The following is a 54,244-nucleotide window of genomic DNA, read 5'->3' as shown; positions in this document are numbered from 1 at the left end:
TAAGAAGAACCCCGTACCGTAAGGTGCGGGGTTTTTTGCTTTGTACGTTCTGAAAAGTCGGGTGGTGGCCCAGCTTTACCCGCCCTACATGCTCTCCCTCCTTGAAACTTTCTCACCTTTCGCTTGCAGACTCGACATTAACCCCGTTTCTGGGTATCGTTAGCTGTCTGGATGTCTAAACGTTTATACGTATGCTGTGAGGATTTAAGGTTATGCCGATTCGGGTGCAGGACGAGCTACCAGCCGTCAATTTCTTGCGTGAAGAGAATGTCTTCGTAATGACAACTTCGCGTGCTTCTGGTCAGGAAATTCGCCCGCTGAAGGTGCTGATCCTTAATCTGATGCCAAAGAAGATCGAAACGGAGAACCAGTTCCTGCGCTTGCTCTCCAACTCTCCGCTTCAGGTTGATATCCAGCTGCTGCGCATTGACGCGCGTGAGTCACGCAACACGCCTGCTGAGCATCTGAATAACTTCTACTGTAATTTTGAAGATATTCGCGATGAGAATTTCGATGGACTGATCGTCACCGGCGCACCGCTGGGTCTGGTGGAATTTAATGACGTTGCCTACTGGCCACAGATCAGGCAGGTGCTGGAGTGGGCAAAAGATCACGTCACGTCCACCTTGTTTGTCTGTTGGGCGGTACAGGCCGCACTGAATATCCTCTATGGCATTCCCAAGCAAACCCGCAGCGACAAACTTTCTGGCGTATACGAACACCACATTCTTCATCCGCATGCGCTGCTGACGCGTGGTTTCGATGACACTTTCCTGGCCCCGCATTCTCGCTACGCCGATTTTCCGGCACAGCTGATCCGCGATTTCACCGACCTGGAAATCCTGGCCGAAACGGAAGACGGCGATGCCTACCTGTTCGCCAGTAAAGACAAACGCATCGCGTTCGTTACCGGCCATCCTGAGTACGATCCGCATACCCTCGCGTCAGAGTATTTTCGTGACGTTGAAGCGGGTCTGAATCCGGATGTCCCGTACAACTATTTCCCGAAAAATGATCCGCAAAACACGCCTCGGGCAACCTGGCGTAGCCACGGAAATTTGCTGTTTACCAACTGGCTCAACTATTACGTCTACCAGATTACGCCGTACGATCTGCGCCACATGAATCCGACGCTGGAGTAATCGTCTGCATTAAACGATCCTAAAGCGTTTCAGCTATTCAGATCAGGCACCTTCGGGTGCCTTTTTTATTTCCGAAATCCAACTCAACATCGTGAATAACTTTAATTTCATATTAATCAAATCATTGCACGCATAACTCAATTAAAATGGAAATTGTTTTTGATTTTGGAAAAATTATAGATAGTCTTAATTCTGCTGAGCGAAAACTACACAACGATCTTTCGCTCGCGTCGGGGGCGTGATTTTGGATCTTTGATGAGGAGCAGAACGATGACTCAACAGGCAACAACGGTCGATGAACTGACCTTTACCCAGCCGAATGGTGAACAAGAACAGCAAGTTTTGACGGCAGAAGCGGTAGAGTTTCTGACTGAACTGGTGACTCGCTTTACGCCACAGCGTAATAAACTGCTGGCGGCGCGCATTCATCAACAGCAGGAGATCGATAACGGCAAGTTGCCAGGGTTTATTTCGGAAACCGCTTCCATTCGTCATGGTGAATGGAAAATTCGCGGAATCCCTGAAGATTTACAGGATCGTCGCGTAGAGATCACCGGTCCGGTAGAGCGCAAAATGGTGATCAACGCCATGAATGCCAACGTCAAAGTATTTATGGCGGACTTCGAAGATTCCCTCGCGCCGGACTGGCAGAAAGTTATCGACGGGCAGATCAACCTGCGCGACGCCGTCAACGGCACCATCAGCTATACCAACGAAGCCGGTAAAATTTACCAGCTTAAACCGAATCCGGCGGTGTTGATCTGCCGCGTACGCGGTCTGCATTTGCCAGAAAAACACGTCACCTGGCGCGGAGAAGCGATTCCGGGCAGCCTGTTCGACTTTGCGCTGTACTTCTTCCACAACTATAAAAACCTGCTGGCGAAAGGCAGCGGCCCCTATTTCTATCTGCCTAAAACACAGTCCTGGCAGGAAGCGGCGTGGTGGAGTGAAGTCTTCAGCTACGCAGAAGACCGCTTTGGCCTGCCGCGCGGCACCATTAAGGCCACGCTGCTGATTGAAACCCTGCCTGCCGTATTCCAGATGCATGAGATCCTCCATGCGCTGCGTGACCATATTGTGGGCCTGAACTGCGGCCGTTGGGATTACATCTTCAGCTACATCAAAACCCTGAAAAACCATGCCGACCGGGTATTGCCGGATCGTCAGGTTGTCACCATGGATAAACCGTTCCTCAGCGCCTACTCGCGCCTGCTGATTAAGACCTGCCACAAACGCGGCGCCTTTGCGATGGGCGGTATGGCGGCGTTTATCCCGAGCAAAGACGCAGAGCGTAACAATCAGGTGCTCAACAAGGTGAAAGCCGATAAAGAGCTGGAAGCCCGTAATGGCCACGACGGGACGTGGATTGCCCATCCTGGTCTGGCCGATACGGCGATGGAAGTCTTTAACCGCGTACTCGGCGACAACAAAAACCAGCTGTTTGTCACCCGTGAAGACGATGCGCCAATCGCAGAAGAACAGTTGCTGGCGCCGTGTGCGGGCGAACGCACGGAAGAGGGGATGCGCGCCAACATTCGCGTCGCCGTGCAGTACATCGAGGCATGGATCTCAGGCAACGGCTGCGTGCCTATCTACGGCCTGATGGAAGATGCCGCCACGGCGGAAATTTCACGTACCTCCATCTGGCAGTGGATCCATCATCAAAAAACGCTCAGCAACGGCAAACCGGTAACCAAAGCCCTGTTCCGTCAGATGCTGGCCGAAGAGATGCGGGTCATCCAGGACGAACTGGGCGAGCACCGCTTCAGCAGTGGGCGTTTTGACGATGCCGCACGTCTGATGGAGCAAATCACCACCTCTGATGACTTAATCGACTTCCTGACCCTGCCGGGCTACCGCTTCCTGGCGTAATTCACCACATAACAATATGGAGCATCTGCACATGAAAACTCGTACCCAACAGATCGAAGAGTTACAAAAAGAGTGGACCCAACCGCGCTGGGAAGGCATCCGCCGTCCGTACAGCGCAGAGGAAGTGGTGAAGTTACGCGGCTCGGTTAACCCGGAATGTACGCTGGCGCAGAACGGCGCGGCGAAAATGTGGGATCTGCTGCATGGGGGGTCTAAAAAAGGCTATATCAACAGCCTCGGCGCGCTGACCGGCGGTCAGGCATTGCAGCAGGCGAAGGCCGGCATTGAGGCTATCTATCTTTCCGGCTGGCAGGTCGCGGCGGATGCTAACCTTGCCTCCAGCATGTATCCGGATCAATCTCTTTATCCGGCGAACTCGGTGCCGTCAGTGGTGGATCGGATCAACAATACCTTCCGCCGTGCGGATCAGATCCAGTGGGCCGCGGGTATCGAACCCCACGATCCGCGTTTTATCGACTATTTCCTGCCGATCGTCGCCGATGCGGAAGCCGGTTTCGGCGGCGTGCTGAACGCCTTTGAGCTGATGAAATCCATGATTGAGGCCGGTGCAGCGGCCGTTCACTTTGAAGATCAACTGGCGTCGGTGAAGAAGTGCGGGCATATGGGCGGGAAAGTGCTGGTGCCAACCCAGGAAGCGATCCAGAAGCTGGTTGCCGCGCGTCTGGCTGCTGACGTGCTCGGCGTGCCGACGCTGGTGATTGCCCGTACCGATGCTGACGCGGCGGACCTGATCACCTCTGACTGCGACCCGTATGACAGCGAATTCATTACCGGCGAACGTACCAGCGAAGGGTTCTATCGCACACATGCCGGTATTGAACAGGCGATCAGCCGCGGCCTGGCGTATGCCCCTTACGCCGACCTGGTCTGGTGTGAAACCTCCACGCCGGATCTGGCGCTGGCGAAGCGCTTTGCCGATGCGATTCATGCGAAGTATCCGGGCAAGCTGCTGGCCTATAACTGTTCGCCGTCCTTCAACTGGCAAAAGAATCTGGACGATACGACCATCGCCAGCTTCCAGCAGCAATTGTCAGATATGGGCTACAAGTACCAGTTCATCACCCTGGCGGGTATCCACAGCATGTGGTTCAACATGTTCGACCTGGCGCACGCCTACGCGCAGGGCGAAGGCATGAAACACTATGTTGAGAAGGTGCAGCAGCCAGAATTTGCGGCGGGCAAAGAAGGATATACCTTCGTTTCGCACCAGCAGGAAGTGGGAACCGGCTACTTCGATAATGTGACCACGATTATTCAGGGCGGGACCTCCTCCGTCACGGCATTAACGGGCTCAACGGAAGAAGCACAGTTCTAATCTTTTCCCCCTCTCCCCCCTCGGGGAGAGGGGGAGAGGGGGAATTTATGTCGCGTGGTCTGGAATTACTGATTGCCCAAACTATTTTGCAGGGCTTTGATGCCCAGTATGGCCGCTTTCTGGAAGTCACCTCCGGCGCGCAACAGCGTTTTGAGCACGCCGACTGGCATGCGGTTCAGCAGGCCATGAAGCAGCGTATCCATCTTTATGATCACCACGTAGGTCTGGTGGTGGAGCAACTGCGCTGTATCACCGACGGTAAAAGCCCGGATGCGGAATTTTTACTGCGCGTGAAAGAGCATTACACCCATCTGTTACCCGACTACCCGCGCTTCGAGATTGCGGAGAGCTTTTTTAACTCCGTCTATTGCCGGTTATTTGACCACCGCTCATTATCTCCTGAGCGGTTATTTATCTTCAGCTCCCAGCCGGAGCGCCGCTTCCGTACCATCCCGCGTCCGCTGGCGAAAGATTTCTTTCCCGATCGCGGCTGGGAAAAGCTCCTGCACCGCGTCTTAACGGATTTGCCGCTGCGCCTGCCGTGGGAGAATAAACCCCGGGATATCGGCTATATCCACGCATATCTCAGTGAAACCTTCGGCGAGGCGGTGCTCAGCCGCAGCCATTTGCAGGTTGCCAACGAGCTTTTCTACCGGAATAAGGCCGCCTGGCTGGTGGGCAAACTGGTTACGCCGACAGCTATCGTGCCGTTTCTGCTACCCATTCACCGTACCGACGACGGCGAACTGTTTGTCGATACCTGCCTGACTACCAGCGCTGAGGCCAGTATCGTATTTGGCTTCGCCCGTTCCTATTTCATGGTCTATGCCCCACTGCCTGCCGCCCTGGTGGAGTGGCTGCGCGAGATCCTGCCGGGCAAAACCACCGCCGAGCTGTATATGGCGATTGGCTGTCAGAAGCATGCCAAAACGGAAAGTTATCGGGAATACCTGCGTTATGTCACCACGGCTGATGAGCAGTTTATCGAAGCGCCGGGGATCCGCGGCATGGTGATGCTGGTTTTCACACTGCCGGGCTTCGACCGCGTGTTTAAGGTGATTAAGGATAAATTTGCCCCGCAGAAAGAGATGACCGCCGCTCACGTCCGCGCCTGCTATCAGCTGGTTAAAGAGCACGATCGCGTCGGGCGAATGGCGGATACCCAGGAGTTTGAAAACTTTGTGCTGGATAAGCAGCAGATCGATCCGTCGCTGATGTCGCTGCTAATGCAGGAAGCGCCGACGAAAATTACCGATCTTGGCGATAAGATTGCGATTAGCCATCTCTATATCGAACGCCGGATGGTGCCGCTAAATATCTGGCTGGAGCAGTCCGAAGGTCAGGCTTTACGAGACGCCATTGAAGAGTACGGCAATGCGATTCGCCAGCTCGCCGCCGCCAATATTTTCCCCGGCGACATGCTGTTTAAAAACTTCGGCGTCACCCGTCACGGGCGGGTGGTGTTCTACGATTACGATGAAATTTGCTACATGACCGAGGTGAACTTCCGCGATATCCCGCCGCCGCGCTACCCGGAAGATGAACTGTCCAGCGAGCCGTGGTACAGCGTATCGCCGGGCGATGTGTTTCCGGAGGAGTTTCGCCACTGGCTTTGTGCCGACCCGCGCATCGGGCCGCTATTCGAAGAGATGCATGCCGATCTGTTCCGCGCCAGCTACTGGCGCGGGCTGCAAACGCGGATCAAAAATGGGCACGTGGAAGATGTCTATGCTTACCGCCGCAAGCAGCGGTTTTGCATCCGCTTTTCTCCCTCTCCCTGTGGGAGAGGGCCGGGGTGAGGGCATCAGGCGGCAATGCACGTTTAACGAATCCCACCATACGCCAGCGTCACCTCTTTCGCGGCCTTAATCACCATCGCGCCCAGCTCGGTGACGCGGTCGTCGGTCATGCGTGAAATCGGCCCGGAGATGGAGATGGCGGCAAACGGCTCGCGGTGCTCGTCAAAAATGCAGGACGCGAGGCAGCGCAGCCCGAGGGCATGTTCTTCGTCATCAAACGAATAGCCGCGCTTGCGGGTCAGAGCCAGATCTTCTTTCAGATGCACGGGCGACACCAGCGTGGCGTGGGTATAGGCGTGCAGCCCTTTACGGTGCAGCAGCCCCGTTACCTGCTCTTCGCTCAGCTGCGAGAGAAACGCTTTCCCTGCGCCAGAGGCGTGCATCGGCAGCTTGCCGCCAATCGGTGCGGACATGCGCATCAGCTGCGTACACTGCACCTGGTCGATGATAATCGCCTGGTGATCGCTCTGATCCAGTACGGCCAGGTTTACCGTCTCGCCGGAATCCTCCATTAGCTTGCGCAGAATCGGGTGGACAATCGCCAGCAGGTTGCGGCTTTGCAGGAAGCTGCTGCCGACAATAAACGCATGCGCCCCCACCGCCCAGTGCCCCAGCTCGCCCACCTGACGCACGAAGCCCAGCTGCTGCATGGTGGTCAGCAGACGGTGCGTGGTGGAGTTCGGCAGGCCAGCCTGCTGCGCCAGCTCCGTCAGGGCCACGCTACCATGCGATTCGGCTATCCATTCCAGCAGCTTCAGGCCGCGCGTCAGGGATTGAACCTGTCCGCCAGGTTGTGCAGCGGTGGTTGCAGCAGGTTTTCTGCCGCGTTTAGCGGGAACGGTCGTAACCATGACGAACTCCTTTTTCTGTATCGTGGAAATCATTTTCGTTTTATTTGGTGGTTTTGCAACCGCTTTCCTGACTGATCGGAGGAGTGATAGTGAACATGTCTCATGTTACCGCTGTGTGACTTTTCGACCCTGCGAGATTATGCCAGTATGGAACGCAGCCTTTTGGCCTTGTTGAGCGTTGTCGGGAGCAAGTGTGAGCAGCAAAGTAGAGCAACTGCGTGCGCAGTTAAATGAACGAATTCTGGTGCTGGACGGCGGCATGGGCACCATGATCCAGGGCTATCGTCTGAGTGAAGACGATTTCCGCGGCGAGCGCTTTGCCGACTGGCCTTGTGACCTGAAAGGGAACAATGACCTGCTGGTGTTAAGCAAACCATCTGTCATCAGAGATATCCACAACGCTTACTTCGAAGCGGGTGCGGATATTGTAGAAACCAACACCTTCAACTCGACAACCATCGCCATGGCGGATTACCAGATGGAATCCCTGTCGGCGGAGATCAACTTTGAAGCGGCGAAGCTGGCGCGCGTCTGCGCCGACGAATGGACGGCCCGTACGCCGGACAAGCCGCGCTACGTAGCCGGGGTGCTGGGCCCAACCAACCGCACCGCGTCGATTTCACCGGACGTGAACGATCCAGCCTTCCGCAATATTACCTTTGACCAGCTGGTGGCCGCGTATCGTGAGTCCACTAAAGCGCTGGTGGAAGGCGGTTCCGACCTGATCCTGATTGAAACCGTATTCGACACCCTCAACGCCAAAGCGGCAATTTACGCGGTGAAAGAGGAGTTCGAGGCGCTGGGCGTTGACCTGCCGATCATGATTTCCGGCACCATCACTGACGCTTCTGGCCGTACACTGTCCGGCCAGACAACCGAAGCGTTTTATAACTCCCTGCGCCACGCCGAAGCGCTCTCCTTCGGCCTGAACTGCGCGCTGGGGCCGGACGAGCTGCGCCAGTACGTGCAGGAGCTTTCGCGCATCGCAGAGTGCTACGTCACCGCCCACCCGAACGCCGGTCTGCCGAACGCGTTTGGTGAGTACGATCTCGATGCCGACACCATGGCGGCGCAAATCCGCGAATGGGCCGAATCTGGCTTCCTCAACGTCGTCGGCGGCTGCTGCGGCACCACGCCGGAGCATATCGCCGCCATGAGCCGCGCCGTCGCCGGGCTTGCACCGCGCAAGCTACCCGAGCTTCCGGTAGCCTGTCGTCTGTCCGGCCTGGAGCCGTTGACCATCGGCGACGACAGCCTGTTTGTGAACGTGGGTGAACGCACTAACGTTACCGGTTCTGCGAAGTTCAAGCGCCTGATCAAAGAAGAGAAGTACAGCGAAGCGCTGGACGTTGCTCGCCAGCAGGTGGAAAGCGGCGCGCAGATTATCGATATCAACATGGACGAGGGGATGCTTGATGCCGAAGCGGCAATGGTGCGTTTCCTCAACCTGATTGCCGGTGAGCCGGATATCGCCCGCGTGCCGATCATGATTGACTCTTCCAAATGGGAAGTCATCGAAAAAGGGCTGAAGTGCATTCAGGGCAAAGGCATCGTTAACTCCATCTCGATGAAAGAGGGCGTCGATACCTTTATCCACCACGCGAAGCTGGTCCGTCGCTACGGAGCCGCCGTGGTGGTGATGGCCTTCGATGAAGTGGGCCAGGCCGATACCCGCGAGCGCAAGATTGAGATTTGCCGCCGCGCGTACAAAATTTTGACCGAAGAGGTGGGCTTCCCGCCGGAAGACATCATCTTCGACCCGAACATCTTCGCCGTCGCGACCGGCATCGAAGAGCACAACAACTACGCCCAGGACTTCATCGGCGCGTGTGAAGACATTAAACGCGAGCTACCGCATGCGCTGATCTCCGGCGGCGTGTCGAACGTCTCGTTCTCGTTCCGCGGCAACGACCCGGTGCGTGAGGCGATCCACGCCGTGTTCCTCTACTACGCCATCCGCAACGGGATGGACATGGGGATCGTCAATGCCGGCCAACTGGCAATTTACGACGATCTGCCAGCCGAGCTGCGCGACGCCGTAGAAGACGTGATCCTCAATCGTCGTGACGACGCCACCGAACGCATGCTGGATCTGGCGGAAAAATACCGCGGCAGTAAATCTGACGAATCAGCCAACGTTCAACAGGCCGAATGGCGCTCCTGGGATGTGAATAAGCGTCTGGAATACTCGCTGGTAAAAGGCATTACCGAGTTTATCGAGCAGGATACCGAGGAAGCGCGTCAGCAGGCCGCCCGTCCGATTGAAGTGATCGAAGGGCCGCTGATGGACGGTATGAACGTGGTCGGCGATCTGTTCGGCGAGGGCAAAATGTTCCTGCCGCAGGTGGTGAAATCCGCCCGCGTCATGAAGCAGGCGGTGGCGTATCTGGAACCCTTTATCGAAGCCAGCAAAGAGAAGGGCTCCAGTAACGGTAAAATGGTCATCGCCACCGTGAAGGGCGACGTACACGACATCGGCAAAAACATCGTTGGCGTGGTGTTGCAGTGTAATAACTACGAAATTATCGATCTTGGCGTGATGGTCCCGGCTGATAAAATCCTCAGGACCGCGCGCGAAGTGAATGCGGATCTGATTGGTCTTTCCGGGCTGATTACGCCTTCGCTTGACGAAATGGTCAACGTGGCAAAAGAGATGGAGCGCCAGGGCTTTACCATTCCGCTGCTGATTGGCGGGGCAACCACCTCGAAAGCCCACACGGCGGTGAAAATCGAGCAGAACTACAGTGGGCCGACGGTGTATGTTCAAAACGCCTCGCGCACCGTGGGCGTGGTCTCCGCGCTGCTGTCCGACACCCAGCGCGATGACTTTGTCGCCCGCACCCGCAAAGAGTATGAAACCGTCCGCATTCAGCATGGACGTAAGAAACCGCGCACGCCGCCGGTTTCGCTTCAGGCGGCGCGCGATAACGATCTGGCGTTCGACTGGTCCAGCTATACGCCGCCGGTCGCACACCGTCTGGGCGTGCAAGACGTGACGGCCAGCATCGAAACGCTGCGTAACTACATCGACTGGACGCCGTTCTTCATGACCTGGTCGCTGGCGGGCAAATATCCGCGCATTCTTGAAGACGAGGTGGTGGGCGAAGAGGCGAAGCGCCTGTTTAAAGATGCTAACGACATGCTCGACAGGCTGAGCGCAGAGAAAGCCCTCAACCCGCGCGGCGTGGTGGGGCTGTTCCCGGCGAACCGCGTGGGCGACGACGTGGAAATCTACCGCGATGAAACCCGCACCCACGTGCTGGCCGTGAGCCACCACCTGCGCCAGCAAACCGAGAAAGTGGGCTTTGCCAACTACTGCCTGGCGGATTTCGTCGCACCGAAACTCTCCGGTAAAGCCGACTATATCGGCGCCTTTGCCGTAACCGGTGGTCTGGAAGAAGACGCGCTGGCGGATGCGTACGACGCGCAGCACGATGATTACAACAAAATCATGGTGAAAGCGATCGCCGACCGTCTGGCGGAAGCCTTCGCTGAATATCTGCATGAACGCGTACGTAAGGTGCACTGGGGCTACGCGGCGAATGAGAACCTCAGCAACGAGGAGCTGATCCGCGAAAATTACCAGGGCATTCGTCCGGCGCCGGGGTATCCGGCCTGCCCGGAACACACCGAGAAGGGCACTATCTGGAAGTTGCTGGACGTCGAAGCGCATACCGGCATGAAGCTCACCGAGTCGTTCGCCATGTGGCCGGGCGCGTCCGTTTCCGGCTGGTACTTCAGCCATCCGGACAGCAAGTACTTCGCCGTGGCACAGCTTCAGCGCGATCAGATTGAGGATTACGCTCTGCGTAAAGGCATGAGCGTGTCAGAGGTGGAACGCTGGCTGGCACCGAATTTGGGCTACGACGCAGACTAACGTCACTTTTCCTTACAACAAACAGGGCACCGCTATGGTGCCTTGTCTCTTTCTTACGTTTAAACCCTTATACTGAACCTCAGGAAAACGAATAACGATAAGGAGGAATGCCTACCGTGTTGACGTTGTTACACCTGCTCTCCGCAGTCGCACTGCTGGTATGGGGCACCCATATCGTTCGTACCGGCGTGATGCGTGTGTTTGGCGCACGTTTACGTACCGTTCTCAGCGGCAGCGTTGAGAAGAAGCCGCTCGCCTTCTGCGCGGGTATTGGCGTCACGGCGCTGGTGCAAAGCAGCAACGCCACCACCATGCTCGTCACCTCGTTCGTGGCGCAGGATCTGGTGGCGCTCGCCCCGGCGCTGGTGATTGTCCTTGGCGCCGACGTCGGTACCGCGCTGATGGCGCGTATCCTGACGTTCGATCTCTCCTGGCTGTCGCCACTGCTGATTTTTATCGGCGTCATTTTTTTCCTCGGCCGTAAGCAAAGCCGTGCCGGGCAGCTTGGCCGCGTCGGTATTGGCCTCGGGCTGATCCTGCTGGCGCTGGAGCTGATTGTGCAGGCTGTCACGCCGATCACCCAGGCCAACGGTGTGCAGGTCATCTTCGCCTCGTTAACCGGCGATATTATGCTGGATGCGCTGATCGGCGCGGTATTCGCCATCGTCAGCTACTCCAGCCTGGCAGCGGTCCTGCTGACGGCGACCTTAACCGCCGCAGGGGTAATTTCCTTCCCGGTGGCGCTGTGCCTGGTGATCGGTGCCAACCTCGGCTCTGGCCTGCTGGCGATGCTCAACAACAGCGCCGCCAACGCTGCCGCCCGCCGGGTGGCGCTGGGGAGTTTACTGTTTAAGCTGGTGGGTAGCCTGATCATTCTGCCGTTTGTGCACCCGCTGGCGAACCTGATGGATAATCTCTCTCTGCCGAAAGCGGAGCTGGTGATCTACTTCCACGTCTTCTACAACCTGGTGCGCTGTCTGGCGATGGTGCCGTTTGCCGCGCCGATGGCCCGCTTCTGCGAGCGGCTTATTCGTGATGAACCGGAGCTGGACGCGCGCCTTAAACCGAAGCATCTGGACACCTCGGTGCTGGATACTCCTGCGCTGGCAATCGCCAATGCCGCCCGCGAAACGCTGCGCATGGGCGACGCGATGGAAACCATGCTGGAAGGGCTGCAAAAGGTGATGCACGGCGAGCCGCGCGAAGAGAAAGAGCTGCGCAGGCTGGCGGACGATATCAACGTGCTCTATACCGCCATCAAGCTCTATCTGGCGAGGATCCCCCAGGACGAGCTGGCGGAAGAGGAGTCGCGCCGCTGGGCGGAAATCATCGAGATGTCGCTTAACCTGGAGCAGGCTTCGGATATTGTCGAGCGTATGGGCAGTGAAATCGCAGACAAATCCCTGGCCGCACGCCGGGCGTTTTCTGTTGAAGGGCTGAAAGAGCTGGAAGCGCTGCACGAACAGCTGGTCAGCAACCTGAAGTTGGCGATGTCGGTCTTCTTCTCCAGCGACGTGCCGAGCGCGCGCCGCCTGCGCCGCAATAAGCATCGTTTCCGCATCCTTAATCGCCGCTACTCACACGCCCACGTTGAGCGTCTGCACCAGCAGAACGTGCAGAGTATCGAGACCAGCTCCCTGCACCTGGGGCTGCTGGGGGATATGAAGCGCCTCAACTCGTTGTTCTGTGCGGTGGCGTACAGCGTGATGGAGCAGCCGGATGAAGACGATGAGCGGGATGAGTATTAATCTCTGAAAGCGCCTCGCAAAACCCTTTTGTGAGGCGTGACACCTTCTAAAGAGCAATTCATTCTTAAGGCCTTACATTTTTAAGGGAATAGAAAATGCTCGTTTATTACGCTACACTTCGCCAATTCATGCGCATTCCAATGGGGGGGTATCATGCGCACTACTAATGGCATTAAAAAATCAGTCAATGTTTCGTTAGCACCAGAAATTCTTGAAGAAGCGCGACGTCTTAAGCTCAATCTCTCTGCTGTACTCACGGCCGCTCTACAGGAGCAGTTTCGTGCGCATCAGCGCGCAGAGTGGTTAGCAGAAAATAAAGCGTCTATAGAGGCCATTAACCAGTGGGTTGATGAAAACGGCTCCTTTAGTGACTTTCAGAGGTCATTCTGATGGAGCAATATTTTGCTTATGCGAATGAAGGTAATGGGAAAAAAGCATATCCATGGCTTATTAATATGCAGCACCCTGTTGCTAATGTGATGAAACATGTACTGGTTGCTCCCGCCGTTGAATTAAGCCAGTTGGGCGGCATTCGTCCGCCTGCGAAAGTGTGCCCTGTCGTTGAAATCGCGGGTAAGTCCTGCGTTGTCATGATGCATATGCTGTCAGGCATCTCTTCAAAAGAGTTAGGTGAACGCGTTGCCGATCTTACTAACAGCAGTGCTTCATTGCGGGATGCACTCGATTTTCTGATCAGCGGTTACTAGGACTTTTTTGTCAGGCGCAAGGTAAGGTATATTTCGCCCTTCACAGGAGAAACTATGCTGCCAACTCAATCAACCCGATTAAACAAATACATTAGCGAGAGCGGGATCTGCTCACGTCGCGAGGCTGACCGTTACATTGAACAAGGTAACGTGTTTCTTAACGGCAAGCGCGCCACCATCGGTGACCAGGTGGTGCCTGGCGATGTGGTTAAAGTGAATGGTCAGGTCATCGAACCGCGTGATGCTGAAGACCTGGTGTTTATCGCGTTGAATAAACCGGTTGGGATTGTCAGCACCACGGAAGACGGTGAACGGGACAACATCGTTGATTTCGTGAACCACAGCAGCCGTATTTTCCCGATTGGTCGCCTGGATAAGGACTCTCAGGGGTTAATTTTCCTGACTAATCACGGCGATCTGGTGAACAAAATTCTGCGTGCCGGTAACGACCACGAGAAAGAGTACATTGTTACGGTGAACAAGCCGGTCACGGACGAGTTCATCCGGGGAATGGGCGCAGGCGTGCCGATTCTGGGCACCGTGACGAAGAAGTGTAAAGTCAGAAAAGAGGCGCCGTTTGCGTTTCGTATCACGCTGGTGCAGGGCCTGAACCGCCAGATCCGCCGCATGTGCGAGTACTTCGGTTATGAAGTGACGAAGCTTGAACGCACGCGCATCATGAACGTCAGCCTGTCCGGGATCCCGCTGGGCGAGTGGCGTGACTTAACGGATGACGAGCTGATCGAGCTGTTCAAACTTATCGAGAACTCCTCGTCCGAAGCGAAGCCGAAAGCTAAAGCCAAACCGAAAACGCAGGCGATTAAGCGTCCGGTGGTGAAGGCACCGCAGGCGGAAGAGAAAGGGCGGGGCAAGCCGGGCAACGGAAAACGCTTTACCCAGCCGGGGCGCAAAAAGAAAGGGCGCTGATTAGCGCCTTCCACGGGTTGATGTGCTGGCGGACCAGGAAAAAGTCGCCTCTGCATCGGGTTTATAAGCCTGCTCTTTTTTCAGCTTGCGGGCTTTTTTCGCCGCGGCATCACGTTGCGCCATCAGTTTATCGATGTACTCTTTTTTAACCTGATTGGTTTCGGCGTTCGTCAGCGTGCGGCCATGCGCGATACGGGCGCGGTCGAGTAGCGTTTTCAGTTCGCGCTGCTCGGCTTCGGTCATGTCTTTCTGGGTCAAACGTGGTGTAGCCATTGCTGAAGCCTCCTGATGGGGAGGCTTCAGTGTAAAGCAAGCCGGGTCAATTAACCCTGTTTCACCGCATCTTTTTTCGGTTGGTCATCAATCGGCTTACCGGACCAGTATCCAGCTAACAGCGAACCGGACAGGTTGTGCCAGACAGAGAACAGCGCCCCCGGTAGCGCTGCCAGCGGTGAGAAGTAAATTTTACCCAGCGCCGCTGCCAGGCCGGAGTTCTGCATCCCCACTTCGATCGCCAGCGTGCGGCAGGTGGATTCGTCAAAGCCAAACAGCTTTCCGCCCCAGTAACCGCCCAGCAGACCAATAGTGTTATGCAGCACAACCGCGACGATCACCACAAAGCCCACCGAAGCAATGTGCGATGCGGAACCGGCTACCACGGCGCTGATAATGGCCAGTATGCAGACCATCGAAAACGCGGGCAGATACGGCTCAACCGCTTTCACCACCCGCGGGAAGAGATGGTGGATCACCAGCCCCAGCGCAATCGGGATCACCACGATTTGCAGGATGCTGAGCAGCATGCCCATCACGTCCACCTGGATATGCGCGTCCACATACAGGCGGGTTAACAGCGGCGTGGCAATCACACCCACCAGCGTGGAAACGGACGAGATGGTGACGGAGAGCGCCACGTCGCCTTTCGCCAGATAGATCATGACGTTAGATGCCGTACCGCTGGCTACGCTCCCCACCAGCACCATCCCGGCGGAAAGGTCGGGCGGCATCTTAAAGGCCATCGCCAGCAGCCAGGCCGCGAGCGGCATCACCAGGTAGTGCAGGAAAATCCCTGCGGCAACCGGTGCCGGGCGAGACAGCACGCGTTTGAAATCGTCAATTTTCAGATGCACGCCCATGCTGAACATAATCAGCATCAGCAGCGTGGTGACCCACGGACCAATGCCCGTGAACGTGGCAGGAGTGTAATACGCGAGTACAGAGAGCAGCAGCGCCCATAACGGGAACAGCCGGGTGATAGCGGAGAGCATAGTGAATTCCTTGCAGTATTGTCGTGTTGTTTTGTTATAAAAAAGCCGGGTCTGTGCCCGGCTTATTGATATTGTTTATCGTGCTAACGAATTTTATTCAAACAAATTCTGATGAAGTTTCTGCACGACCTGCTCGGCCTGATCGGCAGGGACCAGGAAGCAGAGGTTGTAGCTGGACGCGCCGTAGCAAATCATGCGGATATTGAACGGGTCGAGCACGCCGAACACCTCTTTGCCCACGCCGCAGGCGCGCGACAGCTTATTACCGATGATGGCCACCAGCGCCAGATCTTCTTCCACCTCCACGCGGCACAACTCGGAAAGCTCAATCAGCAGCGACTGCGTCAGCAGGGTGTCGCCGGTAGAGGTGGAGCCGGTGGTGTCGAGCGTCAGCGCGATGCTGACTTCTGACGTGGTGATCAGGTCCACGGAGATATTGTGGCGCGCCAGGATGCCAAACACTTCCGCCAGGAATCCACGGGAGTGCAGCATATTATGGCTGTGCAGGGTTACCAGCGTCTGCTTACGACGCAGGGCCAGCGCGCGGAACAGTGGCGGGTTCTCGGTTTTCTTGCAGACCAGCGTCCCGCCCGCCTTTGGATCTTTACTGGAGCCAACGAAGACCGGAATGTCGCTGCGCACGGCGGGCAGCAGCGTGGCCGGGTGCAGCACTTTCGCGCCGAAAGTCGCCATTTCAGCCGCTTCTTCAAAGGCGATCACGTCAATACGTTTTGCCGCAGAGACCACGCGCGGGTCGGTGGTGTAGATACCCGGCACGTCCGTCCAGATATCCACGCGGGTGGCGTGCAGGGCTTCACCCAGCAGGGCGGCGGTGTAGTCGCTACCGCCACGGCCCAGCGTGGTTGTGCGCCCTTTGGCTTCGCTGCCGATAAAGCCCTGGGTGATCACTATGCCTTCATCCAGGCGCGGGGCAAGCTGCTGGTTAGTCAGCTCAGCCAGGGCTTCCACGTCCGGCTCGGCGCGGCCAAAGCGGTCGCTGGTGCGCATCACTTTACGCACGTCGAACCACTGCGCCTGAATATTGCGCTCGCGCATGATCTCAACGAACAGCAGGGTGGACATCAGTTCGCCGTGGCTGACCAGTTCATCGGTCAGTGCGCTGGAGGTGGCCAGCGACGCAGCTTCAGCCAGGGTGGTGATATTTTCCAGCAGGCGTTCCACTTCCTCACGAATGACGTTCGGGTTTTGCAGACGCTCGAGAATGTCGAACTGAATTTTGCGCAGTGCATCCAGCTTCACGAAACGCTCGGTCGCTTCCAGTCCTTCAGACAGGGAAACCAGCAGGTTCGTCACGCCGGCTGAGGCGGAAAGCACCACCAGGCGGGTATTCGGATCGGCCAGCACCACATCGGCGCTGCGGTTCATGGCATCGTAGTCTGCCACACTGGTGCCGCCAAACTTGGCGACCACAAAACTCGTCATAACAACCTCGTGTCAGGGAATGAATAGAGCGACCTTGGCACAAGAATGAAGCGAGAACAGGTGCAGGCGCAAAATACGGCCCTATAAATAAAATGCGGGGGAGGTCCTGTCAATGCTGGGATTATGCGGATTTTTCATGGGGGGGTACCCCTCAGAAACAGGACTTATAACAGGCCCATATTTTATGCTCCTTTTTCCCCCTTTTTGACCGACATTTCGCCACGCCGGAAGGGCGCGACAGCAGCTATACTTTTCGGGTCTTTTCACCTGCGTTTGATGCAGACCAGGGCAATGGCATAAAAACCATCACAATTTTTATTTGCAGGCGCTACAATCGACCGCAGTCACAATTCTCAAATCAGAAGAGTATTGCTATGAAAAACATCAACCCAACGCAGACCGCTGCATGGCAGGCACTACAGAAACATTTTGATGAAATGAAAGACGTCACTATCGCGGATCTGTTCGCGAAAGATGCCGATCGTTTCAGCAAGTTTTCCGCCACCTTCGATGACCTGATGCTGGTGGATTTCTCCAAGAACCGTATCACCGAAGAGACGCTGGCGAAGCTGCAAGATCTGGCGAAAGAGACTGAGCTGGCAGATGCCATCAAATCCATGTTCTCCGGTGAGAAAATCAACCGCACCGAAGACCGTGCCGTCCTGCACGTGGCCCTGCGTAACCGTAGCAATACGCCAATTATCGTTGACGGCAAAGATGTGATGCCGGAAGTGAACGCGGTGCTGGAAAAGATGAAAACCTTCTCTGAAGCGATCATCTCAGGTAGCTGGAAAGGCTACACCGGCAAAGCGATCACCGACGTCGTAAACATCGGTATCGGCGGCTCTGACCTCGGCCCGTTCATGGTGACCGAGGCGCTGCGCCCGTACAAAAACCACCTCAACATGCACTTCGTGTCCAACGTCGATGGGACTCACATCGCTGAAGTGCTGAAAAAGGTGAACCCGGAAACCACGCTGTTCCTGGTGGCGTCTAAAACCTTCACCACTCAGGAAACCATGACCAACGCCCACAGCGCGCGCGACTGGTTCCTGAAAACCGCGGGCGACGAAAAGCACGTGGCGAAACACTTTGCGGCGCTGTCCACCAACGGTAAAGCGGTGGGTGAGTTCGGTATTGATACCGCGAACATGTTTGAGTTCTGGGACTGGGTGGGCGGCCGCTACTCACTGTGGTCTGCGATCGGTCTGTCCATCATCCTGTCCGTGGGCTTCGACAACTTCGTTGAGCTGCTCTCCGGTGCGCACGCGATGGACAAACACTTCTCCACCACCGCGCCTGAGAAAAACCTGCCGGTGCTGCTGGCGCTGATCGGGATCTGGTACAACAACTTCTTCGGCGCTGAAACCGAAGCGATTCTGCCGTACGACCAGTACATGCACCGCTTTGCGGCCTACTTCCAGCAGGGCAACATGGAATCCAACGGCAAGTACGTTGACCGTAACGGCAACGCGGTGGATTACCAGACTGGCCCAATCATCTGGGGCGAGCCGGGCACCAACGGCCAGCACGCGTTCTACCAGCTGATCCACCAGGGTACCAAAATGGTACCGTGCGATTTCATCGCCCCGGCGATTACGCACAACCCACTGTCCGACCACCATCCGAAGCTGCTGTCTAACTTCTTCGCCCAGACCGAAGCGCTGGCGTTCGGTAAATCCCGCGAGGTGGTTGAGCAGGAATACCGTGACCAGGGTAAAGATCCGGCTACGCTGGAGCACGTTGTGCCGTTTAAAGTGTTCGAAGGCAACCGTCCAACTAACTCCATTCTGCTGCGCGAAATCACGCCGTTCAGCCTGGGTGCGCTGATTGCCCTCTACGAGCACAAAATCTTCACTCAGGGCGCTATTCTGAACATCTTCACCTTTGACCAGTGGGGCGTTGAGCTGGGCAAACAGCTGGCAAACCGCATTCTGCCAGAGCTGGGTGACGATAAAGCGATCGACAGCCACGACAGCTCCACCAATGGTCTGATTAACCGTTATAAAGCCTGGCGTGCGTAATAAATATGTCATGAACAATGCCGGCGATATGCCGGCATTTTTTTATCGGATAATTCCTGATGTCTGTTAGTTATCTCAAATTCTGAAGCTGAGTTTAATCCGAAAAAGACGGTTAACCCGTTAATTGCTACGGTTTATTTTAAGAAAATACGGAGTGATGATTTAACGTTGTTATATTATAAATGTTTGATTTTTAATGTTTATATATTTCATTGATTCTTTTTTCTTTTCATTTTTAACCATTAGTCTGAAAACCTCATCCCTATTTACCCCCACGGTAAACCCACTGCTTTAGTTGTGTATACTCGAATCCGCCTGAATTTCTTTTCGGGCAAATCTCCATTCATTCATTGAAGGGAAATTGTTATGAAGAAAGTACTGTATGGCATTTTTGCCATATCTGCGCTTGCGGCGACGTCTGTCTATGCAGCTCCGGTCCAGGTCGGAGAAGCAGCAGGGTCGGCAGCGACGTCTGCGTCTGCGGGGAGTTCTACCGCAGCCAGCACCAGCGCCGTAAGTTCAGCCGTGGGTGTCGCGCTGGCGGCAACCGGTGGCGGTGATGGCTCCAATACCGGAACCACGACCACTACGACGACCAGCACCCAGTAATACCGGGTGTTTTAATCATAACCACACTTCGGTGTGGTTATTTCGCCCCTTCGGAGAAGAGTCGTGAAGCGACCTGCAATCATCCTGATTTGCCTGCTGTTGCAGGCGTGCTCAGCTACCACCAAAGGGCTGGGCCACTCACTGTGGGACAGCATGTTCGGCACGCCGGGCGTGCATCTGACCGATGACGAACTTCAGAACATGCCGTATGCCAGCCAGTACATGCAGCTAAACGATGGTCCGCAACTGTTTGTGGTGCTCGCTTTCGATGAAAACGGGCAGCAGAAATGGGTGACGCAGGATCAGGCCACCATCGTGACGCAGCATTCCCGCATCGTGAAAACGTTGCTCGGCGGCGACAACCTGCTTGAGGTGAACAACCTGGCTGAAGATCCGCTCATCAAGCCGAATCAGATCGTCGATGGCGCAAGCTGGACGCGCACGATGGGCTGGACCGAGCATAAACAGGTGCGCTACGCCACGGCCCGCTCCACCTTCCGCTGGGACGGTACGGACAGTGTCAAAGTGGGCAGCGACGAAACGCAGGTGCGCGTGCTGGATGAAGAAGTGACAACCGATCAGGCCACCTGGCATAACCGCTTCTGGGTGGACGAAGAGGGGCAAATCCGCCAGTCCTTACAGTATCTCGGTTCCGGTTTCTTCCCGGTGAAGACCACCCTGATCAAGGCGGCGAAATCATGAAAATGTTCATCCACATTGCGCTTCTCGCCAGCCTGACCTCGCCGCTGGCGTGGTCTGCGGGAACGGTACAGGTCTACACCCCGGACAGCGAAAAACCTAAAACCTTAACCAATGCCGGGCATCTGCTCGATCTGGTGGGGCAGCCGAGGCTGGCGAAAAGCTGGTGGACCGGGGCGGTGATCAGCGAGCGTCAGGCGACGATCGTAGCGGAACAAAAACATCAGGCGCTGCTCGCCCGACTGAGCGGGCTGGCACAACAGGAAGATACCGACGATGCCGCGGCCATTACTAGCCTGCGTCAACAGCTTCAGGCGGTTAAGGTGACGGGGCGCCAGAAGGTGAATCTGGATCCGGATGAGGTGCGCGTTGCGGAAAACGGCAATCCGTCGCTGGAAGGGGACTATACCCTGTGGCTTCCGGCTCAGCCTTCCACCGTCACCGTGATGGGGCTTCTCAGCAGCCCTGGCAAAAAGCCGTTTACGCCGGGCCGGGACGTGGCGAGCTATCTCGACGAGCAAAGTCTGCTCAGCGGAGCGGATAACAGCTATGCCTGGGTGGTCTATCCGGACGGGCATACGCAGAAAGCGCCGGTGGCTTACTGGAATAAACGCCATATCGAACCTATGCCAGGCAGCATCATTTTTGTCGGTTTTGCCGACCATTTCTGGACGAAAGCGTATGACGGGCTTAATGCCGATATCCTTCGCTCCCTGATACAGCGGATACCGGAATAATGAAAAAAACCTATCTCTACAGCATGCTTGCACTGTGCGTGAGTGCCGCCTGTCATGCAGAAACGTATCCGGCACCCATTGGCCCGTCGCAGTCCGATTTTGGCGGCGTGGGCTTACTGCAAACCCCGACCGCGCGTATGGCCCGCGAGGGGGAAATCAGCCTTAACTATCGCGATAACGATCAGTACCGTTACTACTCTGCGTCCGTGCAGCTGTTCCCCTGGCTGGAGACCACGCTGCGCTACACCGACGTGCGTACAAAACAGTACAGCAGCGTTGAGTCCTTCTCCGGCGATCAGACCTACAAAGACAAAGCCTTCGACGTGAAGCTGCGCCTGTGGGAAGAGAGCTACTGGATGCCGCAGGTCTCCGTTGGCGCGAAGGATATCGGCGGGACCGGCCTGTTTGACGCGGAATACATCGTGGCCAGCAAAGCCTGGGGACCGTTTGATTTCTCGCTTGGTCTGGGATGGGGCTATCTCGGCACCAGCGGCAACGTCAAAAATCCGTTCTGTACCTACAGCGATAAATACTGCTACCGCGATAACAGCTACCAGAAAGCGGGCTCCATCAACGGGGACCAGATGTTCCACGGCCCGGCCTCGCTGTTTGGCGGCGTTGAGTATCAAACACCGTGGCAGCCATTACGCCTGAAGCTGGAGTACGAAGGAAACGACTACTCGCAGGACTTCGCCGGGAAAATTGAGCAAAAGAGCAAGTTTAACGTCGGCGCCATTTACCGCGTCACCGACTGGGCCGACGTTAACCTCAGCTATGAGCGCGGTAATACCCTGATGTTTGGCTTTACCCTGCGCACTAACTTTAACGACATGCGACCGCACTACAATGACAACCCGCGGCCAAAATATCAGCCGGAGCCGCAGGATGCGATCCTTCAGCACTCCGTGGTAGCGAACCAGCTGACGCTGCTGAAATATAACGCGGGCCTGGCGGATCCGAAGATCCAGACCAAAGGCGATACGCTGTATGTTACCGGCGAGCAGGTGAAATACCGCGACTCCCGCGAAGGGATCGAGCGCGCCAACCGGATCGTCATGAACGATCTGCCGGAGGGGATCCGCACGATCCGCGTGACGGAGAACCGTCTCAACCTGCCGCAGGTTACAACCGAAACCGATGTTGCCAGCCTTAAACGTCACCTTGAAGGCGAACCGCTGGGACATGAAACCGAGCTGGTACAAAAACGCGTTGAGCCGGTGGTGCCAGAGAGCACCGAGCAGGGCTGGTATATCGATAAATCCCGCTTCGATTTCCATATCGATCCGGTGCTGAACCAGTCCGTGGGTGGGCCAGAAAACTTCTACATGTATCAGCTGGGGGCGATGGCGACGGCGGATCTGTGGGTGACCGACCACCTGTTGACCACCGGTAGTCTGTTCGGCAACATTGCCAACAACTACGACAAATTTAACTACACCAACCCGCCGAACGATTCAAAACTGCCGCGCGTGCGTACCCGCGTTCGCGAATATGTGCAGAACGATATCTACGTGAATAACCTCCAGGCCAACTACTTCCAGTACTTCGGCAACGGCTTCTACGGCCAGGTTTACGGTGGCTATCTGGAAACCATGTTCGGCGGCGCCGGGGCAGAAGTGCTTTATCGTCCTGTCGACAGCAACTGGGCGTTTGGGATTGATGCCAACTACGTGAAACAGCGTGACTGGCGCAGCGCGCAGGACATGATGAAGTTCACCGACTACAGCGTCAAAACCGGCCACCTGACCGCCTACTGGACGCCGTCGTTCGCGCAGGACGTGCTGGTGAAAGCCAGCGTCGGCCAGTATCTGGCGGGCGATAAGGGCGGCACGCTGGATATCTCCAAACACTTCGACAGCGGCGTCGTGGTGGGCGGCTATGCCACCCTCACCAACGTTTCGCCAGACGAGTACGGTGAAGGGGACTTCACCAAAGGGGTGTACGTGTCGATTCCGCTGGATCTGTTCTCATCAGGCCCAACCCGCAGCCGTGCGGCGGTGGGCTGGACGCCGCTGACGCGCGACGGCGGCCAGCAGCTTGGACGTAAGTTCCAGCTGTATGATATGACCAGCGATAAGAACATTAACTTCCGCTGATGCTTATTTGCCCGGTGGCGCTGCGCTTACCGGGCCTACGAGAGTGTTTTTGTAGGCCGGGCAAACGCAGTGCCGCCCGGCAAGAATGTTCATCTGGACAAAACATAAACAAAAAATATAGATCCCCGTCACATTTTTGCGTTATACAGGAACCTCGCCCTGGAGAATGAGGTGCTGTATGACATCCCTGACTCGTCCGCGCGTTGAGTTTATCTCAACGATACTCCAGACCGTGCTGAACCTCGGTCTGCTGAGCCTTGGCCTGATCCTGGTCGTGTTTCTGGGTAAAGAGACGGTGCATCTGGCGGATGTGCTGTTCGCCCCTGAGCAAACCAGCAAATACGCGCTGGTGGAAGGCCTGGTGGTCTACTTTCTCTACTTCGAATTTATCGCCCTGATTGTGAAGTACTTTCAGTCCGGCTTTCACTTCCCGCTGCGCTATTTTGTCTACATTGGCATCACCGCGATTGTGCGGCTGATCATCGTCGATCATAAATCCCCGCTCGACGTGCTGATCTATTCGGCAGCGATCCTGCTGCTGGTGATCACCCTCTGGCTGTGCAACTCAAAGCGGCTGAAACGCGAATAAAAAAAGGGCGCTCCGAAGAGCGCCTAACAACAGTCACAAGTTGGTTCAATACAATACGTCTAAAGTTGAGGGTTGCAGTGGCATAACAAATGAAACTTAACCTTTCACACCGCCCGCCGTCAGGCCGTTGACCAGCCAGCGCTGGGCCAGCAGGAACACCACGGTAATCGGGATGGCAGAGAGGACGGCCGCCGCGGCAAAGTCGCCCCACAGGTAGTTTTGCGGGTTGAGATACTGCTGCATACCGACGGCCAGGGTGTAGCTGTTTACATCACGCAGTAACAGTGAGGCGACCGGGACTTCGGTGATCGCCGCGATAAACGACAGAATAAACACCACCGCCAGAATCGGCACCGACAGCGGCAGCAGCACCAGGCGGAACGCCTGCCACGGTGTCGCCCCATCCAGCGCCGCCGCTTCTTCCAGCGAACCGTCGATGGTTTCGAAATAGCCCTTGATAGTCCACACATGCAGGGCGATGCCGCCAAGATAGGCAAAAATCACGCCGCCGTGAGTGTTCAGGCCGATGAACGGCACGTACTGGCCCAGACGGTCAAACAGGGCATACAACGCCACCAGTGACAGCACGGCCGGGAACATCTGGAAAATCAGCATCCCTTTCAGCAGCGTCGCTTTGCCCGGGAAACGCATACGGGCGAAGGCGTAAGCACAGGTGGTGGAGAGCGTCACGATGCCGATCGCGGTGATAGTCGCCACCTTCACCGAGTTCCACAGCCACAGCAGCACCGGGAACGGCGGCGGCGTGACGCGGCCATCCGCGTGCTCCACGCTGAAGCCCAGCGCGAGCTTCCAGTGCTCCCAGGAGATTTCGTCCGGGATCAGGCTCCCGGTGGCGAAGTTCCCCGAACGCAGGGAGATGGCGATAACCATCAGCAGCGGGAACATGATCGCCGCGATGAAAATCAGCAGGCCTAAGTGCGTCGCCAGGAGGCGCAGTTTCTGAGATTTGGGTTGTACCATTGCCATGTTCAGTGCCCTCCTTAGTCAAATTTCATACGTGTGGCTTTCAGGTTTACAATCGCCAGGGCGCCAACCAGCAGGAAGATCAGGGTGGCAATCGCCGCCGCCAGGCCGAAGTCCTGACCGCCGCCGCCCTCGAAGGCGATGCGGTAGGTGTAGCTCACGAGCAGGTCGGTATAACCAGCTGGCGTCGTGGTGCCAAGGCGGTCCGGGCCGCCGTTGGTCAACAGCTGAATCAGCACGAAGTTGTTAAAGTTAAAGGCGAAGCTGGCGATCATCAGCGGCGTCAGCGGCTTAATGAGCAGCGGCAGGGTAATTTTGAAGAAGTTCTGGAACGGACCCGCGCCGTCCATCGCCGAGGCTTCGTACAGATCGTCCGGGATAGCCTTCAGCAGCCCCATGCACAGGATCATCATGTACGGATACCCGAGCCAGGTGTTCACGATGATAATCATCGAGCGGGCGGTGGTCGGGTCGCTGAACCAGGCCGGTTTGATGCCGAACAGCGCGCTCAGCATCATGTTGATTTCACCGAAGCTCTGGTTAAACAGCCCTTTGAAAATCAGAATCGAGATAAACGACGGTACGGCATACGGCAGAATCAGCAGCACGCGGTAAATCGCTTTGCCTTTCAGGGACTCCCACTGGACGAGGCAGGCCAACACCATGCCCACGGCCACGGTCAGGATCACCGTCAGTACCGAGAACACCACCGTCCAGACGAAGATGGCGAAGAATGGTTTCTGGATGCCTTCGTCGGTAAACACGCGGGTGAAGTTATCCCAGCCGATGGTGACGGTGTAGCCCGGGCTGAGTTTGTCGTCGCCCCAGCTGCCGTCGGCATTCACCGACTGATAGAAACCGATATCGTTGTTCGGGCGATACTTCACGCCGCTCTGGTTGTTGGTCAGCGTGCCGTCATCCGCCAGCGTATAAAGCGGCTGTGTGCCGGAGAACTGGCGCAGCGAGCTCATGGTTACTTTGCTGTCATCGGGCAGCACGGCGGTGAGCTGGGTCAGCGCCTGGCGATTCTGGGTGATGATACGCAGGTTCGCACGTTCACCTTCCGGCAGGGCCGCAGCCTCTTTTAAGGCCAGCTTCTGCTCGCCGCCAAATTTGAACGCGTCGGAAAGATAGGTTTTGCCGCTCTCACCGTCAGTGAGCGCTAACTTCCACTCATCTCCCGCAGGATACAGGCCGAAGTTAAAGGTTTTACCCGCCTGATAAGAACGGTCCAGAAGCACCTGGGTGGCGCGCTCCTGCGCGAGCTGGTTGGTGCTGCTGTAGTTGGTAAAGGCAATCGCGATGGTGCAGATCAGCGGAAAGAGGACAAACAGCCCCATCCCGGCAACACCCGGGTAGACATAGCGCCAGGCGTACGCTTTACGGTTGGCGAAAATATACAGGCCAACCGAGCTTAAAATCAGCGTCATGATGGCAAACAGGTATTCCCCTTGCACGTACATTAAAACAACAAGGTAACCCACCAGCAGACACAGCAGACCTATCACTGACCACTTCAGTGCGTCGCTTTGCCACCAGTGCTTCTTTTTAATGACATCCATGGGGTTCTTCCTCTACAACGGTGGAAACTTATCGTCAGGTGGCGCTGCGCTTACCTGACCTACGGATCGTGCCGTAGTCGTAGGGCGGGTAAGCGCATGCGCCACCCGCCGTTTTTCAGACTTACTTAGTAATACGACCCTGAGCATCTTTCAGCGCGGCATCGACGGTCTGGCGACCGCTTGCAGCGTTGATGACGGCGGTACGGGTGGCGTACCAGAACGCAGCCATCTGTGGGATGTTCGGCATGATTTCGCCTTTCTGGGCGTTATCCATGGTGGCCGCAATACGTGGATCTTTCGCCAGCTGATCCTGGAAGGATTTCAGCGCAACGGCGCCCAGCGGTTTGTCCTTGTTCACTTCATCCAGACCCTGATCGGTCAGCAGGTAGTTTTCGAGGAACTCTTTCGCCAGCTCTTTGTTCGGGCTGGCGGCGTTGATACCCGCGCTCAGCACGCCCACGAACGGTTTAGACGGTTTGCCGTTGAAGGTTGGCAGCAGCGTCACGCCGTAGTTGATTTTGCTCTTGTCGATGTTGGTCCAGGCCCACGGACCGTTGATGGTCATCGCGGTTTCGCCTTTGTTGAACGCCGCTTCCGCGATGGAGTAGTCGGTATCCGCGTTCATGTGTTTGTTCTTAATCAGGTCAACCAGGAAGGTCAGGCCTTTTTTCGCGCCCGCACTATCCACGCCCACGTCTTTCACGTCATATTTGCCGTTTTCAAACTTGAACGCGTAGCCGCCGTCGGCAGCAATCAGCGGCCAGGTGAAGTACGGCTCTTGCAGGTTGAACATCAGAGCGGATTTACCTTTCGCCTTCAGCTCTTTATCCAGGGCAGGGATCTCTTCCCAGGTTTTCGGTGGATTTGGCACCAGGTCTTTGTTGTAAATCAGTGACAGCGCTTCAACCGCGATTGGGTAAGCGATCAGCTTGCCGTTATAGCGAACGGCGTCCCAGGTGAACGGGAACAGTTTGTCCTGGAAGGCTTTGTCTGGCGTAACTTCTGCCAGCAGGCCAGACTGCGCATAGCCCCCGAAACGGTCATGCGCCCAGAAGATAATGTCCGGACCGTCGCCAGTTGCCGCAACCTGCGGGAACTTCTCTTCCAGTTTGTCCGGGTGTTCTACGGTGACTTTGATACCGGTGTCTTTCTCGAATTTTTTGCCCACTTCGGCCAGACCGTTATAGCCCTTGTCGCCGTTAATCCAGATAACCAGCTTACCTTCTTCAATTTTGGCGAGAGCCGGTGCGGAAATCATCATTGCTGCGAGGGCGGACAATGCGAAAACGCGTGCGCCAGTCTTGATCTTCATATCTGCCATCCTTTATTGGTGATGTGCTCGTGGATACATAAGGTGGTTCAACGTGACTCAGTCTCCTTATTTGACATCCTCTTTCCATCCTCCCAGTCCCTACGCCCCACCCCCTGTTTGTGTGATCCCTGTAACATAAATTTAAGTTATGAGTGCTGGCGCACATAAAAACCCACTGAATTTTGCAGGCCGCTTCACGATTTTCGCCTCGGCCCCTCCGCTGCGGTCGCAGAGCCTGCTCTCTCATCCTCCCGCCTCCTCCCCCATAAAAAAGCCGGGGGGTGGAGGATTCACGAAAGTAATGGAACACGCATAGTGAACTTATCTTGAATGTTTCTGTCGGTGACAGGTTGTAACGAAGGGAGAAGGGCATGGCGAGCGTACAGCTGCGTAATGTAACGAAAGCCTGGGGCGACGTTGTGGTGTCAAAAGACATCAATCTGGACATCCACGAAGGTGAATTTGTGGTGTTCGTGGGTCCATCAGGCTGTGGTAAATCGACTCTGCTGCGTATGATTGCCGGTCTTGAAACCATCACCAGTGGCGATCTGTTTATTGGTGATACCCGAATGAACGACATCCCGCCAGCTGAACGCGGCGTGGGCATGGTGTTCCAGTCTTATGCGCTTTATCCGCATCTTTCCGTTGCCGAGAATATGTCCTTTGGCCTGAAGCTGGCCGGCGCGAAAAAAGAGACCATTAACCAGCGCGTCACCCAGGTGGCGGAAGTGCTCCAGCTGGCACATCTGCTGGAGCGTAAACCGAAGGCGCTCTCCGGCGGTCAGCGTCAGCGTGTGGCGATCGGCCGTACGCTGGTGGCCGAGCCGCGCGTGTTCCTGCTCGATGAACCTCTCTCTAACCTGGATGCCGCCCTGCGCGTCCAGATGCGTATCGAAATCTCCCGTCTGCACAAACGCCTTGGACGCACGATGATTTACGTCACCCACGATCAGGTCGAAGCGATGACGCTGGCCGACAAAATCGTGGTGCTGGACGCCGGTCGCGTGGCGCAGGTGGGCAAACCGCTGGAGCTGTATCACTACCCGGCAGACCGCTTTGTTGCGGGCTTCATTGGCTCGCCAAAGATGAACTTCCTGCCCGTAAAAGTGACCGCGACGGCCATTGAACAGGTACAGGTGGAGCTGCCAAACCGTCAGCAAGTCTGGCTGCCGGTCGACAGCGCCAACGTACAGGTGGGGGCCAATATGTCCCTCGGTATCCGCCCTGAGCATTTACTGCCGAGCCACATCGCTGATGTGACGCTGGAAGGTGAAGTTCAGGTCGTCGAACAGCTTGGTCACGAAACACAGATTCATATCCAGATCCCCGCCATCCGTCAGAACCTGGTCTACCGCCAGAATGACGTGGTGTTGGTAGAAGAGGGTGCCACATTCGCTATCGGTTTGCCGCCAGAGCGTTGCCATCTGTTCCGTGAGGATGGCACTGCATGTCGTCGGTTGCACAAAGAGCCAGGCGTTTAAGCATTCCAATTACAAAGAAAAGCAATGATCTCAGGAGATAGAATAATGATTACTCTGCGCAAAGTCCCTCTGGCTGTCGCCATTGCGGCAGGCATCCTGTCTGCCCAGGCGGGCGCCGTAGACTTTAAAGGTTATGCTCGTTCCGGCATTGGCTGGACCGGAAGTGGCGGTGAACAACAATGTTTCCAGGCAACAGGCGCACAAAGTAAATACCGTCTCGGTAACGAATGTGAAACCTACGCCGAACTGAAACTGGGCCAGGAAGTGTGGAAAGAAGGCGACAAGAGCTTCTATTTCGACACCAACGTAGCGTACTCCGTTTCTCAACAGAATGACTGGGAATCCACCAGCCCGGCCTTCCGTGAAGCTAACGTGCAGGGTAAAAACCTGATTGAATGGCTGCCAGGCTCTACCATCTGGGCCGGTAAACGCTTCTATCAGCGTCATGACGTACACATGATCGACTTCTACTACTGGGATATCTCTGGTCCTGGTGCCGGTATTGAAAACATCGATCTGGGCTTTGGTAAACTCTCTCTGGCAGCGACCCGTTCTTCTGAGTCCGGCGGTTCTGCAACCTTCGCCGATCGTGATGCGAACGGCGACCGTATTTATGACAACGTGGTACCAAACGATGTCTTCGACGTCCGTTTAGCCGGTCTGGAAACCAACCCGGGCGGTACGCTGGAGCTGGGCGTTGACTACGGTCATACCAACATTCCTGACGACTACTACCTGCAACCTGGCGCCTCTAAAGATGGCTGGCTGTTCACCGCTGAACACACCCAGAGCATGATGAAAGGCTTCAACAAGTTCGTACTGCAATACGGTACGGATTCCATGACCTCTAACGGTAAAGGTATTCCACAGGGCGGCAGCATCGATAACGACGGCTCTATGTGGCGCGTGCTGGATCACGGTGCAATCACCCTGGCAGACCGTTGGGACCTGATGTACGTCGGTATGTACCAGAACATCGATCGTGACAACAACAACGGTACCGAGTGGTGGACCGTGGGTGTTCGTCCAATGTTCAAATGGACGCCGATCATGAGCACCTTGCTGGAAGTGGGCTACGACAACGTCAAATCTCAGAAAACTGACGACAAAAACAGCCAGTACAAAATCACCCTGGCACAGCAATGGCAGGCAGGCGACAGCATCTGGTCCCGTCCGGCTATCCGTGTCTTCGCAACCTACGCGAAGTGGGATGAGAAATGGGGCTATGCAAACAACGACTCAGGTGCAGGTTACACCTCTGGCGTAGCGTATAGCGACACCTCCGCGAAAACCTTCAGCCGTGGCGACAACGATGAGTGGACCTTCGGCGCCCAGATGGAAATCTGGTGGTAATTCGTCAAGCCTGACGTAATGACCTGAAAAGAGGGGCGCAAGCCCCTCTCTCCTTAGGGTGCTGCGCGCTATTGCCTGGCCACCGCAGTGCTCACGCTATCAGAGGTAATAACAATGAAAATGAAGAAAAGTCTCGTCGCGCTGTGCCTCTCTGCGGGGCTGTTGGCCTGTGCGCCTGCGGTCACCTTTGCAGATGTGAATTTTGTTCCTCAAAATACCAGCGCTGCGCCAGCTATTCCGGCTGCGGCACTTCAGCAACTGGTGTGGACGCCAGTTGATCAATCGAAAACACAAACTACCCAGCTTTCAGCGGGGGGCCAGTCACTGAACGTGCCGGGTATCAGCGGTCCGGTTGCGGCTTTCAGCGTGCCGGCGAATATCGGCGAGCTGACCCTGACATTGACCAGTGAAGTCAATAAACAGACCAGCGTCTTCGCGCCTAACGTGCTGATCCTCGATCAGAACATGACGCCATCCGCGTTCTTCCCAAGCGACTATTTCAGCTATCAGGAGCCTGGCGTCATGAGCGCCGATCGGCTGGAAGGCGTTATGCGCCTGACACCAGCCCTGGGTCAGCAGAAGATTTATGTTCTGGTGTTCACGACTGAAAAAGATTTGCAGCAAACCACGAAGCTTGTTGACCCGGCAAAAGCCTATGCGAAAGGCACGGGGAACTCTGTTCCGGATATTCCGGACCCGCTTGCCCGTCATACCACCGATGGTCTGATCAAGCTGAAAGTCTCCACCAACAGCGCCTCCAGCGTACTCGTAGGCCCGCTGTTTGGCTCATCTGGCCCGGGTCCGGTAACGGTGGGTAATACTGCCGCGCCTGTGTATGCCGCGCCTGCCGCAGCACCGGCCGCAGCTCCGGCCCCGGCGAAAAAAGCCGAGCCGGTGCTTAACGATACTGAAACTTACTTTAACAACGCCATCAAGCAGGCGGTTAAAAACGGCGATGTCGATAAAGCGCTGAAACTGCTTGATGAAGCCGAGCGTTTAGGTTCAACCACTGCCCGTTCCACCTTTATCAGCAGTGTAAAAGGCAAGGGGTAACCGTCTCCCCACAGTGCTGATTTTGTTAGTCGTTTAGTGCGCCTTCACGGGCGCACTTTTTTTGGCTAAGTTGCACCATTGTTGCGATAGTGATCGCTAAATTTGGTTTGTCCGTCCTCATTTTGCCAATCTGCGATACAATGCCTTTACGTTATGTATCGGAGAGTCTGGCATGTCACACCCCGCGCTAACGCAGCTGCGTGCGCTACGCTATTTCGACCAAATACCCGCGCTTGACCCGGAGCAACTGGACTGGCTGCTGCTGGAAGATTCCATGACAAAACGTTTTGAGCAACAGGGTAAAACGGTCACGGTGACGATGATTCAGGAAGGGTTTGTCTCGCCTGCGGAGATTGCCAGCGAGCTGCCGCTGCTGCCGCAGGAAGAACGCTACTGGCTGCGTGAAATTTTACTGTGTGCCGATGGCGAGCCGTGGCTTGCCGGGCGGACGGTGGTTCCTGAGTCTACACTTTCCGGGCCGGAGCTGGCATTGCAACGCCTCGGCAAAACGCCCCTGGGGCGCTATCTGTTCACCTCGTCTGAACTGACCCGTGATTTTATTGAAATTGGTTGCGATGCCGATTTGTGGGGGCGCCGTTCCCGCCTTCGTTTGAGTGGCAAGCCGTTAATACTGACGGAACTCTTTTTGCCTGCATCGCCGTTGTACTAAGAGGGAGAAAAAATGGAGTGGAGTCTGACGCAGAATAAGCTGCTGGCCTATCACCGCCTGATGCGTACTGATAAACCCATTGGCGCGCTACTGCTGCTGTGGCCGACCTTATGGGCGCTGTGGGTTGCCACGCCGGGCGTGCCGCCGCTGTGGATCCTGGCGGTGTTTGTGGCGGGCGTCTGGCTGATGCGCGCTGCGGGCTGTGTGGTTAACGACTATGCTGACCGGAAATTTGATGGACATGTTAAGCGCACCGCGAATCGTCCTCTGCCGAGCGGTCAGGTGACCGGGAAAGAGGCGCGCATTCTGTTCGTGGTGCTGGTGCTGCTCTCATTCATGCTGGTGTTAACCCTTAACACCATGACCATTCTGCTGTCAGTTGCTGCTCTGGCGCTGGCCTGGGTTTACCCGTTCATGAAGCGATACACCCATCTGCCGCAGGTGGTATTGGGTGCGGCATTTGGCTGGTCGATTCCCATGGCGTTTGCCGCGGTCAGCGAGTCCGTTCCGCTCAGCTGCTGGCTGATGTTCCTGGCGAATATTCTCTGGGCCGTTGCGTACGATACCCAATACGCGATGGTCGATCGCGATGACGATCTCAAGATTGGCATCAAATCGACGGCGATCCTGTTTGGTCGTCACGACAAACTTATCATCGGCATATTGCAGGTGGCGGTGCTGGCGCTGATGGTGGCGATTGGTCGCCTGAACGGGCTGAACTGGGAGTTTTACTGGTCCGTACTGGTGGCGGGGCTGCTGTTTGCGTATCAGCAGAAGCTGATCGCGAAGCGCGAGCGTGAAGCCTGCTTTAAAGCGTTTCTGAATAATAACTACGTCGGGCTGGTGCTGTTTCTGGGCCTGGCGATGAGTTACTGGTGATAAAAAAGCCGGGTGGCGGCTTCGCCTTACCCGGCCTACGATTTAGCGGAACATGTAGGCCGGGTAAGCGTTAGCGCCACCCGGCTTTAGCATCATTCGCCCTGCGTCGAACTCTCAATCGTCAAACGCACATCCGCGGTAATCAGCTCTGCCAGCATCTGGTAAACCTTCATCGTCTCTTCCGGCTCGGCATCGCCCGTATCGCTAATGTACCCTTCGTCGCGCAGCGTCAGCACCAGGGAGCTGAATACCGCTTTGTCGAAGAATTCCGGGGCGTTAATGCCATGCAGAACGGAAAGGCGCTGGGCCAGCGTCCGGCTCTCTTTTTCCAGCGTACCGCGGTTGATGGACGGATTTGCACTCAGCAACCAGAAGGTAATGGCGTAGCGCTGCAACGTCTCACGCGCACCGGAAGCCAGAAGCTGCAAGGTACGGGAACGTGACGGATTGATATGCAGTTCATCATCACTGATGGTAATCAGCCCCTGACGATGCATCTCTGCCGTCATTTTATCGAGCTCTGCCGCCAGTTCATCCTTACTCCAGCGCAGGAACAGCTCCGCTTTCAGCATTGGGTAGATGGCCTGAATATGGCGCAGCAGCTCCTGACGCGAAATCCGGCGGTGCTGGGTAATAATGGCCGCCATCAGCGACGGCAGCATCAGCATGTGCGTGATGTTATTGCGGTAGTAGGTCATCAGCACGGCCTGCTCGCGCGGCAGAATGATGATGTCACCAATCGTATCTTTCTCGACTTCGAACTTGTTCATCTGCAACGCGTGAGCGATCAGCTCGCTGGCGGTGGCAGACGGCACGGTCGAATCAACGGAATACGGCACGTTGCGCATGATATCCAGGTAGCAGTCAATCTGCTCGGTCAGCTGTTCGCGGGTCAGTGAACGCTGGCGGGAGGCCAGAAGCGCAGTACAACACAGGTTCATGGCGTTTGCCGCACCAGCATTGTTGATGCGTACCATCAGCTCGGATGCAATGCCGTTGACCGTTGGCGTCAGCCAGGCCGGACGTACCGCTTCGATAGGATCGATAGACTCGCGCCACTCCGGAACATGATGGTTCAGATATGTCATCAACGGCAGGGGCTCACCAAAGTTCACGTAGCCCTGGCCGAGGTTGCGCAGTTTACTCAGCCCACGCAGCATCTGCGGCAGACTCTCTTTCTCTTTGGTCGCACCGCGCAGCTCTTTCGCGTAGGTGCCCACTTCCATCACGTGTTCATAACCGATGTAAATAGGCACCAGCGTGATAGGACGCGTACCGCCACGCAGCATGGCCTGAATGGTCATCGACAGCGTGCCGGTCTTCGGATCGAGCAGACGACCGGTACGCGAGCGACCGCCTTCAACAAAGTACTCCACGGAATAACCGCGGCTGAACAGCTCGCCCAGATACTCCCTGAAGACGGTGGAGTAAAGCTTGTTACCCTTGAAGGTACGACGAATAAAGAACGCACCCAGACGGCGGAAAATCGGGCCTGCTGGCCAGAAGTTCAGGTTGATACCGGCAGCAATATGCGGCGGCACCAGACCCTGGTGATAGAGCACGTAAGAGAGCAACAGGTAGTCCATGTGGCTGCGGTGGCAGGGCACATAGACAATCTCGTGGCCGTCGTGCGCTAACTGACGTACGCGCTCGGCGTTGTGGACGTTAATCCCCTGATAGAGGCGGTTCCACGTGAAGCCAAGGATACGGTCAGAGAGGCGAATCATCTCGTAGGAGAAATTCGCGGCGATCTCTTCCATCAGCGCTATCGCGTTCTGCTGCGCTTTCTCGTGCGAAATTTTCTTGCTGCGCGCTTCGTCTTCTACGGCACGGGCAATCGCTTTGGAAGCCAGCAGCTTGTTGAACAGATCCTGACGTGCCGGGAGACGTGGTCCAACGGCCGCCAGACGCTGACGTGCAAAGTGCATACGCGCAACGCGCGCCAGCTTTTGCGCAATGATTTTGTCAGTGCCGTGTTCATCCGCCATGCGGCGCAGTGAAACGGAAGGTGAGAAGCGGACAAAGCTGTCGCGTCCCAGCCAGGAGACGGCGAAGAACTTCTGAATGCCGTTGAGCATACGCAGCGGCGGGTTCTCTTCCCCTTTTTCGCGCCCCGGACGACGGCCAAACATCACCGACACCGGCACCATCTGCACGTCCAGATCGGGGTTGCTGCGGTGCAGATCGAGGTAATCATGGAACAGCTTAATGGACTCTTCTTTCGGCGTGTAATAGGTGAACACGCGCGGCCCGCCATGGATGAACACGTAGCGCGGCAGCAGCGTACCGTCGACTTCCAGCGGTTCAAGCGGGTCAGGTAAATCGTGCGCCAGACATTGAGCGCGAAGCGTCAGCAGGTCTGCCTTCGAGTTATAAGGCAAAACGTACATAATAGGGCGCGACGTATCGAGCCCTAATTCCAGCGCAGGTTCTGCTGGGATAGACTTACTTTTTACCAGGACGCTTAATGGTAAATTAAGTAATTTGTAGTAAATTCGTGGCCAGCCGGACATAAACGATGTAAAGCCTCTGGTTAATAATGCAATTGCGGCGCAAGGATAACAGAAAGCGCGCAAAATTTCTGTTGTTACCCGTCATACTTCAGGTTGCAGCAAAACGCGCTGCGGCTTTAGTTACAGACGCTATTTATCATAAAAGGTTCTTTTAATGGCCAATAATACCACTGGGTTAACTCGAATCATTAAAGCTGCCGGTTATTCATGGAAAGGTTTCCGCGCGGCATGGGTTAATGAAGCCGCTTTCCGCCAGGAAGCGGTTGCCGCAATCGTTGCCGTTGTCATCGCCTGCTTCCTTGATGTTGATGCTATCACCCGCGTACTGCTCATCGGATCTGTCCTTCTGGTGATGATAGTGGAAATTCTGAATAGCGCTATTGAGGCCGTAGTTGATCGAATCGGGTCGGAATTCCATGAACTGTCTGGCCGGGCGAAAGACATGGGTTCCGCTGCCGTACTGCTGGCGATTATCACTGCGGCGATCACCTGGGTCACGCTGCTTTGGTCGCATTTCCGATGAGCCTCGAGGAATAATTAAGTCCCTGGTTTTTTGTGCAGTTTTTGGTTCCAAAATCGCCTTTGACTGTATATACTCACAGCATAACTGTATATACACCCAGGGGGCGGTATGAAAGCGTTAACGACCAGGCAGCAAGAGGTGTTTGATCTCATTCGGGATCATATCGGCCAGACGGGTATGCCACCCACGCGTGCAGAAATTGCGCAGCGTCTGGGCTTCCGTTCTCCTAATGCTGCCGAAGAGCACCTTAAAGCGCTGGCGCGTAAGGGCGTGATTGAGATTGTTTCCGGCGCCTCACGCGGCATTCGTCTGCTTGTGGAAGAAGAGAGCGGTATTCCACTGGTGGGCCGCGTTGCCGCAGGTGAACCTCTGCTGGCGCAGCAGCACATCGAAGGGCACTATCAGGTTGACCCAGGCATGTTCAAGCCGAGCGCCGATTTCCTGCTGCGCGTTAGCGGAATGTCCATGAAAGATATCGGTATTCTGGATGGCGATCTGCTGGCGGTACACAAAACGCAGGATGTGCGTAACGGGCAAGTCGTGGTGGCGCGCATTGATGATGAAGTGACGGTTAAGCGCCTGAAAAAACAAGGCAATACCGTGCAGCTTCTGCCTGAAAACAATGAATTCTCCCCGATTGTGGTAGATCTCCGCGAGCAGAGCTTCTCTATTGAAGGGCTGGCGGTCGGCGTTATCCGCAACGGTGAATGGCTGTAATCTCTTCCTGACAGGCTGTAGTTCCTCTACAGCCTGGCCTGTTTTCTGATTCCGGTAATTTCCATGGCATTGCTAACTTCTGCCGATAAGGCGTTGTGGCGTCTTGCGCTACCGATGATTTTTTCCAATATTACCGTTCCTCTGCTGGGGCTGGTGGATACGGCGGTTATCGGGCATCTCGATTCGCCGATTTATCTTGGCGGCGTCGCGATCGGCGCAACGGCGACCAGCTTCCTCTTTATGCTGCTGCTTTTTCTGCGCATGAGTACGACAGGCCTGACGGCCCAGGCGTATGGTGCAAAAGATCCCCTGCGTCTGGCGCGTGCGCTGGTTCAGCCGCTCATTCTGGCATTCGGTGCCGGCGCGTTAATCGTTCTGTTGCGTACGCCGCTGATTGATCTTGCGCTCCATATTGTAGGCGGCAGCGATGCCGTACTGGAACAGGCCCGGCGGTTCCTCGAAATTCGCTGGCTCAGCGCGCCCGCTTCACTGGCAAACCTGGTCCTGCTGGGCTGGCTGCTGGGCGTGCAGTACGCCCGCGCGCCGGTGATCCTGCTGGTGGTGGGCAACCTGCTTAACATTGTGCTCGATCTCTGGCTGGTGATGGGGCTGCACATGAACGTCCGGGGCGCGGCGCTGGCCACGGCGATTGCCGAGTACGGTACGCTGCTGATCGGTTTGGGGATGGTCTGGCGCGTGCTGGCGATGCGCGGTATCACCCTGGATCTGCTGAAATCGGCCTGGCGCGGCAACATTCGAAAGCTGCTGGCGCTTAATCGCGACATCATGCTCCGTTCGCTTCTGCTGCAACTCTGCTTTGGTGCATTAACCGTTTTTGGTGCGCGTCTTGGGCCTGAGATCGTTGCCGTCAACGCAGTGCTTATGACATTACTGACCTTTACCGCTTACGCGCTGGATGGTTTTGCTTACGCCGTGGAGGCGCATTCAGGGCAGGCCTATGGCGCGCGTGAAAGCGGCCAGTTACGTGAGATCTGGCGTGCTGCCTGTCGTCAGGCGGGCCTGGTAGCGCTGGTCTTTGCACTGGTGTACGCCTGTTTTGGTGGGCATATTGTCGCGCTACTCACCTCGTTGCCCGCGCTACGTGAGCTGGCCGATCGCTACATCCTCTGGCAGGTAGTATTACCGGTGGTGGGCGTGTGGTGCTATTTGCTGGACGGCATGTTTATTGGTGCGACGCGAGGGGCGGAGATGCGCAACAGCATGGCCGTGGCGGCGGCGGGGTTCGGCCTGACGCTGCTGACCCTGCCGTATCTCGGTAATCATGGTCTGTGGCTGGCGCTGGCGGTGTTTCTCTCACTGCGTGGCCTTTCGCTGGCCGTTATCTGGCATCGTCACTGGCGAAACAATACCTGGTTTCCAGCCCCGCACGATATATCGTAACGGTTAAAGATTCCGAATATAAAAACAACTGCCGAATCCTTAACTACAATAATAATCACGTCCAGCAGAAAAGAACGTAGCGGGCGATACTCATAGACGCTGAACACGAGGACACGATTATGAATAAAGACGAAATCGGCGGCAACTGGAAGCAATTCAAAGGTAAAGCGAAAGAACAGTGGGGTAAGCTGACAGATGACGATATGACCGTCATTGAAGGTAAGCGCGATCAGCTGGTAGGTAAAATCCAGGAGCGCTACGGTTACGAAAAAGATCAGGCGGAAAACGAAGTCAAAGACTGGGAAACCCGTAACGACTACCGCTGGTAACCGGCACTATCCCCAAGGGCGGCCCTGAGCCGCCTTTTTCTTTGGCTTTAACGCGGCTTTTTCTTCACCAGGATAGAGTGATCGTGCTGACAGACATCCTGATGACGGCATGACTCCACCTCCACGCAGGCAGAACATAAGCCGTGGGCTTCAATCACGTTATGGCGCAGCGCAAAGCCCATTCTGGCTGCCAGCGTATGCATAATATCTTCCACACCTTCCGCACCCTCTTCCTTCACCACACCGCAGCGATCGCAGATAAACATGGCGGACGTGTGAGTTGGCTGGTCAAAAAGATGGCACAGCACATAGCTGTTTGTTGATTCCACTTTATGCACAAACCCTTGCTCCAGCAGAAAATCCAGCGCCCGATAAACGGTCGGCGGTTTTGCCTGCGGCTCGCTTTCACGCAGCAGATCGAGCAGATCGTAGGCGCTGATGGCGCCCTGTTGCAGGCTCATCAGACGCAGTACCTCAAGGCGCTGCGGGGTCAGGCGCACATTGCGTTGCGCGCACAGCTTTTCAGCTTGCGCTAACAGCTCTTTTGTGGACTTGTCCATCGGGCACCTCGGATGTGGTAAGGGGTGAAAACCTTCACTTTATCATGTTCTGCTAAAAACACCGAGATCCCCCAGGCTGTGCTATACCTGACGCATCGCAAATCGGGAGATCGCAAAATGAAAAGACCTGACTGTATTCGGCACTGGCGGGACGTGGAAGGCGCCGATGACGCAACGTATCCTGACAGCAACGAACGTTTTTCTATTGGCGCGCCGCTGGCCCGCAGGCTGGGTCTCGGCCGCATTGGTATTCACCATGAACGGCTGCCACCCGGACGCCGTACGTCTTATCCGCATGCGGAAAGCGACGAAGAGGAGTTTGTTTACGTTCTGGAGGGTTACCCTGAGGCCTGGATCAATGGCTATTTATGGAAGCTCGAACCCGGAGACAGCGTGGGATTTCCTGCCGGGACGGGCGTGTGTCACACCTTTATCAACAATACCGATGAAGAGGTGCGCCTGCTGGTGGTGGGTGAGGCCAATAAAAAACATAACCGCATCTACTATCCGCTCAATCCGGTGTATGCCGCGACGCGCGAAGACCGCTGGGTCGACCATCCGCCTCAGTTTTTTGGGCCGCACGATGGAAAACCTGGGCGAAAATAATTTCCTCTTCTATAAATATTGATGGTCGTCACATATTACAACAGGCCGGGATGGAATTTAACTTAAGGAAATAGCGGGTCTTTTTGCACTTATTCACAGCAATAGTTCGTTCCTGTTTGGGTGATAACAGACAGGGTTAACTAATAACAAACTATTTACGAGCACACTGTGAAAAAACATTTTAAATTTTCGATGGTTAGCATCGCTGTCTCCTTTTTTATGGCAAATCAGGCGGGAGCAGCCAATACCTGGACGGAAGCGCGTAGCGACGCAATGGGCGGAACGGGTGTCGCGGCAGGGAGCTATGGCAGCGGGGCGTTAATCAACCCCGCGTTACTGGCAAAATCTAAGCCAGAGGATGATGTGACGGTCATTTTGCCGTCCGTTGGCGTGCAGGTGACCGATGAAGACAATCTTCAGGACGAGATTGATACCATTAACGACAAAATCAATCATTACAAGGATGTGGTTGATAGTCTGACCCCCATTGAAGTTATCACCAATCCATTAGGTTCGATCAATCAGTTCCAGGGCGCAGCGAAAGATCTCGCTGATGAACTGGACTACCTGAAAGGCAAGACCGCACACGCCACCGCAGGGGCGGGGATTGCCGTCAGTATCCCTAACGATGTTCTTTCCGTGGCCTTTATGGCAAAAGGCTATGCCCATGGCCGGGTCAGCTCTTCAATCGATCAGCAGGACATTGATTATCTGCGCGGTATACAACGAAGCGATGCGGTGGCTGCCGGTGTGGCGCTGGATGCCGCGCTAAACGGTACCGATCAGATCACCAAAAACCTTAACTCTACGGCGTCTGGTCGGGCGGCGATTGTGTCCGACTACGGTATTGCGGTGGCCCGTCAGTTCGATCTTGGCGGCGTTCCGGTTTCCGTTGGCGTCACGCCAAAGCTGCAAAAAACCTGGCTCTATAACTACACCACGTCAATCTACGATTACGACAGTAATAAGTGGAACGACAGCCGCTATCGTACCGACGACACTGGCTTCAACGTCGATGCCGGTATTGCTGCTGATTTCGGTGAAAACTGGACGGTCGGCGTGAGCGGGCAAAACCTGATGTCGCGCGATATCGATACCAAAGATATCCGCATCCGCAACGGGCGCACGGGAGAGGTGGTGAGTTATAAAGACACTTATCAGATCCGTCCGCTGGTCACTGCCGGGGCCGCCTGGCACAACGATCTGGTCACGCTGACCGCAGACGGCGATCTGACCGAAACCAAGGGCTTTAAAAGCGAAGACACCTCCCAGTACGTTGGCGTCGGTGCCGAAGTCACGCCACTGAGCTGGCTGGCAGTACGCGCCGGTTATCGTGCGGATATGAAAGGGAACGACAGCAACGTCTTTACCGGCGGTGTCGGTTTCGCGCCGTTCAACTCCGTCCATGTTGACCTGATGGGGCTTTATGGCGAAGACGAGACCTGGGGCGCAGGGGCACAGTTGAGCATGACGTTCTAAAGTACACCGGAGGCGCTGCGCCTCCGGCTTTTCTTTGTGCTATAGTAGCGCCCCTTTTCCACCAGATGCTTAAAAATTCGCCATGTCGTCAGAATTCCAGACCGCTTTCTCTGCACACCGTTTCTCCATTGCGCCAATGCTCGACTGGACGGACAGACACTGCCGCTATTTCCTGCGCCAGCTCTCCCGCCATACGCTGCTGTACACCGAAATGGTCACTACCGGCGCAATTATTCACGGCAAGGGCGATTATCTGGCGTACAGCGAAGAGGAGCATCCGGTTGCGCTGCAACTGGGCGGCAGCGATCCGGCTGCGCTGGCGCAGTGCGCGAAGCTGGCTGAAGAACGCGGCTATGACGAGATTAACCTCAACGTCGGTTGCCCGTCCGACCGAGTGCAAAACGGTATGTTCGGCGCGTGTCTGATGGGGAATGCACACCTGGTGGCGGACTGCATCAAAGCGATGCGCGACGTCGTCTCTATCCCGGTCACGGTCAAAACCCGTATCGGCATAGACGACCAGGACAGCTACGAGTTTCTGTGTGATTTCATCAACACGGTATCAGGGAAGGGTGAATGCGAGATGTTTATCATCCACGCCCGTAAAGCCTGGCTCTCTGGCCTCAGCCCGAAAGAAAACCGCGAGATCCCGCCGCTGGACTACCCGCGCGTGTACCAGCTGAAACGCGACTTCCCGCACCTGACCATGTCGATCAACGGCGGTATTACGTCGCTGGACGAGGCCAAAGCGCATCTCGAACATATGGATGGCGTGATGGTCGGACGCGAGGCGTATCAAAATCCGGGCATTCTGGCGACGGTTGACCGGGAAATCTTTGGCGTTGACGGTGCTGACACCGATCCCGTGGCGGTAGTGCGCGCCATGTATCCGTACATTGAGCGCGAGCTGAGTAATGGTACCTATCTGGGCCACATTACCCGCCATATGCTTGGCCTGTTCCAGGGCATTCCTGGCGCGCGCCAGTGGCGTCGTTATCTCAGCGAGAACGCGCATAAAGCCGGTGCGGATATTGAGGTCCTGGAACACGCGCTGCGTCTGGTTGCGGATAAACGTTAAATTTCGCTAAAAGATGGTCAAATACGCCACGCCCTGCAAGACATTGCGGGGCGTTTTGCTTTCAGAACAACGACTTATTTTTGGCATGCTTCTTGTAATGATCGCAGCATCATTCGGGAACTCGTGGGAGAGCACCATGCTGGAACTACTTTTTGTGATTGGCTTCTTTATCATGCTGATGGTCACGGGCGTGTCGCTGCTCGGTATTCTGGCCGCGCTCGTTGTGGCCACGGTGGTGATGTTTGTCGGTGGTTTATTTGCCCTGACGATTAAACTCTTGCCGTGGTTACTTCTGGCGATTGCGGTGGTATGGGCGATACGGACGATTAAATCGCCAAAACTGCCCACTTATCAGCGTAATAACCGCTTCCGTTACTAAGGTATTGAGGGGTACGTCACATACCTGCAACTTTTCCGGCAGCAATCCTTAGAACAGAATAGGATTTACTTATCGAATCTGTCACTATGGCTGCCGCTAAAGAATTCATCGAGCTGTACCCTACATACAGCCGAACTAAAAAAAGAAAGGGCTTCCCACGGGAAGCCCAATTTCTTTTTATGGCTCAGGGAATTAACAGACTTGATCCCTGCGTTGCCCGGCTCTCCAGCACCTCATGCGCGCGCTGCGCATCGGTTAGCGGATATTTCTGCGCCTCAGCCACATCCACTTTAATCACCCCACTGGCGATCAGCGAGAACAACTCGTTGCTGGCTTCCTCCAGTTCTTCCCGGTTGGTGATGTAACCTTGCAGGGAGGGGCGAGTGACGTACAGCGACCCTTTCTGATTCAGAATGCCCAGATTGACGCCGGTGACAGCCCCGGAGGCGTTACCGAAGCTCACCATTAGCCCGCGACGTTGCAGGCAGTCCAGCGAAGATTCCCAGGTGTCTTTCCCCACCGAGTCATACACCACGCGGACCTTTTTGCCGGCAGTGATCTCTTTCAGCCGCTCAACGATGCTCTCTTCCCGGTAGTTGATCACCTGCCATGCGCCCGCGTCCAGCGCGCGCTGCGCTTTTTGCGCGCTGCCTGTGGTGCCGATCAGCTTCGCGCCCAGGGCTTTCGCCCACTGGCAGGCAATCAGCCCCACGCCACCTGCGGCTGCGTGAAACAGAAATTGCTCGTCAGGCTTAATTTCGTAGGTTTTGCGCAGCAGATAATAGACCGTCAGCCCTTTCAGGAATGAGGCGGCAGCCTGCTCGAAGCTGATCGCATTTGGCAGAAGCGCCGCTTTCTCGGCCGGAACGTTATGGATGGTGCTGTAAGCGCCCAGCGCCGACTGCGCGTACACCACGCGATCGCCTTCCTTAATGTGCTTAACCGCGCTGCCCACTTTGCTGACGATACCGGCCGCCTCGGTGCCCAGTCCGCTCGGCATCGACGGAGGCGGATAGAGGCCGCCGCGAATATAGGTATCGATGTAGTTAATGCCGATCGCTTTGTTTTCCACCTGGATTTCGTTCTCGCCAGGCGCAGCGGGGGTAAATTCCACCGCTTTGAGTACGTCAGGGCCACCATGCTTGTGAAATTCAATACGTGTTGCCATGCTTCCTCCAGAATGTGGTAATCTTTCGACCCACTCTTTATCTCGGTAACTCCATTCACTATGGCAGGAAACAAACCCTTCAACAAACAGACTGAACCTCGTGAGCGTGATTATCAGGTCGCCGGGTTAAAAGTCCCGCCGCACTCGATTGAAGCGGAACAGTCGGTGTTGGGCGGTTTAATGCTGGATAACGAACGCTGGGACGACGTCGCCGAGCGCGTTGTCGCGGAAGACTTCTATACCCGCCCCCACCGCCACATCTTTACGGAAATGGCGCGGTTGCAGGAGTCGGGCAGCCCGATTGACCTGATTACGCTCGCAGAATCGCTGGAGCGTCTGGGTCAGCTCGACAGCGTCGGCGGGTTTGCCTATCTGGCGGAACTGTCAAAAAACACGCCAAGTGCCGCGAACATCAGCGCTTACGCTGATATCGTCCGTGAACGTGCCGTTGTCCGCGAGATGATCTCGGTGGCGAATGAGATCGCCGAGGCCGGTTTCGATCCCCAGGGGCGCACCAGCGAAGATCTGCTCGACCTGGCGGAATCCCGCGTCTTTAAGATCGCCGAAAGCCGTGCGAACAAAGACGAAGGCCCGAAAAATATCGCTGACGTGCTCGACGCCACCGTTGCGCGTATTGAGCAGCTTTTCCAGCAGCCGCACGATGGCGTGACGGGGGTGAACACCGGTTATGACGATCTCAACAAGAAAACGGCAGGTCTTCAGCCATCGGATTTGATTATCGTCGCGGCGCGTCCGTCGATGGGTAAAACGACATTTGCGATGAACCTCGTCGAAAACGCGGCGATGTTGCAGGATAAGCCGGTGCTTATCTTCAGTCTTGAGATGCCCTCTGAACAGATCATGATGCGTTCTCTGGCGTCCCTGTCGCGCGTGGATCAGACCCGCATCCGTACCGGTCAGCTGGACGATGAGGACTGGGCGCGGATCTCCGGCACCATGGGGATTTTGCTGGAAAAACGGAACATCTATATCGATGACTCCTCCGGCCTGACGCCGACGGAAGTGCGCTCCCGCGCGCGCCGTATCGCCCGTGAACACGGTGGCATCGGCCTCATCATGATCGACTACCTTCAGCTGATGCGCGTCCCGTCGCTTTCCGACAACCGTACGCTGGAGATTGCCGAGATTTCTCGCTCGCTCAAGGCGTTAGCCAAAGAGCTGCACGTGCCGGTGGTGGCGCTGTCGCAGCTTAACCGCTCTCTGGAACAACGTGCAGACAAGCGCCCGGTCAACTCCGACCTGCGTGAATCCGGCTCCATCGAGCAGGATGCCGACTTAATCATGTTCATCTACCGTGATGAGGTTTATCACGAGAACAGCGATCTGAAAGGGATCGCCGAAATTATTATTGGTAAGCAACGTAACGGCCCCATCGGTACGGTACGTCTGACCTTTAACGGCCAGTGGTCGCGTTTCGACAACTATGCCGGTCCTCAATATGATGATGAGTAATTTCTAAGGAATTCAAATGCAAGCGGCAACTGTTGTGATTAACCGCCGCGCTCTGCGACACAACCTGCAACGTCTGCGAGAACTGGCGCCCGCCAGTAAGCTCGTTGCAGTCGTGAAAGCGAACGCTTACGGACACGGTCTTCTTGAGACCGCGCGAACGCTCCCCGATGCCGACGCTTTTGGCGTCGCCCGTCTCGAAGAAGCTCTCCACCTGCGCGCAGGTGGAATTACGCAACCGATACTGCTCCTGGAAGGCTTTTTTGAAGCCTCGGACCTGCCGACCATTGCCGATCAGCACCTGCACACGGCGGTGCATAACGAAGAACAGCTGGCCGCGCTGGAAACGGCTGAACTGAGCGAGCCGGTCACCGTCTGGATGAAGCTCGACACGGGCATGCACCGTCTGGGCGTGCGGCCGGAAAGCGCGGAGGCGTTTTATCAGCGTCTGAGTCAGTGCAAAAATGTGCGTCAGCCAGTGAATATCGTCAGCCACTTTGCCCGCGCCGATGAGCCTGAATGCGGCGCAACGGAACAGCAGCTTGATATCTTCAACACCTTCTGCGAAGGCAAACCGGGGATGCGCTCCATTGCGGCGTCCGGCGGGATCCTGCTATGGCCGCAGTCGCACTTCGACTGGGCGCGTCCGGGCATCATTCTTTATGGCGTTTCGCCGCTGGAGAACAAACCCTGGGGGCCGGACTTTGGCTTTAAGCCGGTTATGTCGCTGGTTTCAAAGCTGATTGCCGTGCGTGAGCACAAAGCGGGAGAGCCGGTGGGTTACGGCGGCACCTGGACCAGCGAGCACGACACGCGTCTTGGCGTGGTGGCGATGGGTTACGGCGACGGCTATCCCCGCGCCGCGCCAACGGGGACGCCGGTGCTGGTCAATGGACGCGAAGTCAAGATTGTCGGTCGCGTGGCGATGGACATGATTTGTGTTGATCTTGGGCCCGACGCGCAGGATAAAGCGGGGGACGATGCGGTGATGTGGGGTGAAGGCCTGCCGGTAGAGCGTATTGCTGAAATAACAAAAGTGAGTGCTTACGAACTTATCACGCGCCTTACCTCAAGGGTCGCAATGAAATACGTCGACTAAGCATGAGCGGGATGAGATGCATCCCGCTTCTGTTAACATCCCCTCGATCTTCTTCCGCTTCCGGTTTATTGTTGAATGCCCTGCCTCATAATAATCCGGAGAACATCGCGTGTTTCAGAAAGTAGACGCCTACGCCGGCGACCCTATCCTCTCCTTGATGGAGCGTTTCAAAGAAGATCCTCGCAGCGACAAAGTGAACCTCAGCATTGGTCTTTACTACAACGAAGACGGCATCATTCCTCAGTTGAAAGCCGTTGCCGAAGCTGAAGCGCGTCTGAACGCAACCCCGCACGGTGCTTCGCTTTATCTGCCGATGGAAGGATTAAACACCTACCGCAACACTATCGCGCCGCTGCTGTTTGGTGCGGACCACGCGGTGCTCGCGCAAAAGCGCGTGGCGACTATCCAGACGCTGGGTGGCTCGGGTGCGCTAAAGGTAGGCGCAGATTTCCTGAAAAAGTACTTCCCGGATTCCGGCGTGTGGGTCAGCGACCCGACGTGGGAAAACCACGTTGCGATCTTCGAGGGCGCGGGCTTTAAGGTGGCGACCTATCCGTGGTTCGACAGCGAAACCAACGGCGTGCGCGTTGATGCGCTGCTGGAAAAACTGAACACCCTGCCGGAGCGCAGTATCGTATTGCTGCATCCGTGCTGCCATAATCCGACCGGTGCGGACCTCACCAATGCCCAGTGGGATGCGGTGATCGAGATACTGAAGGCGCGTAACCTGATCCCGTTCCTCGACATCGCCTATCAGGGCTTTGGCGCGGGCATGCAGGAAGACGCCTACGCCATTCGCGCGATTGCCAGCGCGGGGCTTCCCGCTCTGGTCAGCAACTCGTTCTCAAAAATCTTCTCCCTGTACGGCGAGCGCGTTGGCGGCCTGTCCGTGGTGTGTGAAGACGCCGAAGCCGCGGGACGCGTACTCGGTCAGCTGAAAGCGACGGTCCGCCGGATCTACTCCAGCCCGCCGAACTTTGGTGCGCAGGTGGTGGCGACAGTTCTCGGTGACGAAACGCTGAAAGCGTCCTGGCTTGCGGAAGTGGAAGCGATGCGTAAGCGCATCCTGTCGATGCGTCAGGAGCTGGTTAACGTCCTGAAAGAGGCCGTGCCTGGGCATAACTTTGATTATCTTCTCAAGCAACGCGGGATGTTCAGCTACACCGGACTGAGCGCAGCGCAGGTCGATCGCCTGCGCGAAGAGTTCGGTGTCTACCTGATCGCCAGCGGCCGTATGTGCGTGGCGGGTCTGAATGCCAGCAATGTCCAGCGCGTGGCGCAGGCGTTTGCATCCGTAATGTAAGCATTCACTTACTTGCATACTGTATGTAGGCCGGGTAAGGCGTAGCCGCCACCCGGCTTTTTTGTTCGCGTCGGTGCCAGTCATTGCCCGGTGGCGCTTCGCTTACCGGACCTACACGTTTCTTCTGCGCTTTGTGATCGTCTTCTTTTTATTCAGCCCCATAAGTAAAAACTCCTTTCCTTCCCCTACCGCTGGGGTTATGGTCGGATAGTTTTTTGACCATCCGCTCAAAATAAAAAGGTAACAAACTGAATATTCAGGGGAAAATATGCGCAAGATCACACTGGCGCTCAGCGCCGCCTGCTTATTGTTCTCGCTTAATAGCGCCGTTGTTGCACGGGCTTCTGCACCCACGCCGCTTTACACCGGCACCACCGCCGCCATTCTTGCCGAACAGGCCCCCATTCACTGGGTTTCAGTGGCACAAATCGAAAATAGCCTGACGGGTCGCCCGCCGATAGCCGTGGGCTTCGATATTGACGATACCGTTCTCTTCTCCAGCCCCGGTTTCTGGCGCGGCAAAAAAACGTACTCCCCGGACAGCGAAGCCTATCTGAAAAACCCGGAATTCTGGGAAAAGATGAACAACGGCTGGGATGAGTTCAGTATCCCGAAAGAGGTTGCCCGCGCGCTGATCGCCATGCACGTAAAGCGCGGCGACAGCATTTACTTCGTGACCGGACGTAGCCAGACCAAAACCGAAACCGTCTCGAAAACGCTACAGGATGATTTCCTGATCCCGGCGGCCAGCATGAACCCGGTCATTTTTGCCGGGGACCACGAAGGGCAAAACACCAAAACCCAGTGGCTGGAAAAGAAAAATATCAAAGTGTTCTACGGGGATTCAGATAACGACATCACCGCGGCGCAAGACGTGGGAGCCAGAGGCATCAGGGTGTTACGCGCCTCGAACTCCACCTACCGACCGCTGCCGATGGCCGGAAAATTTGGTGAAGAGGTGATCGTTAACTCTGAATACTGACGCATTAACGGCGGGGTGAATGCTTTTTTAATCAAATCTCGCTGCGCGGGTTTTACCTTTCGCTTTCTTGCTGCACACTTAGAAAGATTCACCTTTCATAATGGAGCAGCACATGTGGTACCAACAGACCCTGACCTTAAGCGCTAAACCACGCGGATTTCACCTTGTGACGGACGAAGTCATCGGGCAAATCCGCGACCTGTCGCGCGTCAAAACGGGTTTACTGCATCTGCTGCTTCAGCACACGTCCGCCTCTCTCACGCTCAATGAAAATTGCGATCCCACCGTCCGGTCCGACATGGAGCACCATTTTCTGAAGAGCGTCCCGGATAACGCCCCGTATGAGCATGATTACGAGGGGGCGGACGATATGCCTTCGCACATCAAATCCTCTTTGCTGGGCGTCTCGCTGATGCTGCCGGTCCACAACGGACGGCTACAGCTGGGAACGTGGCAGGGGATCTGGCTGGGAGAACATCGCATTCACGGTGGTTCGCGTAAAATTATCGCAACGCTACAAGGGGAATAAAGATGACAATTTCGGAGATACTTCAGTACTGCATGAGCAAGCCGGGTGCGGAACAAAGCGTTCACAGCGACTGGAAAGCCACGCAGATCAAAGTGGGTGATGTGCTGTTCGCGATGGTGAAAGAGGTGGATGCGCGGCCTGCGGCATCACTGAAAACCAGTCCGGAACTGGCCGACTTACTGCGCCAGCAGCACGATGATGTCAGGCCAAGTAAGCATCTGAATAAAGCGCACTGGAGTACGGTGTTTCTCGACGGCTCGCTGCCAGATTCGCAAATTTACTACCTGGTGGATGCGTCGTATATACAGGCGGTTGAACTGCTGCCGGAAACGATCCGACAGCAGCTCTCCGTGTGACGATTACAGCAACGGTTTGAGGAAGCGCGCGGTGTGCGAGGCTTCGCACTCTGCAACGGTCTCTGGCGTACCGGAGACGAGGATTTCACCGCCGCCGCTGCCGCCTTCCGGGCCGAGATCGACAATCCAGTCAGCGGTTTTAATCACGTCCAGGTTGTGCTCAATCACCACGATGGTGTTGCCCTGATCGCGCAGCTGGTGCAGCACGTCCAGCAGCTGCTGGATATCCGCAAAGTGCAGGCCGGTGGTCGGCTCATCCAGAATATACAGCGTCTGACCGGTACCGCGTTTGGACAGCTCACGCGCCAGCTTCACGCGCTGCGCTTCACCGCCGGACAGCGTTGTCGCTGACTGCCCCAGACGAATATAGGTCAGACCCACATCCATGAGGGTTTGCAGCTTACGCGCCAGCGCAGGGACGGCGTCAAAGAACTCGCGCGCCTCTTCGATGGTCATATCCAGCACTTCGTGGATGGTCTTGCCTTTGTACTTAATCTCCAGCGTTTCGCGGTTATAACGCTTACCTTTGCACTGGTCGCACGGCACGTAGATATCCGGCAGGAAGTGCATCTCAACCTTGATTACGCCGTCGCCCTGGCACGCTTCACAGCGGCCGCCGCGCACGTTAAAGCTGAAACGGCCTGGCGTATACCCGCGCGAACGTGATTCCGGCACGCCGGCAAAGAGTTCACGTACGGGCGTAAAGACGCCAGTATAGGTCGCCGGGTTGGAACGCGGCGTACGGCCAATCGGGCTCTGATCGATGTCGATAACCTTGTCGAAATGCTCCAGCCCCTGAATGTCGCGGTACGGCGCAGGCTCGGCCAGCGTCGCGCCGTTCAGCGCCGTCTGCGCAATCGGGAACAGCGTATCGTTGATCAGCGTCGATTTACCGGAACCGGACACGCCGGTGATGCAGGTAAACAGCCCGACAGGCAGCGTCAGGGTCACGTCCTTCAGGTTGTTGCCGCGCGCGCCGGTCAGCTTCAGCACTTTTTCCGGGTTCGCCGCCACGCGCTGTTTCGGCACTTCAATTTTGCGCTTGCCGCTCATGTACTGGCCGGTCAGCGATTCAGGCACCGCCATGATGTCTTTCAGCGTCCCTTCCGCGACCACCTGGCCGCCGTGTACGCCTGCGCCCGGGCCGATGTCGATCACGTGGTCCGCGGCGCGGATCGCATCTTCGTCGTGCTCGACCACGATTACCGTGTTGCCGAGGTTACGCAGGTGAACCAGCGTGCCGAGCAGGCGTTCGTTGTCGCGCTGGTGCAGGCCGATAGACGGCTCATCCAGCACGTACATCACGCCGACTAAGCCCGCGCCAATCTGGCTCGCCAGACGGATACGCTGGGCTTCACCGCCGGACAGCGTTTCAGCCGAGCGGGAAAGCGTCAGGTAGTTCAGACCGACGTTCACGAGGAACTTGAGGCGATCGCCGATCTCTTTCAGCACTTTTTCAGCGATTTTCGCGCGCTGTCCGGAGAGCTTCAGGTTGTTGAAGAAGTCCATCGCGTGGCCGATGCTCATGTCTGAGATGGTCGGCAGTGCCGTGTTTTCGACAAACACGTGACGCGCTTCGCGACGCAGACGTGTACCCTCGCAGGTGGCGCAGGAGCGGTTGCTGATGAACTTCGCCAGCTCCTCACGCACCGCGCTGGATTCGGTCTCTTTGTAGCGGCGCTCCATGTTGTGCAACACCCCTTCGAACGGGTGGCGACGCACGGAAGTGTCACCGCGATCGTTCATGTACTTGAACTCAATATTCTCTTTGCCGGAACCGAACAGGATCACTTTATGTACGTTCGCGCTCAGGCTGGCCCACGGAGCTTCAACGTCGAACTTATAGTGCTCAGCCAGCGATTTCAGCATCTGGAAGTAGTAAAAATTACGCTTATCCCAGCCGCGAATAGCGCCACCCGCCAGCGACAGTTCCGGGTTTTGGATCACACGGTCCGGGTCGAAATACTGCTGAACGCCCAGGCCGTCACAGGTCGGGCACGCGCCCGCCGGGTTGTTGAACGAGAACAGGCGCGGTTCCAGCTCGCGCATGCTGTAGCCGCAAATCGGACAGGCGAAGTTGGCGGAGAAGAGCAGCTCTTCCGCTTTCGGGTCGTCCATATCGGAGACCACGGCCGTGCCGCCCGACAGTTCCAGCGCCGTTTCAAAGGACTCCGCCAGACGCGTGGCGAGATCTTCACGTACCTTAAAGCGGTCAATCACCACTTCGATGGTGTGTTTCTTTTGCAGCTCCAGCTTTGGCGGATCCGACAGGTCACACACTTCACCGTCGATACGGGCGCGGATATAGCCCTGGCTTGCCAGGTTCTCCAGCGTTTTGGTGTGCTCGCCCTTACGCTCTTTAATGATCGGCGCCAGCAGCATCAGGCGTTTGCCTTCCGGCTGCGACAGCACGTTATCCACCATCTGGCTCACGGTTTGTGCCGCCAGCGGGACATCGTGATCCGGGCAGCGCGGCTCGCCCACGCGCGCATACAGCAGACGCAGGTAGTCATGGATTTCGGTAATGGTACCGACCGTGGAGCGCGGGTTATGCGATGTGGATTTCTGCTCAATGGAGATAGCAGGGGACAACCCTTCAATGTGGTCGACATCCGGTTTTTCCATCAGCGACAGGAACTGACGCGCGTACGCCGAGAGCGATTCAACGTAACGACGCTGTCCTTCGGCATACAAAGTGTCGAAAGCCAGTGAGGATTTGCCAGACCCCGAAAGCCCGGTCACGACGATGAGTTTGTCGCGAGGGATTATGAGGTTGATATTCTTGAGATTATGGGTGCGGGCGCCCCGAACTTCGATCTTATCCATTCACCTTTCCCGGTTGGAACACGGATTGCCTGATTTGTTTGAAGGACAAACGGCTGTCAGAAACGGCTAATTATGACACAAAATGACCTGTTTGAATATACAGTATTGGAATGCATTTTCTGATTCACTGTGTAACAATGTCGAGTTCGCGGGAGAACTCTGGAACGTGCTACGCAACTATCAAAGTGCAGCATGGAAATGGTACACTCGCGCGTTTACACTATTAAGAAACGTATTCAGGAGACACGAACATGGCCAGCAGAGGCGTAAACAAGGTGATTCTCGTCGGTAATCTGGGCCAGGACCCGGAAGTACGCTACATGCCGAGTGGTGGCGCAGTTGCCAACATTACGCTGGCTACTTCCGAATCCTGGCGTGATAAAGCGACCGGAGAAATGAAAGAGCAGACCGAATGGCACCGCGTTGTGCTGTTTGGCAAACTGGCCGAAGTGGCCGGTGAGTATCTGCGTAAAGGTTCTCAGGTCTATATCGAAGGCCAGCTGCGTACCCGCAAATGGACCGACCAATCCGGCGCTGAGAAGTACACCACGGAAGTGGTGGTGAATGTGGGCGGCACCATGCAAATGCTGGGTGGCCGTCAGGGCGGTGGCGCACCGGCAGGTGGCGGTCAGAATCAGCAGCAGGGTGGTTGGGGTCAGCCTCAGCAGCCTCAGGGCGGCAACCAGTTCAGCGGCGGCGCGCAGTCCCGTCCGCAGCAGCAGTCTGCTCCGGCACCGTCTAACGAACCGCCAATGGATTTCGACGACGATATCCCGTTCTGATATCCAGACGCGTGAAAAACAAAAAACCCAGACAATGTCTGGGTTTTTTTATAACAGGCTATCAGGTAATCACCATCGGCCAGTCTGGCGGAGTGTGGCTCATGGCTTCAACCATCACCACTTTAATGTTTTCCCAGACGGCGGCAATGTCTACCAGCGTAATGCCAAGCAAACCTGTCGCGAACCAGCATGCGGCGCCCAACCCTAACAGGGTGCTAATCACAGCAAGACCTGCGTAGTCGGACTTTCGAAACTGAATGTTTAACGTGCTGGCCAGGAACATCAAAACCGCGCTCAACAACGGCCAGCGCAGGAGCACCATGCTGGTGGTAATGGTTGCCATAAAACCCATCCTCGACAAAACAGACGAACTGGAATGAAACAATGTTTCTCGTTACATAAGATGTGTGAACTATATCACATTTGCTGTTTTATTCGCCAGTATCCGCGTGAGGTAAAAGTGGGATTATTGCCGGGGAAAATATATCGTCGTCGCTCAGAACGACGTCTGGTCGGAATTTTTATTTTTATTTCATCCAGATAGTAAAACCTTTGCAAAACGCCATCGGCTGTATAGCGTTTACAGCAGTATATCTATGGATTATGCTTGTGTGGAACAATAAATGTACCCGCAAAAAATAATTCATCGCATTGAATTAATTGACTTTTTTGGATTTTGTATTCTTTGTTTTACACTCAGCATGCTCTTTGATTTCGTGGTCTTATTCTTTTATTCAGATATGAATTATTGCGGTTGCTCTCTCGATTAATGACCTGCGAAAAGATAATGAAAGAAAAAAGACGCGAGATTATTAACGACAGCATGCAGGCGCTGCACGCCCTGGCGAAGCTGATGCCGCAACTCAACGCGCAATGTTCGCCGGTTGAAATGCTGGAAATCATCAACAGCGCACTGGGGGCAAATCTCTCGTGGGTCAGTGTCGAGTCCGCAGACGGGCCGCGCGTGGTTTGTGCCGGCGACGTGACGTGTCACGCCTTCAACGTGGCGGATTTTCTTGCCAGCACCCTGTTGCAGCGCCATCACCGCGCCTGGCGGGTGATCTACTGGAAAGAGCATATTGGCCGGGCGGTATTTTCCCCTCAGCACCCGGGCTATGCGCGGCTG

Annotated in this window: 47 protein-coding genes and 1 pseudogene (1 of these 48 only partly in view); 36 read left to right on the top strand and 12 right to left on the bottom strand. The window is 56.0% G+C overall.

Translation table 11 applies throughout. The annotated features are described in order from the left end of the window. The first annotated feature begins 212 nt into the window (after positions 1-212). The 4 genes from metA (at position 213) to aceK (ending at position 6,149) form a co-directional block, all read left to right on the top strand. Positions 213-1,142 carry a homoserine O-acetyltransferase MetA gene (gene metA, locus ACWKXX_RS19545; protein ID WP_261665814.1) on the top strand — a complete coding sequence of 310 codons (930 nt, stop codon included), beginning with the start codon at positions 213-215 and terminating at the stop codon, positions 1,140-1,142. Positions 1,143-1,412: 270 nt separating this feature from the next. Beyond that, the gene (aceB, locus tag ACWKXX_RS19540; RefSeq protein ID WP_023295752.1) at positions 1,413-3,014 is read left to right on the top strand and encodes a malate synthase A; all 1,602 of its coding nucleotides are present in this window, start codon (positions 1,413-1,415) and stop codon (positions 3,012-3,014) included. Between the two features lie 31 nt (positions 3,015-3,045). Then, positions 3,046-4,350 carry an isocitrate lyase gene (gene aceA, locus ACWKXX_RS19535; protein ID WP_017694726.1) on the top strand — a complete coding sequence of 435 codons (1,305 nt, stop codon included), beginning with the start codon at positions 3,046-3,048 and terminating at the stop codon, positions 4,348-4,350. A gap of 47 nt (positions 4,351-4,397) precedes the next feature. Further along, a complete protein-coding gene (gene aceK, locus ACWKXX_RS19530) occupies positions 4,398-6,149 on the top strand; it encodes a bifunctional isocitrate dehydrogenase kinase/phosphatase (protein ID WP_015570160.1) in 1,752 nt (583 codons plus the stop codon). Between the two features lie 23 nt (positions 6,150-6,172). Here the strand turns inward: aceK and iclR are convergent, their stop codons facing one another. After that, positions 6,173-7,000: a glyoxylate bypass operon transcriptional repressor IclR gene (iclR, locus tag ACWKXX_RS19525; RefSeq protein WP_261665813.1), complete on the bottom strand. Its 828-nt coding sequence runs from the start codon at positions 6,998-7,000 to the stop codon at positions 6,173-6,175. 193 nt (positions 7,001-7,193) lie between these two features. Here iclR and metH point away from each other — a divergent pair, with 193 nt between their 5' ends. From metH to rluF, 5 genes and pseudogenes are all read left to right on the top strand, one after another. Continuing rightward, a complete protein-coding gene (gene metH, locus ACWKXX_RS19520; RefSeq protein ID WP_261665812.1) occupies positions 7,194-10,877 on the top strand; it encodes a methionine synthase in 3,684 nt (1,227 codons plus the stop codon). A 116-nt stretch (positions 10,878-10,993) separates the two neighbouring features. Next, on the top strand, positions 10,994-12,625 hold the full coding sequence (locus ACWKXX_RS19515; protein WP_003860350.1) for a Na/Pi cotransporter family protein: 1,632 nt from the start codon (positions 10,994-10,996) through the stop codon (positions 12,623-12,625). Between the two features lie 95 nt (positions 12,626-12,720). Next, positions 12,721-13,015 (top strand): annotated as a pseudogene (locus ACWKXX_RS19510) (type II toxin-antitoxin system CcdA family antitoxin). Next, on the top strand, positions 13,015-13,332 hold the full coding sequence (locus ACWKXX_RS19505) for a CcdB family protein (RefSeq protein ID WP_017382610.1): 318 nt from the start codon (positions 13,015-13,017) through the stop codon (positions 13,330-13,332). The pseudogene ACWKXX_RS19510 and the gene ACWKXX_RS19505 overlap by 1 nt, the downstream one beginning before the upstream one ends. A 54-nt stretch (positions 13,333-13,386) precedes the next feature. After that, positions 13,387-14,259: a 23S rRNA pseudouridine(2604) synthase RluF gene (rluF, locus tag ACWKXX_RS19500; protein ID WP_003860347.1), complete on the top strand. Its 873-nt coding sequence runs from the start codon at positions 13,387-13,389 to the stop codon at positions 14,257-14,259. Here rluF and ACWKXX_RS19495 read toward each other — a convergent pair whose 3' ends face one another. From ACWKXX_RS19495 to lysC, 3 genes are all read right to left on the bottom strand, one after another. Further along, a complete protein-coding gene (locus tag ACWKXX_RS19495) occupies positions 14,260-14,532 on the bottom strand; it encodes a DUF3811 domain-containing protein (RefSeq protein ID WP_017382612.1) in 273 nt (90 codons plus the stop codon). Between the two features lie 50 nt (positions 14,533-14,582). Next, positions 14,583-15,527, bottom strand: a complete 945-nt coding sequence (panS, locus tag ACWKXX_RS19490; RefSeq protein WP_261665811.1) for a ketopantoate/pantoate/pantothenate transporter PanS — start codon at positions 15,525-15,527, stop codon at positions 14,583-14,585. A gap of 93 nt (positions 15,528-15,620) precedes the next feature. After that, positions 15,621-16,970 (bottom strand): lysine-sensitive aspartokinase 3, encoded by a 1,350-nt coding sequence (lysC, locus tag ACWKXX_RS19485; protein WP_006810501.1) that lies wholly within the window; start codon positions 16,968-16,970, stop codon positions 15,621-15,623. A gap of 374 nt (positions 16,971-17,344) precedes the next feature. Between lysC and pgi the strand changes: the two genes are divergently transcribed. From pgi to psiE, 6 genes are all read left to right on the top strand, one after another. Continuing rightward, on the top strand, positions 17,345-18,994 hold the full coding sequence (pgi, locus tag ACWKXX_RS19480; protein ID WP_003860343.1) for a glucose-6-phosphate isomerase: 1,650 nt from the start codon (positions 17,345-17,347) through the stop codon (positions 18,992-18,994). Between the two features lie 366 nt (positions 18,995-19,360). Next, positions 19,361-19,603, top strand: coding sequence for an exopolysaccharide production protein YjbE (yjbE, locus tag ACWKXX_RS19475; protein WP_003860341.1), 243 nt, complete (start codon positions 19,361-19,363; stop codon positions 19,601-19,603). A gap of 63 nt (positions 19,604-19,666) precedes the next feature. Then, on the top strand, positions 19,667-20,305 hold the full coding sequence (locus tag ACWKXX_RS19470) for a YjbF family lipoprotein (RefSeq protein WP_261665810.1): 639 nt from the start codon (positions 19,667-19,669) through the stop codon (positions 20,303-20,305). Continuing rightward, positions 20,302-21,039: a capsule biosynthesis GfcC family protein gene (locus ACWKXX_RS19465; RefSeq protein WP_015570167.1), complete on the top strand. Its 738-nt coding sequence runs from the start codon at positions 20,302-20,304 to the stop codon at positions 21,037-21,039. The genes ACWKXX_RS19470 and ACWKXX_RS19465 overlap by 4 nt, the downstream gene beginning before the upstream one ends. Further along, positions 21,039-23,135, top strand: a complete 2,097-nt coding sequence (locus ACWKXX_RS19460; RefSeq protein ID WP_090281140.1) for a YjbH domain-containing protein — start codon at positions 21,039-21,041, stop codon at positions 23,133-23,135. The genes ACWKXX_RS19465 and ACWKXX_RS19460 overlap by 1 nt, the downstream gene beginning before the upstream one ends. A gap of 178 nt (positions 23,136-23,313) precedes the next feature. Then, on the top strand, positions 23,314-23,724 hold the full coding sequence (gene psiE, locus ACWKXX_RS19455; RefSeq protein ID WP_000202963.1) for a phosphate-starvation-inducible protein PsiE: 411 nt from the start codon (positions 23,314-23,316) through the stop codon (positions 23,722-23,724). 96 nt (positions 23,725-23,820) lie between these two features. Here the strand turns inward: psiE and malG are convergent, their stop codons facing one another. The 3 genes from malG to malE form a co-directional block, all read right to left on the bottom strand. Next, the gene (malG, locus tag ACWKXX_RS19450) at positions 23,821-24,711 is read right to left on the bottom strand and encodes a maltose ABC transporter permease MalG (RefSeq protein WP_003860332.1); all 891 of its coding nucleotides are present in this window, start codon (positions 24,709-24,711) and stop codon (positions 23,821-23,823) included. A gap of 14 nt (positions 24,712-24,725) precedes the next feature. Then, positions 24,726-26,270, bottom strand: coding sequence for a maltose ABC transporter permease MalF (malF, locus tag ACWKXX_RS19445; RefSeq protein ID WP_045349134.1), 1,545 nt, complete (start codon positions 26,268-26,270; stop codon positions 24,726-24,728). Positions 26,271-26,391: 121 nt separating this feature from the next. Then, entirely contained in the window at positions 26,392-27,582 is a 1,191-nt protein-coding gene (malE, locus tag ACWKXX_RS19440) for a maltose/maltodextrin ABC transporter substrate-binding protein MalE (protein WP_003860330.1), read from the bottom strand. A 371-nt stretch (positions 27,583-27,953) separates the two neighbouring features. On the opposite strand from malE, the gene malK reads away from it, so the two are divergent. The 5 genes from malK (at position 27,954) to ubiA (ending at position 33,018) form a co-directional block, all read left to right on the top strand. Next, positions 27,954-29,063, top strand: coding sequence for a maltose/maltodextrin ABC transporter ATP-binding protein MalK (gene malK, locus ACWKXX_RS19435; protein WP_003860329.1), 1,110 nt, complete (start codon positions 27,954-27,956; stop codon positions 29,061-29,063). Positions 29,064-29,105: 42 nt separating this feature from the next. After that, positions 29,106-30,416 (top strand): maltoporin, encoded by a 1,311-nt coding sequence (locus tag ACWKXX_RS19430; protein WP_026080558.1) that lies wholly within the window; start codon positions 29,106-29,108, stop codon positions 30,414-30,416. A 114-nt stretch (positions 30,417-30,530) separates the two neighbouring features. Beyond that, positions 30,531-31,469 carry a maltose operon protein MalM gene (gene malM, locus ACWKXX_RS19425; protein ID WP_015570172.1) on the top strand — a complete coding sequence of 313 codons (939 nt, stop codon included), beginning with the start codon at positions 30,531-30,533 and terminating at the stop codon, positions 31,467-31,469. 172 nt (positions 31,470-31,641) lie between these two features. Continuing rightward, the gene (gene ubiC / locus ACWKXX_RS19420) at positions 31,642-32,139 is read left to right on the top strand and encodes a chorismate lyase (protein ID WP_015570175.1); all 498 of its coding nucleotides are present in this window, start codon (positions 31,642-31,644) and stop codon (positions 32,137-32,139) included. 12 nt (positions 32,140-32,151) lie between these two features. Then, a complete protein-coding gene (gene ubiA, locus ACWKXX_RS19415) occupies positions 32,152-33,018 on the top strand; it encodes a 4-hydroxybenzoate octaprenyltransferase (RefSeq protein ID WP_015570176.1) in 867 nt (288 codons plus the stop codon). 92 nt (positions 33,019-33,110) lie between these two features. Here ubiA and plsB read toward each other — a convergent pair whose 3' ends face one another. Continuing rightward, positions 33,111-35,531 carry a glycerol-3-phosphate 1-O-acyltransferase PlsB gene (plsB, locus tag ACWKXX_RS19410; protein WP_261665809.1) on the bottom strand — a complete coding sequence of 807 codons (2,421 nt, stop codon included), beginning with the start codon at positions 35,529-35,531 and terminating at the stop codon, positions 33,111-33,113. A 154-nt stretch (positions 35,532-35,685) separates the two neighbouring features. Between plsB and ACWKXX_RS19405 the strand changes: the two genes are divergently transcribed. The 4 genes from ACWKXX_RS19405 (at position 35,686) to ACWKXX_RS19390 (ending at position 38,501) form a co-directional block, all read left to right on the top strand. After that, complete coding sequence (locus ACWKXX_RS19405) at positions 35,686-36,054, top strand: diacylglycerol kinase (RefSeq protein WP_017382619.1); 369 nt, start codon at positions 35,686-35,688, stop codon at positions 36,052-36,054. Between the two features lie 108 nt (positions 36,055-36,162). After that, a complete protein-coding gene (gene lexA / locus ACWKXX_RS19400; protein ID WP_003860318.1) occupies positions 36,163-36,771 on the top strand; it encodes a transcriptional repressor LexA in 609 nt (202 codons plus the stop codon). A 63-nt stretch (positions 36,772-36,834) separates the two neighbouring features. Further along, positions 36,835-38,172 carry an MATE family efflux transporter DinF gene (gene dinF, locus ACWKXX_RS19395; protein ID WP_261665808.1) on the top strand — a complete coding sequence of 446 codons (1,338 nt, stop codon included), beginning with the start codon at positions 36,835-36,837 and terminating at the stop codon, positions 38,170-38,172. Positions 38,173-38,291: 119 nt separating this feature from the next. Continuing rightward, positions 38,292-38,501 (top strand): CsbD family protein, encoded by a 210-nt coding sequence (locus ACWKXX_RS19390; protein ID WP_003860314.1) that lies wholly within the window; start codon positions 38,292-38,294, stop codon positions 38,499-38,501. Positions 38,502-38,548: 47 nt separating this feature from the next. Here ACWKXX_RS19390 and zur read toward each other — a convergent pair whose 3' ends face one another. Beyond that, entirely contained in the window at positions 38,549-39,061 is a 513-nt protein-coding gene (gene zur / locus ACWKXX_RS19385; protein WP_062933766.1) for a zinc uptake transcriptional repressor Zur, read from the bottom strand. A gap of 117 nt (positions 39,062-39,178) precedes the next feature. On the opposite strand from zur, the gene ACWKXX_RS19380 reads away from it, so the two are divergent. The 4 genes from ACWKXX_RS19380 to pspG all read left to right on the top strand — a co-directional run bounded on the left by ACWKXX_RS19380 (position 39,179) and on the right by pspG (position 42,603). Continuing rightward, entirely contained in the window at positions 39,179-39,667 is a 489-nt protein-coding gene (locus ACWKXX_RS19380) for a cupin domain-containing protein (protein WP_062933779.1), read from the top strand. A 192-nt stretch (positions 39,668-39,859) separates the two neighbouring features. Then, positions 39,860-41,146, top strand: coding sequence for a conjugal transfer protein TraF (gene traF, locus ACWKXX_RS19375; RefSeq protein WP_176601513.1), 1,287 nt, complete (start codon positions 39,860-39,862; stop codon positions 41,144-41,146). Between the two features lie 82 nt (positions 41,147-41,228). Further along, on the top strand, positions 41,229-42,224 hold the full coding sequence (gene dusA, locus ACWKXX_RS19370; protein WP_090281127.1) for a tRNA dihydrouridine(20/20a) synthase DusA: 996 nt from the start codon (positions 41,229-41,231) through the stop codon (positions 42,222-42,224). 136 nt (positions 42,225-42,360) lie between these two features. Next, positions 42,361-42,603: an envelope stress response protein PspG gene (gene pspG / locus ACWKXX_RS19365; protein ID WP_261665806.1), complete on the top strand. Its 243-nt coding sequence runs from the start codon at positions 42,361-42,363 to the stop codon at positions 42,601-42,603. A 184-nt stretch (positions 42,604-42,787) separates the two neighbouring features. Here pspG and ACWKXX_RS19360 read toward each other — a convergent pair whose 3' ends face one another. Then, complete coding sequence (locus ACWKXX_RS19360; RefSeq protein WP_261665805.1) at positions 42,788-43,771, bottom strand: quinone oxidoreductase; 984 nt, start codon at positions 43,769-43,771, stop codon at positions 42,788-42,790. 60 nt (positions 43,772-43,831) lie between these two features. Between ACWKXX_RS19360 and dnaB the strand changes: the two genes are divergently transcribed. From dnaB to ACWKXX_RS19330, 6 genes are all read left to right on the top strand, one after another. Next, positions 43,832-45,244 carry a replicative DNA helicase gene (dnaB, locus tag ACWKXX_RS19355; protein WP_003860298.1) on the top strand — a complete coding sequence of 471 codons (1,413 nt, stop codon included), beginning with the start codon at positions 43,832-43,834 and terminating at the stop codon, positions 45,242-45,244. Between the two features lie 16 nt (positions 45,245-45,260). Next, positions 45,261-46,340: an alanine racemase gene (gene alr, locus ACWKXX_RS19350; RefSeq protein WP_032652211.1), complete on the top strand. Its 1,080-nt coding sequence runs from the start codon at positions 45,261-45,263 to the stop codon at positions 46,338-46,340. A gap of 109 nt (positions 46,341-46,449) precedes the next feature. Further along, positions 46,450-47,643, top strand: a complete 1,194-nt coding sequence (gene tyrB, locus ACWKXX_RS19345; protein WP_045141432.1) for an aromatic amino acid transaminase — start codon at positions 46,450-46,452, stop codon at positions 47,641-47,643. A 268-nt stretch (positions 47,644-47,911) separates the two neighbouring features. Next, entirely contained in the window at positions 47,912-48,625 is a 714-nt protein-coding gene (aphA, locus tag ACWKXX_RS19340; protein WP_015570184.1) for an acid phosphatase AphA, read from the top strand. A gap of 112 nt (positions 48,626-48,737) precedes the next feature. Continuing rightward, positions 48,738-49,154, top strand: coding sequence for a secondary thiamine-phosphate synthase enzyme YjbQ (locus tag ACWKXX_RS19335; protein ID WP_017382627.1), 417 nt, complete (start codon positions 48,738-48,740; stop codon positions 49,152-49,154). A 2-nt stretch (positions 49,155-49,156) separates the two neighbouring features. Further along, positions 49,157-49,510 (top strand): MmcQ/YjbR family DNA-binding protein, encoded by a 354-nt coding sequence (locus ACWKXX_RS19330; protein ID WP_032620552.1) that lies wholly within the window; start codon positions 49,157-49,159, stop codon positions 49,508-49,510. Positions 49,511-49,513: 3 nt separating this feature from the next. Here ACWKXX_RS19330 and uvrA read toward each other — a convergent pair whose 3' ends face one another. After that, the gene (gene uvrA / locus ACWKXX_RS19325) at positions 49,514-52,336 is read right to left on the bottom strand and encodes an excinuclease ABC subunit UvrA (RefSeq protein WP_058700828.1); all 2,823 of its coding nucleotides are present in this window, start codon (positions 52,334-52,336) and stop codon (positions 49,514-49,516) included. Positions 52,337-52,587: 251 nt separating this feature from the next. Here uvrA and ssb1 point away from each other — a divergent pair, with 251 nt between their 5' ends. Then, on the top strand, positions 52,588-53,118 hold the full coding sequence (gene ssb1 / locus ACWKXX_RS19320) for a single-stranded DNA-binding protein SSB1 (RefSeq protein ID WP_006177466.1): 531 nt from the start codon (positions 52,588-52,590) through the stop codon (positions 53,116-53,118). A gap of 61 nt (positions 53,119-53,179) precedes the next feature. Here the strand turns inward: ssb1 and ACWKXX_RS19315 are convergent, their stop codons facing one another. Further along, the gene (locus ACWKXX_RS19315; RefSeq protein ID WP_003860282.1) at positions 53,180-53,461 is read right to left on the bottom strand and encodes a YjcB family protein; all 282 of its coding nucleotides are present in this window, start codon (positions 53,459-53,461) and stop codon (positions 53,180-53,182) included. A gap of 444 nt (positions 53,462-53,905) precedes the next feature. Here ACWKXX_RS19315 and ACWKXX_RS19310 point away from each other — a divergent pair, with 444 nt between their 5' ends. Then, positions 53,906-54,244, top strand: the 5' portion of a protein-coding gene (locus ACWKXX_RS19310; RefSeq protein WP_214604856.1) for a sensor domain-containing diguanylate cyclase. 1,062 nt of this gene lie beyond the right edge of the window; the window shows 339 of its 1,401 coding nt (coding positions 1-339); its start codon is at positions 53,906-53,908; its stop codon lies beyond the right edge, outside the window.

This window comes from Enterobacter sp. UPMP2061, assembly GCF_053709615.1.
Note: the sequence above shows the minus strand (reverse complement) of the source record. Positions and strands in the feature narration are given on the sequence as shown.

Coding starts and splice junctions, on each gene's coding strand:
- metA (WP_261665814.1), top strand. CDS start 213: ATGCCGATTCGGGTGCAGGACGAGCTACCAGCCGTCAATTTCTTGCGT.
- aceB (WP_023295752.1), top strand. CDS start 1,413: ATGACTCAACAGGCAACAACGGTCGATGAACTGACCTTTACCCAGCCG.
- aceA (WP_017694726.1), top strand. CDS start 3,046: ATGAAAACTCGTACCCAACAGATCGAAGAGTTACAAAAAGAGTGGACC.
- aceK (WP_015570160.1), top strand. CDS start 4,398: ATGTCGCGTGGTCTGGAATTACTGATTGCCCAAACTATTTTGCAGGGC.
- iclR (WP_261665813.1), bottom strand. CDS start 7,000: ATGGTTACGACCGTTCCCGCTAAACGCGGCAGAAAACCTGCTGCAACC.
- ACWKXX_RS19505 (WP_017382610.1), top strand. CDS start 13,015: ATGGAGCAATATTTTGCTTATGCGAATGAAGGTAATGGGAAAAAAGCA.
- rluF (WP_003860347.1), top strand. CDS start 13,387: ATGCTGCCAACTCAATCAACCCGATTAAACAAATACATTAGCGAGAGC.
- ACWKXX_RS19495 (WP_017382612.1), bottom strand. CDS start 14,532: ATGGCTACACCACGTTTGACCCAGAAAGACATGACCGAAGCCGAGCAG.
- panS (WP_261665811.1), bottom strand. CDS start 15,527: ATGCTCTCCGCTATCACCCGGCTGTTCCCGTTATGGGCGCTGCTGCTC.
- lysC (WP_006810501.1), bottom strand. CDS start 16,970: ATGACGAGTTTTGTGGTCGCCAAGTTTGGCGGCACCAGTGTGGCAGAC.
- pgi (WP_003860343.1), top strand. CDS start 17,345: ATGAAAAACATCAACCCAACGCAGACCGCTGCATGGCAGGCACTACAG.
- yjbE (WP_003860341.1), top strand. CDS start 19,361: ATGAAGAAAGTACTGTATGGCATTTTTGCCATATCTGCGCTTGCGGCG.
- ACWKXX_RS19465 (WP_015570167.1), top strand. CDS start 20,302: ATGAAAATGTTCATCCACATTGCGCTTCTCGCCAGCCTGACCTCGCCG.
- ACWKXX_RS19460 (WP_090281140.1), top strand. CDS start 21,039: ATGAAAAAAACCTATCTCTACAGCATGCTTGCACTGTGCGTGAGTGCC.
- psiE (WP_000202963.1), top strand. CDS start 23,314: ATGACATCCCTGACTCGTCCGCGCGTTGAGTTTATCTCAACGATACTC.
- malG (WP_003860332.1), bottom strand. CDS start 24,711: ATGGCAATGGTACAACCCAAATCTCAGAAACTGCGCCTCCTGGCGACG.
- malF (WP_045349134.1), bottom strand. CDS start 26,270: ATGGATGTCATTAAAAAGAAGCACTGGTGGCAAAGCGACGCACTGAAG.
- malE (WP_003860330.1), bottom strand. CDS start 27,582: ATGAAGATCAAGACTGGCGCACGCGTTTTCGCATTGTCCGCCCTCGCA.
- malK (WP_003860329.1), top strand. CDS start 27,954: ATGGCGAGCGTACAGCTGCGTAATGTAACGAAAGCCTGGGGCGACGTT.
- malM (WP_015570172.1), top strand. CDS start 30,531: ATGAAAATGAAGAAAAGTCTCGTCGCGCTGTGCCTCTCTGCGGGGCTG.
- ubiC (WP_015570175.1), top strand. CDS start 31,642: ATGTCACACCCCGCGCTAACGCAGCTGCGTGCGCTACGCTATTTCGAC.
- ubiA (WP_015570176.1), top strand. CDS start 32,152: ATGGAGTGGAGTCTGACGCAGAATAAGCTGCTGGCCTATCACCGCCTG.
- plsB (WP_261665809.1), bottom strand. CDS start 35,531: ATGTCCGGCTGGCCACGAATTTACTACAAATTACTTAATTTACCATTA.
- ACWKXX_RS19405 (WP_017382619.1), top strand. CDS start 35,686: ATGGCCAATAATACCACTGGGTTAACTCGAATCATTAAAGCTGCCGGT.
- lexA (WP_003860318.1), top strand. CDS start 36,163: ATGAAAGCGTTAACGACCAGGCAGCAAGAGGTGTTTGATCTCATTCGG.
- dinF (WP_261665808.1), top strand. CDS start 36,835: ATGGCATTGCTAACTTCTGCCGATAAGGCGTTGTGGCGTCTTGCGCTA.
- ACWKXX_RS19390 (WP_003860314.1), top strand. CDS start 38,292: ATGAATAAAGACGAAATCGGCGGCAACTGGAAGCAATTCAAAGGTAAA.
- zur (WP_062933766.1), bottom strand. CDS start 39,061: ATGGACAAGTCCACAAAAGAGCTGTTAGCGCAAGCTGAAAAGCTGTGC.
- ACWKXX_RS19380 (WP_062933779.1), top strand. CDS start 39,179: ATGAAAAGACCTGACTGTATTCGGCACTGGCGGGACGTGGAAGGCGCC.
- traF (WP_176601513.1), top strand. CDS start 39,860: ATGGTTAGCATCGCTGTCTCCTTTTTTATGGCAAATCAGGCGGGAGCA.
- dusA (WP_090281127.1), top strand. CDS start 41,229: ATGTCGTCAGAATTCCAGACCGCTTTCTCTGCACACCGTTTCTCCATT.
- pspG (WP_261665806.1), top strand. CDS start 42,361: ATGCTGGAACTACTTTTTGTGATTGGCTTCTTTATCATGCTGATGGTC.
- ACWKXX_RS19360 (WP_261665805.1), bottom strand. CDS start 43,771: ATGGCAACACGTATTGAATTTCACAAGCATGGTGGCCCTGACGTACTC.
- dnaB (WP_003860298.1), top strand. CDS start 43,832: ATGGCAGGAAACAAACCCTTCAACAAACAGACTGAACCTCGTGAGCGT.
- alr (WP_032652211.1), top strand. CDS start 45,261: ATGCAAGCGGCAACTGTTGTGATTAACCGCCGCGCTCTGCGACACAAC.
- aphA (WP_015570184.1), top strand. CDS start 47,912: ATGCGCAAGATCACACTGGCGCTCAGCGCCGCCTGCTTATTGTTCTCG.
- ACWKXX_RS19335 (WP_017382627.1), top strand. CDS start 48,738: ATGTGGTACCAACAGACCCTGACCTTAAGCGCTAAACCACGCGGATTT.
- ACWKXX_RS19330 (WP_032620552.1), top strand. CDS start 49,157: ATGACAATTTCGGAGATACTTCAGTACTGCATGAGCAAGCCGGGTGCG.
- uvrA (WP_058700828.1), bottom strand. CDS start 52,336: ATGGATAAGATCGAAGTTCGGGGCGCCCGCACCCATAATCTCAAGAAT.
- ssb1 (WP_006177466.1), top strand. CDS start 52,588: ATGGCCAGCAGAGGCGTAAACAAGGTGATTCTCGTCGGTAATCTGGGC.
- ACWKXX_RS19315 (WP_003860282.1), bottom strand. CDS start 53,461: ATGGCAACCATTACCACCAGCATGGTGCTCCTGCGCTGGCCGTTGTTG.